Genomic DNA, 57,181 nt, shown 5'->3' with positions numbered 1-57,181 from the left:
GACACCCAATTGGGGTAGACATAGGTGTAGGGGCGAAGCATTTGCGTACTATACTTATGCCACTTCCTGTTCACTAATCTCCGCAAATGCTTCGCCCTTACTGGCGACCAGCGATGGCGTTGTTGTCAAGCCGCCTAAGTTTTTTAGGACACTACAAAGCAAGCTTAAATTGCTGCAACGTAGGCTGTCTAGGAAACAGAAGCGGTCAAAAAATTACGAGAAAAAACGACTCAAAGTTGCCCGACTTCACCACTACATTGACAACATCAGGAAAGATTTTCACTTCAAGCAAGCTCACGCCCTTTGTGATGCTGGCGATATGGTTTTCATGGAAGATTTAGACTATAGAGTTAGCGCCAAAGGGATGTTGGGTAAGCAGATGCTTTATGCGGGTTTTGGTCAATTTCGTACCATTACCCAATATGTGTGTTGGAAGCGTGGGGTGTAGGGGCGAAGCAATTGCGTACTATACTTATGCCACTTCCTGTTCACAAAACACCCCAAATGCTTCGCCCATACTTGGTGTTGTTGATGCCAGGGGTACTTCTCAGGAGTGTCCTGAATGTAAAGGTGAAGTCAAAAAAGACCTAAGTGTTCGGGTACATGATTGCCCTCACTGCGGCTACAAAACCGATAGGGATGTTGCCAGCGGTCAGGTAATCAGAAACCGAGGAATAAAGTTAATTGGTACCGATGGGCTATCGGGAAAGGAAACTGCCTGTGCAGCCGAACTACCGGGGGTTGAGGTAACTCAATCTAGGCAAGTGGCGCAATCCCCAAGGGGAATAACCAGGAAATCCTCAAAGTGATTTGGGGAAGCCCACACCATAATTTTCAATTTGGTGTGGGAGGATGTCACCCTACCGCTTGTTATGGCTTATTTGACATTCGCCATTTGTCCAACATCCGTTACCCCCAACGTTTCCACCGTCAAAACCTGCGGCGGCGTTGCATCTGGCGGATACAAAAAATCAAATTGCACCAATCTCTGACTCGATGGTGGCATAGACAGCGTCACTAACGGTTCCCCTTTTTGTCCCCGTCGTTGAACTAAATGCCAATACCCTGTCCGAGGTAATCCCGCATCATCGTTATAGCGCAGTCGCACCGTTCCTCGGAAAAAGACTTGGGGCGCGGGTGGTTCCAGAAAGCGTAATCCCTGCTGAATTTGCTCTTGTTTCAGAGGTGTTTGCAGGGATACTCTCACCGTTTGCGTCTCCCTTGTCGGATTCACTAAGGGTAAGGTTAAACCATATTGCACTCCATAGTTTCCATGGGCAAAATAGGCAGTATCGGGATACCGTACCAGCATCCGCGCACTCTGACTTTGACCTGTACCTAAACGTCCACCGGGTAAAGTACTCAATCCATAGGAAAAGGCGTCTCCTGGTTCAGGAATGGTTAAAACCTGGGAGGTGGGACTATCGGTTAACTGAGTTTGCCACTGTGATCCTTGAGCCACACCTGCAACCCGACCATAGATGATTTGACCCGTTGTCGAGTCAGGTGGAGTAGGAGTGCGATCGCGTGGTCCGGCTAATTCCCCTGTATCCAATAGCTGCTGCCATTCTACCAGGGTGGGGGCGCGTTCATTTCCCGCCTCATCAGTGGGTGCATAACGGGCGAGACTCGCCAGATATACCTGTCCATCACTGCGTAACCGCATTAACGTGGAACGACCATTAATTGGCGGTTCCAATGGTTTCACGGGAATTGGTAAATTGAGTAACATACGGCTTTCTTGAGGCGGAATCACCACTTGCGGCGGAAACTGGGCTTGGCGATATCCTCTCAAGATATCACTCATTACCCGACTACCAGGACCTGCATACACTGTACTTTGAGGATTCTCAACTTGAGAGGGTAACTGGATAAACGGTGCATCGGGTTGACTCAAATAACTAGCCGCTTGCAAAATATCAACCGTGACCGATTCTGTACCAGGATTATGTACAAGTATTCCCTGATAAAGCGTCCGTAAATCATCAGGTGTTGGCGCTTTAGCAACGTGGTGGGCAAAGATATCAAAGCGTCTCTGAAAGGGGAAGTTTAAGTGGGCGCTGGGAGTGGCTTTGTTGTTCCCAGGAAATGTAGAGAGTAATATCCCCTCAGTTTGGACGAGTTCCGGACTATTGCTATTGAAAACGGGAATCTGATCCAGTTGTCCCGGTAACGGACGCACTTGTTGCGGTTGTACAATCTCCACTTGGGGTGGGGGTGTAGGGGTAGCTTGGGCGAGGGGGAAAATGGGTAAAAACGCGAACATGAACAGATAAAGGTTTTTAGGAAATAGGGAACGGGTAGCAAAGAAAATAAGTATACTGCATTACTTTGATAACCGCCAATACTGCTGACCGGAATAAACAGTATATTATCTTAGAAAAAAGGGGTAATTTAGTCGTTGGCTATAACTACTTTTATCCAAGTGACAATGTTAGTTGCTTTCGAGGAACAGCTAATGGTAGATCTATCACTATGACAAACTTTTCTTAGGTAGGGCTAATACCTAACACCTATCCCCACCACAATACTTATTCAGCAGACCCTATGTAACTTTATTTCCGGCTAATTCAGTAATCACCTTTTCTAATCCAGCAACAACTCGCGCTAATCGTTCATAGTCTACTTTATCGGGCGTATCTTCGTCAGTATGATAGTAGGGATAGCGAAAAGGTGCCGTATCTGTAACCATTACACCAGGATAACCCTGCTGCCAAAATGCCCACTGATCTGACCAACCCACACCGGGAATTAAATTAGGTAACGTCGCACCCTCAGAGGGAAATTTGGCATGGCGGCGGAAGGATTCAACGACGTTGTGAACAAGTTTTGTTGACCCTAAATTGCCGACAAAAGCAATAAAATTTCCTTGTAAGGGATAAATCCGATCTAAGGGAAACGGATAGCGCTGAGAACCAATCTTATCAGAATAATAACCCATCGTTTCCAAACTCAGCATCGCCACAATATTCTCCTTGCGATCGCGGCATCGTTTAGCATAGACTAGACTCCCCATATTATCTGTCTGGAAAAAGGGCGGTTCCTCGTTCACAAACTCTACAAAACGCAGAGTCCTAGTTGGCTTTTTCCCCACAAATAAACGCGCCAGTTCTAAAGTTGCGGCTGCGCCCGTACCGTTATCATTCGCCGCCGGACTGGTATAGACTGAATCGTAGTGACCCCCAACGACAATGATTTCATCGGGTTTTTCAGTACCAATAATTTCGACTTCTACATTGTAGTAAGTTTGATTGTCTATTTCGTATCCCTGTCCCTTGACTGTATACCCAGCTTGTGATAATTCTTTCTCGAAAAAATCAGTCGCCGCGATTAAACCGTCATAGTACAAATAGTTGCGCCGTCCAATTTCACCCGCCAGTTTTTCCACATCTTGCTCAAGAGCGTTTTGCAAGGCGATTTCGTTTTGAGTCAGAGGTGGGAGTTCACCCTGATAACTTTCTCCAGGCATTCGGATCATCAGGAACCACGCGCCAACGATGACAAGTAAAAGGATGATACTCAGTATAGCGAGTCGGACGGCTCCGGAGCGATTTAGGAGGGGAATTTTCCACCACGGTTTACTCAGTCGGTCATTTGTCATTTGTCAGGGAACTCTTAACAGGGAATACAACATAATTTAGACAGGGCGGGTTTAGTGACATCTGGGTGAAAACCTTCCCGTTAATAGTGAAACCCGCCCCTACACATAGACGGGTCATGGCGCGTCTGTACATTCCCCCATCTCTGTGTTCTAAGAAACCACCTCATCAGTGTTATTCGACCTGGGAGGTAACGTGCAACAATTAATATCATTCAAACAAACCTTACCCCACTGCAACGCCCAACGCACCAGTGCGACCCGATTATCAGTATGGGTCTTCTGCAAAATATTACTAATATGATTATCGACAGTACGCTTACTGATTTCCAGATCTTGGGCAATCTCCTGATTGGTTAAACCAGCGGCGACCAGTTCTACAATCTGTAATTCGCGGTCTGAGAGAGAAACTGACTTATCCGACTTGCCACCAGCCATAGGTATTTTGCCCTTGGTACATTTACTTATGCCTTTTTAATTCTAACGAACTCTGGGATACCTACACGCCATAAATCATCATGGTTTGAGAGATTTTTTTTAACTAGGGGTAAAGCCTCTGGTAGTCTGAGGGAAAGGTTGAGGTATATATTGCCGTGACTAATCCCCGTGTTCTGTGCCTCGGTGAAATTTTATTTGATCGCCTAGCCAATCAGGTGGGGCGACCCCTGGAACAAGTCGAATCCTGGACGCCTTACCCTGGGGGAGCGCCAGCGAATGTGGCTTGTGCGTTAGTTAAGTTGGGTACCCCGGCGGGTTTTATCGGATCTGTGGGAGTCGATGAGCCAGGAAACCAGCTTATCCGATTATTAGAGGATGTGGGTGTGGATAGTAGTGGTGTTCAGCGTCATCCCACTGCACCAACCCGACAGGTTTACGTGCTGCGAAAAGAAACAGGCGATCGCGAATTTGCTGGATTTGGTGATTTCGACACATCCCAATTTGCCGACGCCTTCCTTGATGCTTCTAAGTTACCCGAATCCTTATTTGAGGGGGCTGATTATTTAGTTTTGGGTACCCTAGAGTTAGCCTATCCCAAAACCCGACAAGGGATTTACAAAGCCCTGGATCTTGCCGATCGCTATGATGTCAAAGTATTGGTGGATATTAATTGGCGTCCCATGTTTTGGTCAGATCCTACTCAAGCAAAACCACTGATTGAGGAAGTTGTCAAGCAAATCGATTTTCTCAAAATAGCCAAAGAAGAAGCCGAGTTATTCTTTGATACCTCAGATGCGGGGGCGATTACCCATCGTCTAGATTCAGTGGAAGGAGTTTTGGTCACTAATGGGGAGCAAGATATAACCTACTGTCTCGGTGAACAGGAAAGCACATTCTCACCTTTTACCATGAATGTGCAAGACACCACAGGGGCGGGTGATGGTTTTGTCGCGGGCTTTGTTCACCAACTTTGTCAAAACGGATTAAAATGTCTAGCGACGCCAGAGTCAGCACGAGATGTCGTCAAATACGCCAGTGCGGTTGGGGGAATGACGAGTCTAAAACCTGGTGCGATCGCGGCTCAACCAACCGCAGCCGAGGTGGAAGCGTTTTTGCAGGATAAGGATTAATCTACTTATTGTAGGAAGGGGATAGAAATACAGAGGCACAGAGAACACAGAGGAATCTTTGTGTCTTCTGTGTGGGTTTATGTCTGTTTAGGTTCCTGAGCGCTCCCGATGATTCAACTGATTTTCCTGCGATCGCTTCTTGCGTTCGGCGTATTCATTAAAGTTCACGACTTGAGAATCAGAGGTGGGTATATCATCGTTAGGGTTGGCTCTAGAAACCTCTGATGGAATGGTTTGATTAATCGTCCTAAAGTTCTGAATCGGAGGATCTTCAACTTTATGATACGTTACCCCACGAAATCGATAGGTTTGGACTAATGGTGGCTGAGGTTGTCGTGGCTGAGAATAACGGATAGATTGACCCCTATGATATTGGGTGACAACGTTATCCTGCTTGGAGTTACTCCCTTGGATCACCATTGTCAACTTTCCGTTAACCATAGTTATTATTTTCCGTTTTAATAACTCTTTCAATGTGTCCCAATTTTCCTGGGGATGCTCTCTCAGCCAAGAGTCCACAGCTTTCAGCGCAGGGACAGGAGGCAGATTAAATTGCATCAAAAGAATAGCGAGAACTTTTCCTTCAGTTGTCATTTTTTTAGGGGGGTGAGAAAGCAAGTAGTTGGGAAAGCAGATACAGCTTGGAGGAGTGATCTAGGTTCTGGACAAAAAACCTTGATGCTAATTCTCCATTTTGTTAAGAAAGTTATCTATAATTGTCTTCGGGATCAATATGCTACTGCCTCAGCCATTTCTTTTAACTTTTTTCAGCCATTTGGTGTATTGACAAGATTGGTCATTTGTCCTTTGTCATTCGTCATTGGTCATTTGTTTGCTCCCCTGCTCCAAAAATTAAAATCGCTCAATTCCTTGTCAGTAGAGACGTAGTATGCTACGTCTCTACTTTTTCCTATTGCCTATTGCCTATTCCCTCCCCGCGTAGCGCTATAACTGATGTTTCGGCGATCGCTTCTTGTGTTCTGCTGATTCATGTTGAGGATCAGACATGGGTATATTCATTACAGGGATAAGCTCCTGAAGGAAAAGTTGTCAATAGCTTTTTCTTGAAGATTACGTGAAGATTAAGGACTAGGTTAGTAAAGATTCTGTAAAGATGATGCTTCAATGCAAATTTATGTTAAAAAAAACTATATGCCACGTATGCGAGAAGCGAGGTTGGGGTGAAAAATGCTCTTGGGAAAAACCGATAATGATGACAATACCGTAATTGTTCCCTTCAATGTTCTTACACCTAACCTAGAAGTATCAGCAGCACAAGTAACAGATGCTAATGGGAATCCAGTAACATCGGTAGCGGCAGATGAAACAGTTACTCTGTCTTGGACAGTATTTAATAGTAGCACCACGGCAACGGCAGGAGCAAATTGGTGGGATAGAATCTATATTTCCCAAGATACAACCCTTGATAGTTCGGATACTTTATTACTGAGCGAATATACAAGTTCGTTTACACCGTTGGCAGCGGGAAATGACTATACCATTAACCACAATGCGACTATCCCAGAAATTGCTACAGGGGATTATTTCTTCCTGTTTAAGGCTGATGGTACTGAGGTACAACAAGAAACAGATGAAACGGATAATATTACGGCGATTCCGATTCAGATTGATGCGCCTGCTGACTTGGTAGTCAACTCCATAACTGCACCAGCAACAGCCAATTTTGGTGATACCATTACTATTGATTGGCAAGTTGCCAACTCAGGAATAGGAACGACTACCAGAACATGGCGCGATCGCGTCTTTCTTTCTAGTGATAATACCATCAGTACAAATGATACTATCTTACTGACCGAATTCGCTCCAACGACTCTCGCTTCAGGTCAAACCTACAATCAGTCAGTATCGGTTACTTTACCCTTAAATAACTCCATTCAGGCGGGGACTTACTTCCTTTTAGCTCAGACGGATAACCTTGAGCAACAGTTCGAGACGAATGAAACCAATAATGTTAACTCAACCCAAATTGAACTGACAATTCCGCAGACACCCGACTTAATTGTCAGTAATATTAGCGCTCCTCCCACAGGCTTCTCAGGACAGGGGATAGAGGTTTCTTGGACATTGACGAATCAAGGGGATGGGACAGCTAGTGGCACTTGGACTGACCAAGTTTTCCTGTCTAATAATCTCACAGTTGGTAACGATCAATTCCTGGATTACTTTACTTTTACCGGGACTCTTGCACCCGGAGAATCGATAACTCGCACCCAGATAGTAACGCCGCCAATTGATTTAGCAGGCGATCACTATTTCGTCGTTAACACAGATACAAATAACCAAATTTTTGAATTTACTGAGGACAATAATAACAGCGCGATCGCTGACCAGGCAATTAGCCTAGAATTGTCCCCTACTCCTAACCTGCAAGTAACCAGTGTTACGACGCCAACAACAGCCTTCTCTAGTCAGGAAACCGTTATCGAATGGATTGTCACCAATAACGGCACGGCGGCTACCAGTACACCGATTTGGACGGATCAAGTCTGGCTATCTCTAGACCAAATCTTAGATAACAATGATACGTTATTGGGTTCAACAACGAATCCCAGCTTCCTCAATGTAGGCGATAGTTATAGTAATAGTCTTACCGTTACGCTACCCCAAGGAATTGATGGTGATTACTTTTTCATTGTCCAAACTGATGCCGGGAATCAAGTCTTTGAATTAAATAACGAAACTGACAATAATGGAGTTAGTCAAATCCTCACTATTAATGACATTAACGAATCTCCCACGATTACCTCTAACTCCACTCCTAACCTAGATGAAAACACGACTCTAGTTACCACCATTACCGCCACTGATCCTGATGGCGATATTCCCACCTTCTCGATTACCGGAGGAACCGATAGTAGTCTCTTTACCCTTGACCCCAACACCGGAGAATTAAGCTTTAACAACGCTGCCAACTTCGAGTCTCCCCTAGATGCGGATGGGGATAACAGTTATGATGTAGAAATTACGGCTGATGATGGTAATGGCGGTAATGATAGTCAAATTCTCACGATTACTGTTAATGACATTAACGAATCGCCCAGAATTACTTCTAACTCCACTCCTAACCTAGATGAAAACACGACTCTAGTTACTACCATTACTGCAACTGATCCTGATGGCGATATTCCCACTTTCTGGATTACCGGAGGAACCGATAGTAGTCTCTTTACCCTTGACGCCAATACCGGAGAATTAAACTTTAACAATCCTCCCAACTTCGAGTCTCCCCTAGATGCCGATGGAAATAACAGTTACGACGTAGAAATTACGGCTGATGATGGTAATGGCGGTAGCGATAGTCAAACCCTCACGATTACCGTTAATGACGTTAACGAAACTCCCACTGCTAACAACGATAACTTCAGTACGGATGAAGCTACCGCCTTCACAACTGCCAATGTTTTAGACAACGACAATGACCCCGATTCTAGCGATACAATCAGCGTTTCTAACCTCGATACCACAACCACTTTAGGTTTAGTCATCAATAACGGTGATGGCACATTCCACTACGATCCAAATGGTCAATTTGAATTCCTGGCTGTCGGAGAAACAGCTATCGATAACTTCAGCTACACAATCGACGATGGTAACAGCAACACTGACAATGCTACCGTTAACATTACCCTCAACGGCGTTAACGATAGTCCCATTGCCAATGATGATAATTTCACTATCAACGAAGACTCTGTTTTCACCACAGCTAGCTTCTTAGACAATGACAGCGACATCGACAGCAATGATACTCTTACCTTCGCCAGTCTCGATACCAGCAATACCCTCGGCACCGTCACGCTTAATGCCGACAATACCCTCACCTACAACCCCAATCAAGCCTTCGCTTTTCTTAGCCAAGGAGAAACCGCAACTGACAGCTTTATCTACACCCTAGACGACGGCAACGGTGGCATCGATACCGCCACAGTCACCGTAACCATTAATGGCAGCAACGACGCACCCACCCTGAGTACCATTAACAAAACTGGGGATGAAGACACGACGATTTCGTTCACGGCGACTGACTTTACCACTGTATTTAATGATGCTGAAGGAGATAGTCTCAGCCAGATTAATATTCTGTCTCTCCCGGCTAACGGTATCCTCCGTTTAAATAGTACCGCTATAACCCCAGGGGAAACGATTGCTGCCGCCAACCTAGATAACCTCAGCTTTACTCCCGATGCTAACTTCAATGGCACCACTAGCTTTATCTGGAATGCCGCTGATGGTTCCCTATTCGCTTCAGGTGCAGCCGTTAATCTTGCGATCGCGTCGGTGAATGATAACCCAGTGAGTGGAGATGATAATGCTACGACTCTAGAAAATACAGGGGATCTGATTTTTGATTTCAGCGATGGTGAGGATTCTTTTTTACTCACCAATGGTCTAACTTTCGGGCAGTTAAGTATTACATCTAATGGTTACAGTACCTTAATTAGTGATAGTAACACCAGTGAAGTATTGGTGACAGTTTTAGGTGTATCAGACTCTTTAATTACTGAAGCTGACTTTATTCAGGGTTAGAAATTAAAGTCAGGACTGACGCAGCAACATCACTTATGGGGGTAAAGTGCGTTACGCTACTGGACTGACACAGCTAAAATTGTGGAATAGATTTGACCATTGAATCTGGCGCACGCCATGCGCCCCTACAATTCTAATCCACCAATTAAGGTGTGCCACGCCACTACAAATAGAGGCTTTGCGTAAGTCCTAAAAGTAAAAACCAATAGTAAGATCGCTATAGTAGGCACAAAGCCTGCCAGCCGCGAGTCCAGCGCTTACTACAAACCCCATCTGCACTTATGTCATTATCCCAAAAGGAACAATCCCTGAGACAGCTAATTGCCGATAAAATTGCGGCGACACCGAATCAGCGTATTTCATTTGCCGACTATATGGATTTAGTCCTTTATCATCCCCAACAGGGATATTATGCTACAGGTGCAGTTAATATTGGCTCCGAAGGCGACTTTTTTACCTCATCCCATCTGGGTCATGATTTTGGCGAATTACTGGCGGAACAGTTTGCCCAAATGTGGGAAATTCTGGAACAGCCTAAACCCTTCACTTTAGTAGAAATGGGGGCGGGTCAAGGATTGGTTGCGGCTGATGTTTTAACCTATTTACATCGACAGTATCCAGACTGTTTTGCCGCGTTAGACTATATCATTATCGAAAAAGCAGCGGGATTAATTAAGAAACAACAACAAGTTTTAAATCAACTCAATATACCTGAATTGCCCTTACGCTGGTGTACCTTTGATGACCTACCCGATCATTCAATTATTGGGTGTTGTTTCTCGAATGAACTCGTGGATGCATTTCCGGTGCATCAAGTGGTACTGGAAAAGGGACAGCTTCAGGAAGTCTATGTGACAACGATAATGACAGAAACCAATGAAATTCATTTTGGTGAAGTTATCGATGATCTTTCTACACCTCAGTTGAAGGACTATTTTCAATGGATGGGAATTGATTTATATTCGGGAGCCTATCCAGATGGCTATCGGAGTGAAGTAAATTTGGCAGCCTTAGATTGGATTAAAACAATTGCGAGTAAGCTAAACCAAGGATTTTTGCTGACCATTGATTATGGATATTCTGCCGATCGCTATTATTTACCCGTCCGACATCAGGGAACCTTAAAATGCTATTACCAACACCGCCATCATGATAATCCTTATGTCAATATTGGACAACAAGACATGACCGCCCATGTCAATTTTACGGCATTGGAACGACAAGGAGAACTCTCCGGATTACAACCCGTAGAATTGACCAAACAAGGATTATTCTTAATGGCATTAGGATTAGGCGATCGCATTTCGGCACTATCAGCCGGAAACCAGCAGGGACAAGCAATCGCAGGGGCGCAGGATGTAATCAGAATTATGCGGCGTCGGGATGCTTTACATCAACTGATTGACCCGACTGGATTGGGGGGATTCATGGTGCTAGTACAGAGTAAAGGGTTGAGTCTGGAAAAAGCGCGATCGCTTAAAGGATTAACGATTCCGCCAATTGTTTAATTTGTTGTATGTCATTTGTCAAAAGATGTAGGGGCGGGTTTAGGGAAGATGTAGGGGCGGGTTTAGGGAATCTGTAGGGGCGGGTTTAGGGAATTAATTTAGCTAGTCACCAATAACGGAACAACAAAACCCGCCCTCCCCACCAATAACGGAACAACAAAACTAACCCTCCCCACCAATAACGGAACAACAAAACCCGCCCTCCCCACCTATAACGGAACAACAAAACCCGCCCTCCCCACCAATAACGGAACAACAAAACCCGCCCTCCCCACCAATAACGGAACAACAAAACCCGCCCTCCCCACCGATAACGGACGAATGACGAATTGATAAACTTTAGCTTAAGTCTTGGAGCGCAATTTGAGGATAGGTTTCTTCGTCGTATCCCGACTCATCAGCCATCCAGCCATTGACCAGTTCGATGACATCCTTTAGGGAATCATCTTCTGTTTTTGGGAGTGAAGATTGGTCAATGGAACTCAGGCTATAATTAACACTTGGATAGTTCGATATTTTCGAGATTGTATAGGCTGAATCAGGTATTTTTTCAAGTTTTGCCAAAATATCTCGACAAACATCTCGATAAAGAGATACTGGAATATTATCCTTACGAATATTCTCGATATTCAATAAATCTTTTGATTTCATTAAGGTATATTTTGATTGAATCAAACTATCGATTTTTATCCTAGCCTCTAACAACTGCTCTAGAGAAAGGGCATCCAGTCGTTGAATAATTTCGTCAAAAGGTTTGGTTTCTGTCATAACGATTAAAAAGCAACTCAACTCTCTCTATCCTAACGGGGACTGAGTTGCAGCGCTGAATCCACACAATCTCTTACCCTCCTGCCTCCTGCCTTCTGCCTTCTACCGTAATAACCGAACCGCAAAAGAATTAGCACTCACGTAACAAGAGTGCTAAATTTGCTAATGGAGTAACGAGTAAGTATTGGGAACCCTATGGCAAAAATCGTTTCGTTTAACGAAGAATCACGGCGAGCTTTAGAGCGGGGAGTCAATGCTCTAGCAGATGCAGTCCGGATTACCCTTGGACCCAAAGGGCGGAATGTCCTGCTAGAGAAGTCCTTTGGCGCTCCCCAGATTGTTAATGATGGTATCACCGTCGCCCAAGACATTGAACTAGAAGACCCCTTAGAGAATACGGGGGCGCGACTGATTCGAGAAGTCGCATCCAAGACCAAAGAAATTGCCGGCGATGGTACCACAACCGCTACCGTTCTGGCACAGGCAATGATTCGGGAAGGACTCAAAAACGTTGCCGCAGGTGCCAATCCAGTGGCTGTACGTCGAGGGATTGAGAAAACCATTAATCATCTGGTTAAAGAAATTCAGTCCATGGCTCAACCCGTAGTTGGCGATGCGATCGCGCAAGTCGCCACCGTCTCAGCCGGGAACGACGAGGAAGTCGGGCAAATGATTGCCGAGGCGATGGACAAGGTAACCAAGGATGGAGTAATTACCGTAGAAGAGTCAAAATCGCTCTCCACTGAGCTTGAAGTCGTGGAAGGGATGCAAATTGACCGGGGTTATCTCTCCCCCTACTTTGTCAGTGATCAGGAACGGATGACGGTGGAATTTGAAGATTCCTATCTGCTGATTACTGATAAAAAAATTAATAACATCCAAGAATTAGTTCCCATCCTGGAAAAAGTTGCCCGTGCCAGCAAACCCTTACTGATTATCGCTGAAGATGTCGAAGGGGAAGCCTTAGCCACCCTGGTGGTAAACAAAGCACGGGGGGTTCTCAACGTCGCCGCCGTCAAATCGCCAGGATTTGGCGATCGCCGCAAGCAGATGCTGCAAGATATTGCCGTTCTGACTGGGGGTCAGCTCATTTCCGAAGAAATCGGTCTCACCTTAGATACCGCTTCTACTGATATGCTGGGAACGGCGCGGAAAATCACCATTGACAAAGACTCAACCACCATTGTCGCCAGTGGTGACACCAAGTCAGAAGTGGAAAAGCGCATTGCTCAAATCCGCAAACAGCTTGACGAAACCGATTCTGACTACGATAAAGAGAAACTGCAAGAGCGGATTGCTAAACTTGCCGGTGGTGTGGCAGTGATTAAAGTGGGTGCCGCCACAGAAACAGAACTCAAAGATCGCAAACTGCGGATTGAAGACGCCCTGAATGCCACCAAAGCCGCGATCGATGAAGGGATTGTTCCTGGTGGTGCAACCACGTTGATTCGCTTAATTTCTAAGGTTGATGCCATCAAAGCTAGCCTGGATGCTGAAGAACAAATCGGTGCGGATATTGTTGCCAAAACCTTAGAAGCCCCCCTGCGTCAGATGGCAGATAATGCAGGGGTTGAAGGTGCGGTGATTGTCGAGAAAGTCCGAGAGAGCCAAGGCAATATTGGTTACAATGCGGCAACGGGCAAGTTGGAAGACTTAATTGCTGCGGGTATTCTCGATCCCGCTAAAGTTGTGCGTTCAGCACTTCAGAATGCCGGTTCCATTGCCGGAATGGTTTTAACCACCGAAGCCCTGGTTGTCGAGAAACCTGAGCCGAAGTCCGCAGCGCCTGACATGGGCGGCATGGGCGGCATGGGCGGCATGGGCGGCATGGGTGGCATGGGTGGCATGGGCGGCATGGGTATGATGTAGTCCTCACCCGTTTCCTATAATTCATGACTGAAGCAGCTTGTCTAGTTGGACAGGCTGCTTTTTTGGGATTTGCTGTTCGGCATTTAAACCTTAATGCCAATAATGACGAAATCTTTGTCGTGTGAGCATCTTGCTCCCTACTAATGCCCAATTTAAATGCATGATAGCTTACAAGACAGAGAGTAAGGTGGGCAATGCCCACCCTACTGCCGTGACCCAGCTAAAATTGTGGAATAGGTTGTAGGTTGGGTTGACGTAGGAAACCCAACGAAATCCGGTCTTCCGTACTTAGTGTGCTAAACTATCAGTTTTAATATCTTAAAAGCAATCACCATAAAGAATGTAGCGCCTAAGCTCCTCAAAACAACTTGAAATTAGGGGATAAATGGCTAAAGCTCTTGCTGTCGAATATTTTAGCAACTCAAACTAACAATTTAGCACACCAACTACGGAAGACCCAGGAGAATTCGCTTCACTTCATGTTTTGTGGAGGTAGCTTGCCGGTCAAAAAAGGTAAAGCACGATAAAAAAACCGACGAAAAAAGCCTCTTAATCTCTTTTTGTTCAGTAATGTTTCTTCTTTCTCAGCTTCTGGTTTAGGTTCGAGTTGATTTGTCGTAGTCTCAACTCCAGTTATCAGCAGTATCCGAATTGAACGGCTAAATCAGCCCCTACATCTGATTTGTGGGAGACGACATCCACAGTCTGGGATTTGCCGATCGCCTATTTTTTGGGTAACACTGGATGAGACAATGGCAGAGAAGGATTAAACTATGCTTGTTTTTTTTATTCACGGTGTTGCCACATCCAACGTCAGATATGCCGATCCACTACAACGTCTCATTCAGGAAGAGTTTGATCAACTAGGAGAATCTCGTCCCCATTTTTATTCTTGTTTTTGGGCAAATGTCCTAAATGATGTTGGCAAGATATGGAACTGTATTCATCAAGACTTGCAGGAACTTAAGAGAGAATATCCTCAAACTCGCCCAGATGATATTTTCCGTTATCGAGAATTTCGGGAAGGATTCCTATCGGAGTTCGGCGGAGATTTTTTAAGTTACCTAAATCCTGAACGCGGTGCTGCTATCAGAAATCTGATTGCTCAACAGCTAGCCGATTTTCTGACCAAGAATCCTGAAGAAACAGAACTCCATATTATTACTCACTCGCTGGGAAGTGTTATCCTATGGGATATCTTATTTTCCGATAGATTCAGCACTGAAGACCCAGTTCATGATATTCGAGCCGTGATTCATGGCTTGAGCGAGTCTGGAAACATCAGAAAAGTGCATCTCAAGAGCATAACAACAATGGGCTCACCCATTTTATTCCTGAATATGATGTTAGAGGTTAGTCCCGACAAACTTAAGCAATTTGCCAATCGTTATCAAAACCAACCGCTAAGATGGCGAAATATCATTCATTCCTCAGATTTGGTTGCTTATCCGCTGCGGTCAAGCTTAAATCTCCAACTCTCTGATAACATCTTTTTTCGAGATGAATATATCTCGACTGATGCCAATCTAGCTGAAAAAGCTGCCCGTGCTGTTGGTCAATTTGAAGCAGCACTTGCATTAGGTGTCGCTGATGCTCATGGTTCTTATTGGCATTGTTCCCAAACTGCTAATATAGTTACGTCTAATATGCTGGGAAGTCAAGGGATTATCCGAGATGTGATTAATCGTTTAGATAAAGTTCGCGGCATGACCAAGAAAATGTTGGATTTTACCAAAGATAGTCCGACCAATAGAACTTTACAGTCGCTCAATTTTCCAGATAAGAGTGGAATCCTATACCTCGTTGTTAATCCGGTTCAAGTTCATTATATTTATGTTTATGATGATAAAGATAACTGTAAATTTGCTGGATATGTAGGTTGGATGGATACTGGCGGATTAAAAGAAGAAGTTGAATGGATTAAACTAAATCTTTTTGCCAAGTCACGGAATAATCCTTAACCTAAGGATAAACACTCAGGAGCGCTAAATGACACAACGACGTTTCCCAGGGGGCAGGTTAGCCACAAAATCAGATGATAACGATGACGACGAAGATCTATTTGAGTATTTCTATGATAAGCCAGGGAGTCTACCGGGAACCTTAAGCATTGATGAAGATGCTTGTCCGTCATTCATCGTTCTGATTGACTACAACGAAAGCCATGCCAATCGCGTCACGAATTTAACCCCAGACGCCTGTATACCTTACCTGACGAGTGACTCTGTATCTTGGCTTGATATTCAGGGGTTAGGCAGTGAAGATATCTTATTAAGTGTGGGACAAATTTTTGGGTTACATCCCCTGTTATTGGAGGATGTTGTTAATGTTCCTCAGCGCCCAAAATTGGAGGATTACAACGACCAGTTACTGATTATATCCCAGATGGTCATGCCTAAACCCACAGAAGATGGGTTCTGGATTGAGCAAGTGAGTTTTATCTTAGGGAAATCCTATTTGCTGACATTTCAGGAAGAACCAGAACGGGATTGTTTTGAACCAGTACGCGATCGCATTCGGGCAAATAAGGGTAAAATACGTCAAGCGGGTGCGGATTATCTGGCTTATACGCTCTTAGATGCGATCATTGATGGGTTTTTTCCCGTACTAGAAGACTATGGGGAACGCATTGAGGCTTTAGAGGATGAAGTAATTCTCAACCCTAGTCATCAAACTCTGGAGAAAATTTACCAGGTTCGTCGGGAATTACTGGCGTTACGCCGTTCGATTTGGCCCCAACGCAGTGCGATTAATTCACTAATTCGCGACGGTAGTGATTTGATTAGTTCAGATGTTCGTATTTATCTCCGAGACTGTTATGACCACACGATTCAGGTTTTGGATATGGTGGAAACCTATCGAGAATTGGCGTCGGGTTTGATGGATGTTTACTTGTCCTCAGTCAGCAATAAAATGAATGAGGTGATGAAAGTATTGACCGTAATGTCAACGGTTTTCATTCCAATCACCTTTATCGCTGGGGTTTATGGGATGAACTTCCAATATATGCCAGAATTAACCTGGCGTTGGGGATACTTTGCCTGTTGGGGAGTGATGATCACAATCGCGGCGTCTCTCTGCTTCTTTTTTTGGCGTCGCGGCTGGTTCAAGGATTCTCGATTAACCAAGCCTGATTAGTGTCATCCGTTAACTGTTGACTAATCATTTTTCACGAGTTGCTTGCCTGTTGTGTATTGATTAGGGGTTATAATTTTATGGATTTAGCTACCGAAGTTGCCAGAAATGTATTGGTATTAACAATTTATTTTATTGTAGTCGCCTTAGTTTTTAACCGAGCATTTCAATCCCTAGATAAGCTCGTAAACTTTGAAACTGATTCCGCCTATCTCAATAAGGAATTATCCGCCAACAAGCTACAGGATATTCTGAACGTAAAATTTTCATTTGCTGAGAAATACGAATTGGATGAACTGCACCGATTATGCATGAGTATTGAAAATAAATCTAAAGATGTTTTCGTTGAAATTGATTGGAAACAGTGCTTTATTAGTGATTTCGATAAACGGATACGCCGAGCTATTCGCGTGATTCCGGGCAAAAATGAGGCAGCCGCTCAGTCACCGAGTACGATTCTTCCCGGTCAAACTCTAAAAGAAGAGATCAGCGATGAAAAGATCGGTTCCCCCCTTTTTGATCCCAAAAAGCTGCAAGCAGCAGCTGACAAAACCGACTATTTTTACTTGCGCTTATTCTTGAAAATATCGGAAGCAAATGTAGGTGGACGTTCCTGCAACCTACGCTGTCAGTTCATTGCCAAAAATCTGTCTTGGAAAAAAGCACTGACCCTCGCCTTGCAACCCAAATAATTACGGTTATCTGCCCCAATAAATAGCCCACAGCGGTTAAAATAGATGATAAGGAGAGAGTCGGCGCAGGTGGTTGCGGATTCACCCTAGCGGTGAATCTGAGGAAAGTCCGGGCTCCCGAAAGACCAAACTTGCTGGGTAACGCCCAGTGCGGGTAACCGTGAGGATAGTGCCACAGAAACATACCGCCAATTTGTCATTAGTCACTAGTCTTATGTCTATCAAAAAGGACATAAGACAAAGGACAATTGACCAATTGGTAAGGGTGCAAAGGTGCGGTAAGAGCGCACCAGCAGCATCGAGAGGTGCTGGCTCGGTAAACCCCGGTTGGGTGCAAGGTCGTTAGGAACTACGGTTGGTCTTTTACCAGTTCCTGCTTAAAGAGCCGCTAGAGGCGTCTGGTAACAGAGGTCCCAGATAGATAACCACCCTCCTAGTAGTTAGCTAGGAGAACAGAACCCGGCTTACGTCCGACTCTCTCCCTTCTATTCATCAGTCTATTGTCGGGGCTCTTTTCACGGATGAATTATGACCATTGACCCCAGACGACACAAACAACTGCAAAAATTAGTGCAAAAGCTCGGATTACTTGACAATGCACCTGTTCAATGGTATCTTATCGACTTGGCGCTGACTCACCCCAGTATGTCCGCCGATGTGAACTATGATCAGTTGGAATTTGTCGGGGATGCTGTGGTGCGAATTGCTGCCTCAGAGTTATTATTTGAAACCTATCCCAACGCTAAAGTCGGTGACTTTGCGGCAATTCGTTCCGTGTTAGTGAGCGATCGCGTCTTGGCTCAATTGGCTCAAGAGTACGGACTGGAGCGATACTTGCTCTTGGCTCCCAGCGCAGCGGCTGATAAAATGGGTGAGACTTCACGACTGGCTGATGCCTTTGAAGCGATGTTAGGCGCACTCTATTTAAGTACCCACACCTTAGAATTAATTCGCCCTTGGCTTGATCCTCATTTTCAGCGATTAACTGAAGAAATTCTTAAAGATCCCGCCCGCCAAAACTATAAAGATGCTCTCCAAGAATGGACTCAAGCTCACTATAAACGTTTACCCGAATATCGCCTTACCGAAACCAATACCGTTGAGGTAAATGAGAATCGTTTTACTGCCCAAGTTTGGTTTCAAGGTCAGCAATTGGGTGAAGGAAAAGGGCGCTCTAAAAAAGCGGCAGAACAAGCCGCAGCTAAAGAAGCTTTTGCTAAAGTGATTGGTGATTATGGATTGGTAAACTAATCTGTTGAGTCCGTAATTGATAATTGAGCGGGGCGGGCGCGAGTGACATCAGGGTGAAAAAAAAGGATAATGGTGAAACCCGCCCCTACAGATTCAAAAATTCTATGAAGATTAAAATTGCCGTATTGGGAGCAGGACGATGGGGTACACATTTGGTGCGGAATTTCGCGTCACATCCGGATGCCCAACTGGTAGCAGTAGTTGATTCCTCTGAGGAACGCTTAACTCAGCTTAAAGAACGGTTGAAACTGAATGACAATGTGGTTCTAACAGACAATTGGCAGTCGATAGGTTCCCAAATAGAATGTGATGCGGTTGCGATCGCGACTCCGGCTGTGACTCATTATTCCCTGATTCAAGACGCCCTACAGCAAGGTTTCCATGTCCTTGCAGAAAAGCCCTTGACCCTCGATGCGGCTGAATGCCAACAGTTGTCTGATTTAGCCCGTCAACAGCAGCGCCAATTGATGGTAGATCATACCTATTTATTTCATCCGGCGGTTGAGCAGGGCAAAGCGGTGGTGCAATCGGGGTGTTTAGGAGAATTGCGCTATGGCTATGCTGCTCGGACTAATCTAGGACCGGTGCGTCAGGATGTAGACGCGCTGTGGGATTTAGCGATTCATGATATCGCGATCTTCAATACCTGGTTAGGTGAGCAACCTGTGCAAGTTCAAGCCACGGGACGGGTGTGGTTACAACGTCAACAAGGAGCAAGGGACACGGCTGTAGGCGCTCTTTTGACTGATAAAGTTTCACCGCAAACCGCTAATGTAACTAAACCCGCCCTTCTTAGTGAGCAAGATTTAGCAGATTTTGTTTACATTATTTTGACGTACCCGACGGGTTTTCAGGCATATATTCACTTATGTTGGCTCAACCCGGATAAACAAAGGCGTTTGGGGGTAGTGGGGAGTCAAGGAACGTTGATTTTTGATGAGATGCAAAATGATACGCCTCTGACGCTTCAGCATGGGTATTTTGAGCAAAGTGGAGATGTTTTTACGCCTGCGGGTTTACGGCGTGAAGTCATAGAAATCAAGGGGAGCGAACCTTTGGCGGTGGTGTGCGATCGCTTTTTGCAGAGTGTGCGCGGTAATCAACCTGTCTCAGAGTCTTCAGGCTGGGTGGCGGCTCAATTGGTCAATATCCTCACTTGTCTATCCCAGTCTCTCCAACAGGGGGGAGAGCCGATTAAGGTTCCCCAGCTATCTGAGCAGTCAACTTGACAATCCCATCGCGCTCAAGCAAGGTAGCTTAAGTTTCTTCTAGATTATCTTCAGGAAAGACAACATCTTCATACAGCAAAGAAATAGGACATCGGAAATCAACGCTAGTTAAATACACCTCTAGTTCTGTGCCGTTAGCCGTTGTTTCTTCAAATGAATAAGACGTGAGTTCCCATTTTCCTTTCTCATTGAGCCGATAGGATTCCACGTTCATTTTGTCTGGCTCAATCAGAACATATTCTTTTAAGGTATCAATCCGACGATAATGCTTAAATTTCTTGCCGCGATCAAAAGCTTCTGTACCTGGAGACAGGACTTCTACCAGTAAACATGGATGATAGATAATTTTACGCGATCTTTGATCTCGCAGATCGCAACTAACCATCACATCTGGATAGTGAAAAGGTCCCTGAAGCGAAACTCCTACTTTGGCATCTGCCATAAAGACTTTACAGCCTTTACCCCGCAGGTGATTTTTGAGTGCAGATGTCAGATTGACGGCAATGGAGTTATGGGGAAGAGTTCCCCCTGTCATCGCAAAAACTTCCCCATTAATATAGTCGTACTTTAGGGGTTGTTGTTCTTCCCATTCCAGATACTCCTGAGGAGTCATTAATTGAGGTTGGGGTTGAGCAATCATTTGAAATGTTTCCTTTCAATATGAGACATGGGATAGTTTTTCCGGCGCTGTCAATCCCGTAGGTAATCCTAGGTTGATAAATTAATCGGTTGTAACTTTTCCGTTAATCTCGCCAATTGACTCCTGATGTTTAGGCAAGTCTGTTGATAGCTTTTTGGGTTGCTGACTATCCCGTTTAGCTTCTGTAGCCTTTCCTGTTGTTTGGACAAGGGGTAAGCTAATGTTTACCGTCGTTCCCTGACCTTCTCCAGCACTAAACAGAGTAATTGTCCCCCCCATCAATTCGATCAAGTTGCGGGAAATAGCCAGACCGAGACCTGTACCACCGTACTTGCGTGTGGTTGACCCATCTACCATGACAAAGGGACGAAAAAGTTTAGACTGTTGCACGGGATCGATGCCAATTCCCGTATCTTTAACCGTTACAACAACTTGGGAAAGCAACTCTCCAGTTCCTTGATCTTTAGTGACTTGCCCATTGCTGGGAGTATTGGAGACGCGAGCAATAGAGGTAGAATCATCAGAACTTACTAATGGCTGGGTATTTTCACTAGCTGGTTCAATCCGCGTACTGACTGTAATGCTGCCCGAATCGGTAAATTTTTCGGAATTGCTAATAACATTGATCAGGACTTGCTTAAGTTTAGCGGGATCGGCGCGAACTGGAAGTTTTTCATGTAAGTCTTTTGTCTTGAAATCGATACCCTTCAATTGAATCGGTACTGCCTGCAAGTGAATCACTTCATCAAGCAGTTGACGCAGATCGATAAGTTCAATTTCAACCGAGAGTTTACCCGACTCAAGCTTTGCCAGATCCAAAATATCGTTGATAATTTTCAACAGGTGAATGGCAGCCTCATCGGCTCGTTGTAAAAAGTCTAATTCTTCCTCGCGGTCATCACAGAAACCATCTTTGACCAGTCGCAGGGAACCAATAATACCATTGAGAGGAGTTCTCAGTTCGTGGGATGTCGTGGCAAGAAACTCATTCTTAAGCTGGTTGGCGGCTTGGGCTTCTTTCCAGGCGGTTTCAAGTTCTTCCGCCCAATGTTTGAGGCGCTCAAACATGGCATCAAGGGCTTCGGCTAATTGGTTAATTTCTCGAATTTTGAAGGTATGAGGAATGCGATAGTTAGAGTGAAGCTGGGATTCATGGAGGGCACAATCTCTGAGTTTTTCTAAGGGACGGGCTAAATCGCGGGCAATATAAATCGTGGCTAAAATACTGGCAGCAATTAAGCCACAGGTGAGGATAAACAGAACTTGGCGGATATCCTGAAGACCGACCAGCGCACTCTCTAAGGGAGTAACGGCGAGAATAATCCATTGTTGGTCGGATTGGTCGCTAATCGGACTTTTAATCGCGGTGTAGCCAGCGAGGAATTCCTGAGCGTCCTTTTCTAAGGCAAGATGGATAAAGGACTCACGACCTGCGATCGCGTCTTCTACCAGACTTTGAAATCTTGGGAAATCGGGTTCTTCGTTGATATTGCGTCCCACTTGCTTGGGGATGGGATGCACCAGAATCTTACCCGCTTGCGTAATTACCACGGCTTCACCAGACAGTGAACCGGGCTGGGTATATTTGGACTGGAGTAAGATTGAGCGAATACTCAAAGCATATTGGAGTTGACCATCGGAGTTATAAACGGGCGCACTCAACAGAATGGGGAGTTGAGTTTTGGCTGAGATGGCTTCGGCTTGCTTTTGAGGGGGGGTTGAGGGTGCTGGGGGAAGTAGGACTGTTACCCTAATTTGAGACGGATCTGAAGAGACCTCACCTTGCTGTCTAGACCATTGCGATACCACTGGCTGAGTCACGAGTAACGGTTCGTCACAGGTACTGCTAACGATATCTTGAGTCTGGATATCACTCAACTGCACGCAATTGATCGGGGTTGGTAGTTGTTGCGCCAGTTGATTGACAAATTGTTGATAGGCTGTCGATGACTGAGATTGGAGGACTATGGCTTGGCTAGCGGTCAGCAGGTTGGCTTTTAACGCTGAAATCGCCTCTTGAATGCTGTCCCCTTTTCTCACAGCACTTTCGGTTAAATTTTGACGTGCTGTGTCGAGAAGCGTTGAGCGTGCTTTTGTGTAGGTCACATAAACTCCCAAGAGCAACACTGGTACGCTGAGTAACAACAGGCGTGACAGCAGAACACGACGAAAGGAGGATTGACCTGGCTTAGCCATAAGATGTGCTGGTGTGATAGGAAGAAAACGCAACAGAAAAAGTAATCGTTAATACAGTTTACGAGTCACCGAGTCTCCATGAAAACCCCTTATATCTATCCTAGAACTATTCAAAACTTCTTTCGATTGTTCTGATTTAGTTGCAGATATTCAGACAATAGTTGGGTCAATTGCGCCAAAATAGTCACCATTGTTGTTTTTTGCCCCAGACAACTATGCCGGAAACATCTGCCATCAATCGACCCCATACTACCGTTGTTCTAGCAATGAGTGCTGATGGTAAGATTGCGGACATGACGCGATCGCCTGCTCGATTCTCATCGCCTGCGGATCAAGCCCATCTGGAAAACCAGGTGGCATTAGCGGATGGTGTTTTGTTCGGTGCAGGGACTCTCCGGGCTTATGGTACCACTCGGATTGTCTCAAATCCCCACTTACGGCAACAGCGTCAACAACGGGGCTTACCCATCCAACCTGTGCAGATTGTTTGCTCCCGTCTAGCTCAATTCGATCCGCAATTACGCTTTTTTCGCCAAAACGTGCCACGTTGGCTGTTGACGACGCAAGCCGGTGCTACATCATGGCAGGATGAGTCAGGTTATTTTGAGCGAATTTTGGTGGTGAACACCTCTAGCGATGGGATGAATTGGCATGACGCTTATCAACAGCTAAACCAATTGGGAATCCAACGGCTTGCCGTCTTAGGGGGGGGTGAATTAGTGGCGTCTCTACTCGCTGCTGATTTAATCGATGAACTCTGGTTCACAGTTTGCCCCCTGATTTTAGGAGGTGTAGCTGCCCCAACGCCAGTGGAGGGGGCGGGATTTTCGGAGCAATTGGCAAGGCGTTTAGAACTTTTGGCGGTTGAGAGGATTGAGCAAGAGTTATTTGTACACTATCGCCTGTTGAGGGGATGAGGAGATGGGGGAGTTGTAGAGACGTTCCATGCAACGTCTCTACTCTCTTAAATAAAGGGCGGGTTTTGTAGCCAAGCTGGAAACAACTCTCAATATTACTCCCTAAACCCGCCCCGACAAATTCACTCACCATGCCCTATCAGCGAAGTGAAGGGTCAAAATAAACTCTACTATGTTAACTTATGTAAATAACCCCTCCAACCCTTGCCAATGACAAATGACAAATGACGATCTTCACCGTTCATTTTAACCCTGCCAACCTAGACCTAATTATAGATTTTCCCAATGGTTTACCAACCGCATACTGACTATTCCGTTACCTGGGTTAACCGAATCGCTGATATTCCCCAAGCGGCTTGGGATGCCCTTGCCCAACCCCTGAAAACACCGTTTCTAGAATGGGATTGGTTGAATAATTTAGAGACATCGGGAAGTGCGACGTCTAAAACGGGATGGTTGCCCAATCACTTAACGGTATGGCTAAACCGACAGCTTATTGCCGCTGCGCCCTTCTACATTAAAGGTCATAGCTATGGAGAATTTGTCTTTGATCACCAATGGGCAGATCTATCCAATCGTTTAGGCGTTCGCTACTATCCAAAGCTATTAGGAATGACGCCGTTTACCCCAGCAGGCGGTTACCGATTTTTAATCGCACCTGGAGAAGATGAAGATGAAATCACTGAGATTATGATCAGTGCCATTGACCACTTTTGCGGGAATAACCGGATTAGCGGCTGTCATTTTCTCTTTGTTGACTCTGAATGGCGACAGGTGATGGAACGTCATGGTTTTACCAGCTGGTTGCATCACAGTTATATTTGGCAGAATAAAGGGTTTAGTAGTTTTGATGATTATCTGAGTATCTTTAACGCCAATCAACGGCGTAATATTAAGCGGGAACGTAAAGCGGTTACCCAAGCCGGACTGCGTTTGATTCCTTTAGTCGGGGATGATATTCCCAAATCATTATTTCCCCTGATTTATAACTTCTATAGCAGCACCTGCGATAAGTTTTTTTGGGGTAGTAAGTATCTGACGCGCAAATTTTTTGAACAGTTGTATCCCGACTATCGTCATCGCGTGGTATTGGTGGCGGCTTATCGAGATGATGATGACCGACATCCGGTGGGAATGTCGTTTTGTATTCATAAGGGCGATCAGTTGTATGGGCGTTATTGGGGCTGTTTTGAGGAGTATGATTGCCTACATTTCGATGCTTGCTATTACACCCCCATAGAATGGGCGATCGCGAATGGGATTAAGATGTTTGATCCGGGCGCCGGGGGACGCCACAAGAGACGGCGAGGATTTCCGGCTACACCGAATCACAGTCTGCACCGATTTTATAATCAACGCCTGATGCAAATTTTGCGCCACTATATTGGTGAGGTGAATGAAATGGAACAAGAAGAAATCGATGCGATCAATAACGACTTACCATTTACTAAACGAGACATTGAATTTTTGGTTCAGGATTGATTTTGTCTGGCAATGATCACTTATGAAAGTCTCTTTGTTTCCTAACTAACCTCAGCACAATTGGCAGGAGTCTGGATTTTCGTCCCAATTGTCCATTTGAGTCTTCTGCCTCCTACCCTCTGCCTGCTTTAAAGTGTCCAAGCACGGTACTATTCAAGAAGGGAAACATTGAGCTAAGAAAAGATGAACCAAACAGCAGAAAACCTGCGTACTATTGATGACAAACTGTCTAAGCGGGAAATTGAACTTGATCCCGGTGGATATTTTATTATCTACCTTGACCGGGATGGGGGGTTAATTTGTGCCAAACATTTCACCAATGTGATCGATGATCGCGGTTTAGCGGTTGACCCAGAGACGGGTAAACCGATTCCCGCACGGGGGAAGGTGGAACGGACTCATACTACCTTATTTACAGGTAGAACCGCCAAGGAAATTTGTGTGACTATTTTTGAGCAAACCCAGCCCTGTCCAGTCACAATGTTAGATCATGGGGCTTATTTAGGACGGGAGTTTATGCGGGCTGAGTATGCTTTAATTACTGGACAGGAGTATGTCCAAGATTAGCGCCTCACAAGGAACAGTGGCAAATGACAAATGACAAATGACCAACTTAGCCAGAGAAGCCCTGATAAAAGAAGTAGGTTGCCATCGGTACTACTGTAGCGACAACCAATAAGACAACAACCCAGATGGTCGAGTTTTTGGTGTCAGTTTCTTCAGCACTGGTAAATGTGCCTTCAACCTGAACCGTTTCTTCGACAACCGGAGGACCGGGATCAGGTTGACCCGATAGAACAGCAACTAAGCGATCGCTAGCCTCTAAAAAAGACTTATTGTACTTGTTACCATCCCTTAAGGGGACTGTCATTGTTTCTGAGGCGACACTTTCGGCGATGTCGTCGGGCATAATTGACTTGACTGCTTCCCCGGTGACAATGGCAGTATTATTGGTCAGGGTATCGATAAGCAGCAAGGTTTGATTGGCTTGTGCTTCCGGTGTCGGATACCATTTTTCAAATAGGGCTTGGGCAAAGCTGTCTGCGGTTTCACCGTAGTCTAAACGGCGAATGGTGACAAATCTGACTTCCTTGTCGGTTTTCTGGGCTAAGTCTTCCAAGCTTTTGCTCAACTTGCCTTCACTCAGGCGGCTGAGTACGTCGGCTTGATCAATCACCCAGGTTGGTTCACCCGCGTTGACCTTGGGCATTTGGTAGACGCCTATAGCGTTGGCAGGTGTAGCTACCAATCCGCTGACTAAAACGCCCAGCAATAGCGGTAGTATTAGACGTTTCAGGTTTTTGTATAGTTGATTGAAGATTTGTCTCATTTACTGACTCTTGAGATTACTATTTTTTTCAAAATACTACAATAAGAGTGAACGACCGACATCTAGCTCATGTCTTGACATATAGCCGCATTTGTGCAGGTCATATCCCTGATTTTTCCAAGAAGTCAGGGGTTTTGGTCTGTGGGCGTAGACGATGATTCGCGCCGATTACTCCATGGAGACACGGCGGTGCTATATCCTTAACCTATAACTAATTTGATGAAGTTTTTTAAAGGTCTTCCCATATTCTGCCATGGGATTACCCCTCCCTGCGTACAATGTTAAGTCAGGTATTTTTGTAAACATTCACAGTGAGAGGCAACATCTAAATGGCAGATGCAAGAGATATGGAAATGGTAAAACCTTATGGGGGTGACCCTTTTGTGGGTCATTTATCGACTCCAATCAGCGATTCGGCGTTTACCAGAGCGTTTATTGGCAACTTGCCAGCTTACCGCAAAGGGCTATCCCCGTTTCTACGCGGTTTGGAAATTGGCATGGCTCATGGTTACTTCCTGCTTGGTCCGTGGGTTGTATTTGGACCCTTACGGGATTATGAACCTGCCAGGTATCTGGGCGGCTTAGTCGGCGCCTTGGTGTTAGTTCTTCTGGGAACCGCCGGAATGGCAGCTTGGGGATTAGTGTCGCTCAAAGACGCCGCCGAAAGCGCTCCGAGTACAGAACGGCTCAAAACCTCTGAAGGTTGGAGTGAATTTGCGGGTGGATTCTTTGTTGGAGGTATGGGTGGCGCTTTCGTTGCCTATTTCCTACTTGAGAATTTTGAGACGGTGGATGCCATTTTCCGGGGTTTGGTTAATAACTAACCCAATTGGGTTCACGAATTGAGTAATATTTGTTTTGGACTCTTGTAAATTTAGATAGGACAATTTGACATGACCGGTTCTTATGCAGCTTCGTTCTTACCCTGGATTCTGATTCCTGTTGTCTGTTGGCTTATGCCTGCGGTGGTGATGGGACTTCTATTTATCTACATTGAAAGTGACGCCTAACTTTAGTGCGAGCATCTTGCTCGCCATCTGATCTCGCATTGTGAGGGGAGCATTGTGGGCGAGATGCTCACGGCTGCATGTTAATGCAAGTAGGTTGGGCTTTTGGAACGAAACCTAACTTATCGGGTTAGCTTGGATGTTGTGTGCTTTCCTTGACATGCTTCCGACGCTAACAGAATCTGATCCATCTTTGTCACTTTGGGGTTGGGTTCTGGGCGAAGCATTTTTGCATCAGCTTATGGGCTTCGCCCCTACGAGTTGTTGGCAAGAATGCTTCGCCCCTACGAGTTGGGCTCTCCCGTACTTGTGGTGGAAAACCCTATATTAGTGATAGCTTCCCTAAAAACATTTTTTTGAAAGCCTTGCCCCACAAAGTTTCCAAGAATAATCAGGTTTGCTTATCACCCTAGGTACGGGAGAGCCTGAATGTTTGGGTTGGTGGCGTGCTTATCCTATCGGTGATCACTCGCTTCTCTTTCTCGCGCCGCCTTTTGAAAAAATTCATTGTACTGTTGATCACCTTTGTGAAAGACAAAGTTTAAGGTTAAAGGCTCATCGACATCGCGAACATCACCGGGACCTTCAAGCACAATGATTTCCTCCCCAGATGTTTCGTTCTGACCAATTTTCACCGACTTGCGATTTTTAACTTCACCTTGGCTACTATCGATATAGACAATAATATTGCCGGTATCCAACTCCTGACCAATCCTTTGAATCAGTTGTAAAAAGTTGCGATCGCTCCCTCCTCGTCGAACCGTCAGTTTCCCCTGTGCGTCTTCAACAGAGCTATTTACCGTATCTCCTACGCCAATCATCAACGGCATTTCTTTTGGGTCAAAATTCCCTTTAACCAACTCCAGTAATTCCTCTAGCGTTTTTGGCGCTTGTCGCACATTAAAGTCTTCCCCCAAGGGATAGGAACCCGTCCGTTGAAAATAATAACGATTTAAAATCGCTAACACACCCGCCTCTTTAATCGCCCCTTGCAGCATAAACTGAAAATCAGTTGTCCCAGAATCTTGCCTTTGAGCTGGGCGTAATATTTCTTGTCCTTGCAAGTCTCTGCCTAAGTTGGGAGCATAATGGACAAAAAACGAATCGCCTAACCCTTTAACTTGTGCCTCTTGTAGAACTTCTTGCATCAGATTTTGCATATCTTTTTGCAAGTCCATATAAATTTCAGGGTATTGGCGCAGTTGTTCATAAAAGGTATTCAGATTCGCACTTGGGGAAACCTTATTTTCCAGAACAGAAGCCTGGATACATTCATCCAAATGATCAATTTCTGCGGCTGTACTTTTTTGCTCAAAAAAGCGACGTAACCGGACTTTAATCCTCTGGGGAACTTCAGCTAAAAATTCTAATTCTGCTTCGCTGACACCAGGGTGAGAGACATTCCCTTGACGGTCTTGCCATTGCACACCGCCACCCGCTAGACCAGGGAGATATAGCCTCTTTGCCTTAACCTCAGCCGGATTACCAAAGGCGCGTTCAATAATACCATTTACTCCTTTTTCTCCAATATGCTCTCCATTAGTCAGGACATAAAAATGACCATCAAACGCCTGCGTCGCTTTGACATACTTTGGGTCAATCACTCGCCTTAGGGGGTCTTTGACCAGTCCCATGCAGACGCCATCTAAATCTTGAATAATTAGGATATTTTCTACATGGGTCAAGACATCGGCAAGGACTTCAGTCTTTAATGATAGAGTATGCTCATGGGGGAGAAGTTGAGGAGAAACACTCATTTGTAAATCGCTGATGACAAACAGTTCATATTTTATCGTTCATGGTTCATCGTTCAGCGATAATCCTCTGACTCTGCCACTCTAGCAGCACAGCACGACACTGGAGACAGGTTAAATCTTGCAGGAGAGAGTGGATTCCTGGGGATGTGGTGGGGTAGGTGGTTCCAAGTCGGTTAGGGTTGACGGCGACTGTGGCGTCAAGTTCAGCCACGAAACCGTAGAGGTTTTGGTTCGAGAAGGAGCTATTGATTGCCCAGCCTGTAGAATTGAGGGGAGTTAGGTTCGCGATCGCGTCTTCACAGACTCCCAATTCCTGGCTTAAGATTCCGGGAACGGCGGCGACGGGGGTTTGTTCGGGATTGACTCGTCCACCGGGAAAATCCAGCGTCGCTTCTCCGACACCAGGGCGATAGGTTGGTACAGGAAGCAGAAATTTCCCCGCCTGAATCGTGACGATGACAACTGAATCAGCTTTTTCGACTCGCCAATAGTCCAAAATTCGTTCTTGGTCATCTTGTAAGTGTTCACCGATTAGGGTCAGCCATGGAGAACGGATTTCCACGAAACGGTCTAGGATTTGCCATGGGCGAGGTTTATTCATAAAACATTGGACTTTGGACAAAAAAACAAATTTGCGTAATTTATTTGCCAAGGCATTTGGGGCAGAAAAATTAGATGTAGGGGCGGGTTTAGGGATAATTGTAGGGGCGGGTTTAGGGAATCAATTCAGCTAGTCACCGATAACGGAACAACTTGCACCCGCCCTCCCCACCGATAACGGCACAACTTGCACCCGCTCATTCCCTACCGAAAGGCAATCCATTAATCCCAAACTGGACAACCGAACCCACCTTATTCTCAACCGCGATCGCACCAAAAAAATGTCGAAATTGGGACTTTAGGGAATTAGTTAGGTGAAAGATTGGGGCAGGGCGGGTTTTGCAAAAAGGTGATTGGTGGCTCCATTAATTTTGTCCCTAAACCCGCCCCTACATTGGGTTTTATGTCCCGATATCATATTTTCTGAAACTTCATACTCTTGCACCGCTATCAGGGCAAATGTATCATTGCTCCCCCAGCTCCCCCAGCTCCCCCAGCTTCCCCAGCTCCCCCAGCTTCCCCAGCTCCCCCAGCTCCCCCAGCTCCCCCAGCTTCCCCAGCTTCCCCAGCTTCCCCAGTATTTCCACGGCTGCTGCACTACAGCACTCTCAAAACACTGGGAATACTATCAACCGCTTCTAACGCCTGAATTTCGGCTAATGCTTGGCGGAAGTTTCCTTCCCTGACATCATGGGTAACGACCACAATTTCTGCTAACTCATCCCGGAACCCAATTTGCACGACTGACTCTAAACTGACCCCATGATTACCAAAGCTAATACCCAAATGACCAATAACACTGGGTCTATCTTTGGTCATAATCCGGGCATAAAATCGAGTGACTAATTCTGAAATTGGGGAAATGCTGCAATAGTGTTGATGCACACAACTTAATAAGGGATGCAGGTGATGTGTCTCTCCCGCCGTTTTCAATACAGCCGCAATATTCAGAATATCGGATACCACCGCACTCGCCGTTGGACCAGAACCTGCACCCGGACCAAAGAACATGACTTGTCCCAAGGGTTCCCCTTCCACCAAAATCGCGTTGTAAACCCCATTGATACTCGCTAGGGGATGGGTTTGCGGGACTAGAGTCGGGTGAACCCTAATCTGTAGCATTTCTGATTCGGGGTCACTGGTGGGAACCTTCGCCTCTCGCTTGGCTACCGCGAGGAGTTTAATCACAAACCCTAAGTTCTGGGCGTAAGCGATATCGGCGGCGCTGACTTGACGAATCCCTTCACAGTAAACGTCTTCTAACTTAATCCGTCCGGCAAAGGCTAAGGATGCGAGGATAGCAATTTTATCGGCGGCGTCTAAGCCTTCGACATCGGCTGTGGGATCAGCTTCGGCATAGCCTAATTTTTGGGCATCTGCCAGAATATCAGCAAATTCTCCGCCTTCGGTTTGCATCCGGGTGAGAATGTAATTGGTTGTCCCGTTGACAATACCGATAATACTGTGAATTTGATTTACCCCTAAGGACTGTTTCAGGGGTTGAATCACCGGGATACCGCCACCCACAGCCGCTTCTAGGAGAACATAGACGCCTTTTTCTTCGGCTGCGGTGAAAATTTCTGCCCCATAACGGGCAATGACGGCTTTATTGGCGGTGACAATATGCTTACCGTGGGAAATGGCTTTGAGGATTAGCGATCGCGCAGGTTCTAATCCTCCTAGTAATTCGACGATAATATCAATTTCTGGGTCAGTGACAATCGACTCCAAGTCCGTGGTCATTATCTCGGGTGACACCTTCACGGATCGAGGTTTATCTAGCGATCGCACGCCGACTCGATGAATGTCAATCGTTTGCAGCAGGGGATTTCGACCTATGGGGTCTTGTAAAATTTTCGCTGTTCCCGTACCAACTGTTCCCAGTCCCAGTAAACCGATTTTAAAAGCCACAGCTATTATCCTAAAATTTTAAGCATTACAGAAAATGGGTCATCTTTTCAAGAGTGTGAATGCCTTATCGTTCACTCAAACCAACCGTCATCCACATAATTAATTTGGGCAAAGGGACTCAACGCTGATAGCACTTGAGTGCCGTAACTGCGATAGTTAACCCGATTGTCTAAGAGGGCAACAATCCCCTGAGAGTCTCGCACAGGTGCAACTGCCCGTTGTAATTCTCGCAACGCCGCAGGTAATAGAAATAAGCGAAACCAGTCTAAACGTCGCTGTTTGTAATGCGCCACTTTACCCGCAACCCAGGGAGATTCTAGGGAAGGTAGGGGTAACGTGGCAATAATGAGCAGTTGGGGAGAGGGTAAAATTTGCTGCTGAGAGCGCCAGAATTCCCAACCACAGACTAGAATACCCTTCTCGTCTAGCTGGGTCTTTTCCACCTGAACTCGCGAGCCAAATTCAGCGGCTAACACTGCCCCTAACTGGCTTTTGAGGGGGACATCCCCGACTAAGATGACGATAGGGGTTTTCACCTGATGAGTTGCCCCTAAAAGCGTTCGCACTTGTTGGAACAAGGCATGTTGGAATCGAGGCGTATTCGGCATTGGTAACCCATCGGGTAAATAAAGCTGAATCAGTTTACTGTGCCGATCTGGCGAGAATTTTAAGCAGGTTAATTCTCCTAAACCCAGTTGTTGACGGTAAACCGCAGCCGAAGCCTCCAAATCCAGCGCCCCCCCAATTAATACCACCGGTTGTTCTAACCAAATGGGACTGAGGGATGTTGCTACTTCTTTTGGTTCACAATACAGGGAAAACTGACCTTGCGATCGCTCAATAGCTGCCCAGGTAAACTGATTTGATGATTGCCAGCATTGCCAAAACTGTTTCCAGGCTGTTGGTAGATAGAAAGACTCCCCGCCATTTTCCGATTGTAAGACCTCAAACAACTCCTGGAGGACAGCTTGTTCGCCCGATTCTATCAAATAGCAATCATAAGGATTTGCCGGATGCTCAAATAAGAGTTTAGTCAGCCGTACCCGCATGTCCCGAATCCAAGCCGTCTTTTGGGGATGGGCTAACATCAGTTCATGCCAATGCTGGGGCTCGATAGTACTCTTAAGTTGATCGCGCACCCAGTCTTCTAAATCGTCAGCTTGGTCAATGAGTGTGGGAATACCTGGAGGAAACTCCCTTTTTTGCGCCAAGCGATCTGCCAACCACGCTTCGGGAGTGGTAATCAGCAGTCCTTGAAAATCCTCATCTGGGAACGTGTCGCCAACGTAAATCGCCTTATTCGTACCCATCCATTCCTGCAAGCTGGGAATTTCTACCTGTAGCAGCCACTTTTGGACTGACACAGGCGCAACAATAATCACGGGTTCTTGCCATATTAAGGCAGGTGCCAGGTAACTCAGACGATAGAGTCCTTGGGTACTTCCCGTTTGAATTAATGCTGAACGCCCCAAGCGCAAAGCCCGCGCTACCAGCCGCGCCATTGTCAAATGGTGGGGCCAGTTGGGTTGACCTTGCTCTCGCAGAAAGGCACGTAGAGAGGAATGGACTTCTACTTCAATCACGTTAATCTCGTGGAAAGAAAGTTCCCAGAACTATAGACAGCTATTCTCATCTTGCCTCAACCTGAGGATGAGTTACTACGACTGGATTTTGGAACTTATCTAGTTTGACATAAGAATCGGGTATTAGGTGTAGCTGAGGTCTTGCACCAGTGCGTTCATCCTAAACACCAGCAGCTACCAACAACTGCTGCATCGCCTCCCCAGTTAACCCCTGCTGAATGTAACGAGGCGCATCCGGATTATAGGGACTGGCGATGCGATCAATCTTGACAATTTCCGCTTCTGGTGGTAATACAGGCACATCTGGATCGAAAGCAGTTGGACGCATTAAGGAACTAGAAAACCCTTTGTAAATAGCAATCTGATCCTCTTCGCCAGCAATTTGAGCGGTAATGAGTAAAACTTCCTGAGGATACTTAATCGTGTATTGTTCTAAACGCTGCCCAATAGAATTTCCTTGGTTCATGGTTGATTGGGGAAGGGGTGATTGGGGAAGAGGGATTAAAAAATTTTAGCTTTTGACTTATCTGTCCCAGTTTCCGGCTACTGTTCCATAGCAATTCGTCCCTGTTTCCCTAAGCGAATCAGAACGAAATAGCTCAAGTACAGAACATAAAACAATAATCCGACAATGCCAATAAGACCCAAAAATTGAGGAGAAGACTCAGGATGGAAATATTGTTTAAACAACCACGCGGGTTCTAGCCAAACTCTACAGGCAAACGTTTCCGCAGCCTCTGGAGTAAACGCACATCCCAGAGACGGAATACTCCACAATACACCAATCCCACAGTAAATAGTTATTGCCCAGCGCCAAGCCGTCAGCGTAAGTTTCAGCGGGTTAGTCGGTTGATCTTCAATATCTTCATTCACATCCACCCAGAACCAGAGGGAGATGGGCATCAGAATCCGGGCAAACCAACCCGATATAAAACCAATGGGCCACGAGGCAATCATGATATAAACCGTAATTGCCAATAAACTAGACACGCGCCAGTAGATAATTAACAGGCGCACGATCGCATCAGCTTTTTTAACAAAAGCCCATAAAATTAGGATCAGGGGAATAAACACCGTAAATAAAACGGCTAACCGATAGTCTGTCCAGACTAATGCTTGCAGCAGTTGATCGGGCATAGCTAATAGCCGACGAGTTCCTTTGGTTTGACGTTAACAGAGTGACACCGCGATTGGTTCACATCCCAAATTGTACGGTAATGTTGCCATTTCCGCTTCGGTAACATCATTTAATACCCAATTTAAATGCATGACAGCTTACTAGTGTACTGAACAACAGGCTCCTCAGAAACAAAAAAATCAGCCGGAATCACCCGAAGGAGTTCCAGCTGCAAAACTGATTCACTGAATTCATCCATACAGAATCGGCATGGATAGCCGATGAAGAGTCCTTATTCGTCGTAGACTCGACACTCATCTGCATCAGGATTTTCTTCGCAATACTTCTCGAAGGAGGTTTTCTTTGTGCCTTGTTGCTTCTGGTGTGATGCTTCAGCTTGCAACTCTTCTACAGAATCCCAAGCTACCGCACAGTCTGGGGACTCTGCGCCTTGAGAATCACAAACAGCTCTAGCTTGCTGACGTTCCCGATCAATTTTTTCTTGAATATCACTCATTGACTACTTTCCTTGTTTCCTGATTACTGCACTAATGTATTGTACAGAACGCCTATTTATTTTGTGTTGACAGTCCCTGGATATATCCAAGTCTGTGCTTATAGGTCTTGAGGATTCTATAGTTTAACGTTCAGCACAAGCCGACACGCTGTTTACAATTCTACACGATCTGCCCAACTACCGGAAATAGGTATTGGGGATTGGGGAGGTTTTGACCTTTACCTACGAGGACACGGTGCGTGAGTTAACTCCCCATATCCCTCATCTCCCTGGCAGCAGTCCCTTGGGAGTTAGCCGAATTGGAGTTATCATAAGGCTTTGATTAGTAGCCAACCTGAAAAACACCCTACCCAGGGAAAACCGCAGTAGAACTCATGGCAAATTTGATGAAGTGGGTCAATGCCTTATCAACTCGTCCGTCCTTGGAAACAGCCATCGTCGAGGTGGTAGATCGTCTGGGACAATCGTTGTCGATGCCTGCGGATTTGGGTCTGGTGTTCATCTCTTCCGCTTATGCCAGCGAGTATTCCCGATTAATGCCCCTGCTACAAGAACGGTTATCCGTACCCGTGATGATTGGTTGTGGGGGAGGTGGCGTGATTGGTATGAATGCCCAAGGTCAACCCCAAGAAATCGAAGCAGAACCCGCTCTCTCAATCAGTTTGGCAAGTATGCCAGAGGTTTCAGTACGGGCGTTTCATATTCCTGCAAGTGATTTGCCAGACTTGGATAGTTCACCAAATGCTTGGGTGGACTTAATTGGTGTTTCCCCCCAAGAGCAACCCCATTTCATCTTATTAGCCGATCCCTTTTCCTCGAAAGTCAATGATCTGTTACAAGGGTTAGATTTTGCCTATCCCGGTTCAGTTAAGGTGGGAGGATTAGCCAGTGCCAGTGGGATGGGAGTTCAGAGTGGATTATTTTATCGTGATCCTGAACAATGCCCTGAGGGTAGGTTACATCGAGAAGGTACAGTCGGCGTGGCGTTGAGTGGGAATGTGGTACTCGACCCCATTGTCGCCCAAGGCTGTCGCCCCATTGGTCAACCCTATCAAATCACCAAAGGCGAACGAAACATTGTACTGGAACTAGCCGATAGTAATGGGATGAGCTTCAGTGAGGCTGAATCCCAGCCGCCGTTAGTCGTACTGCGCGATTTAATTCAAAACCTGAGTGAGAGCGATCGCGAATTGGCGCAACATTCCCTATTTATTGGCATTGCCCGTGATGAGTTTAAGCAAAGTCTCGGTCCTGGGGATTTCCTGATTCGCAATCTGTTGGGCGTTGATCCCAGACTGGGTGCGATCGCGATTGGCGATCGGGTGCGTCCTGGTCAACGGATTCAGTTCCATCTGCGAGATGCCCGCACCTCTGAGGAAGACCTAGAATTACTTTTACAGAATTATCAAAACCAAGTCAATCCCACCCCAGAAACGGCGGGAGCCTTAATGTTTTCCTGTTTAGGGCGGGGTCAAGGATTGTATGGCAAACCCGATTTTGATTCCCAACTTTTGTGTCGCTATCTTAATAATATTTCCGTTGGCGGTTTCTTCTGTAATGGCGAGATTGGACCCGTTGGCGGGAGTACATTTTTACACGGCTACACGTCAGTATTTGGCATTTGTCGGCAACCTTAATTAGCAAGAGGAGGCGATTGAAATCGCAGCTACGCAAACTTGCGTCCGCCTGCGCGGACTAGGTTATAACGGGGGTAGCTAACTCTGATTTGGTATCAGATGTTAGTAGGGTGGGTTAGGCGGGAACTCAATCGGCAAAATAACTGTTTAATTCAATATCCGCCGTAACCCACCAACAACGATATTTGGCGCGTCGAGTACCTGCAATAATTTCTGATATTAGTCAACCCTAATTTTAGAGGAATGGGATTGCTGCATAAAACCTGCTTTCACTGCTCATTTGGGCTAAACGCTTCAACGAGTTCCTCAAGAGTGCAGTTAAGTACCTGTAATAATTTCTGAGTTTGCTCTGGATATAACCGTGGTCTTTGTCCTCCTGTCTCCCATAGAGAAACAGTACCAACAGTGACATCCATCAAAATTGATATTTTCCGTTGGGTTAAGCCAGCACGCTTCCTCAAGTACGCAAACGTTATTGATTCTTCTTCGTTTGCCATTTGGCATCCTTGTTAACTTTAGGTTGATCAGTATTTTTGGACAAGTATTAGTCAACCATTATGTTAAAGGAGTTGGATTTTTGGGTAAATCCTGCTTTCACGGCTCATTTCGGCTAAACGCTTCTACGAATTCCTCAAGGGTGCAGTCGAGTACCTGTAATAATTTCTGAATTTGCTCTGGAAACAAACGTGGTCTTCGTGCGCCCGTCTCCCACTGGGAAACAGTCGTAACGGTTACATCCATTGCAATGGAGATCTCGCGCTGGGTTAAACCCGCACGTTTCCTTAAATAGGTAAATGTGATTGGTTTTTCTTCACTTGCCACTTCACTTGCCATTTTGCATCCCGGTTGACTGGGGGTTGACCAGTATTTTTCGACAAGTATTAGTTAACCCTAATTTTAGAGGAGTGGGATTTTTGGGTAAATCTTGACTTTCACTGTTCATTTGGGCTAAACGCTTCAACGAGTTCCTCAAGAGTGCAATTGAGTACCTGTAATAATTTCTGGGTTTGTTCTGGATATAACCGTGGTCTTTGTCCTCCTGTCTCCCACAGGGAAACGGTACTAACAGTGACATCCATCAAAACTGATATTTTCCGTTGAGTTAAGCTAGCACGCTTCCTCAAATAGGTAAAAGTGATTGGTTTTTCTTCATTTGCCATATCACATCCCCATAGAATTTAGGTCGAACGGGAAAGGTTGACAAATTTCGGTCAACCTAAATATACTAGACATAGAAAAAGACAGGCGAATCGAGGAGTCGCCTCAGACCTTCGATTAACTTGTCCATTTCCTTCACCTGTTAGGACTCGCAAACCTAACGTTTACCCTATCCATTGGCTAGCTAGCCCAACAGTTAGTTTACTAGCCCAACAGTTAGTTTAGCCATTGGCTAGGTTTCGTCTGGCTGTCTAGATAGCTTACGCTGGCTTACATCCTATCTTATATGACCAAAAAGCGATGCCGCAAAAGGGCGATCGCACTCAGTCTATCCATACATACCCTATGAGGACATTCAACGCAAGCTCGGCACTCGCTGTCGCGCCACAATTTGCTGCCATTCGCGCCGTTCTCCAACCCTAGGGTGATTACCTGCGCCAACGCCGGAAACGGTCAGCTTGTAACGTTTTCACAGCCTTTAATCCCGCCAGAAAACGATGACCCATCCACCTATTCAAAAATTAAAATCTAAAATCCAATGACTGCTTTATTTCGCCGTATTAATCCCGCCCAAAAGTTCCGCATCACCAAACGCCAAATCGCCCAATTCCTGGGCATTTCCGAATCCCTAATTGTCAAAGTTGAATCCTGGCTTTATGTTCTATTTGTTCACCGTTTGGACAAAGGTGGACAATTTATCAGTTATCGCAAAATGGAACAATGGAAAAATGCTGTAGCCTGTCACCTGCAAAAATGCTCAACTTGGGAACAGTTAGAACATCTTTGGAATGCCATTAAATTTGATCACACGAAGCATCAAAAACAATATATCGCCTTTGTCTTGCCATTCCTGGACAAAATTAGGTTGAAATGTCTGGAAGCCATTTCCCCAGAGTTAACCGTTGCCAAGCGGCAGAGCTATGCTAATTTATTAACGTGCGATCGCACCCTGATCTCTTGTGGCTAAAGACGCACTGACGTAGGGTTTCCCTTTCCACTACACAAAAAACGCGATCGCCAATCACCAGTATTAGCTACCAAGCTAACTTCACGGGATACTGAGCAAATATTGGATCGCAACTCACGAGAAAAGCATCTTCAACTCTTGCCTGAGCTATTAATAGCCGATCAAAAGGGTCTTTGTGAGGGTTAGGTAAGCTCTCCAATACTAAAACGTGCCTCAGCGTAATCGGCAGTATTTCGAGATTGTTAGTCTTTTGCTGACTTTCAATCAATTCAGCTAAAGGCAGATTAAGTTTAAGTTTACCGAGTTGAAGCTTGATTTGTATTTCCCAGATGCTAGCAACACTCAGCAGCAACATGTTTTCCGGTTCTTGACACAAAGATAGAGCTTTTTGTGACAGCTTATTCGGCTGAGAATCCCACCAAATAAAGGTATGGGTATCTAGCAATAATTTCATTCCTCTCCTGTCCAGAATTCTTCCGGTAAAGGCTGATCAAAATCGTCACTTGTCCAGATTCCTCCATCATGTAATCCCGCTATGCGTCGTGGGATTGATGATGCGATGGGTACGAGACGGGCAAGGGGAGTACTACCTTCGGTCAAGACAATCTCTGTACCTCCCCGTACTAGAAACAATAACTCCTGCAAATTTATCTGTGCTTCATGCACATCAACCATTTTTGTAGACATTAACTGTTCTCCTAGCTACAACTCAGAATAACCGATCGCGTCCACTCCAAAAACTCATGACTCCAGGAGTAAGGTAGTGTGATTATCGATAAAAGCAGGTTTCCCGTTACTATCCATCGCGCTAAAGGTTTGGAAATAGCGGCGGACAAGGGGGGGAAACTCAGGAAAATCAAAACAGGCGTCACCCACAGCAATATCTGCCCAAAAGTTGCGTAGACTGGGGGCAAGTTTATCGGCGTCGGCTACGGGTAAACATAAAGGTGGGGCGGTAAGTAACTTTACCATAAACGGATGAGAGCGATCGCCCATCCATTTCCGCGAAATTTCTGGCAGATTTTCCCAACCGGGTACAGATGTGATGTGATGGGATTCTATCTGTAACCAGCGATTCCCTCGGTTATCGGTTCGCAATTCTAAGACTCGGTAGGGATGGGGATAGCTGACTAATGATCCGGTGGTAATATCGTAGATTCCCTGGTGATAGGCGATATCCTGGACATGAAGATGACCCGTAAAGATTAAATTCACCCCAGCCGCTTTGAGCAGATTTAACAGGGTAGGGGCATTATCCAGCATATAACGGCGTCCCAAGGGATGCTTTGCTTGATTCGGTAGATGTTCGATGACATTGTGATGTACCATGACTACAACCAACTTATCCTGAGTTTGAGAAAGTACATCCTCAAGCCATGCCAATTGCGGTGCATCCAGACAACCCACCTGCTTACCCGTCTGGTCAAATTGGTTAGAATTTAACCCAATAAGCTGCACACCGGGGAAAATTTCATGGGTGTAGTAGAGTTGGTCGGGATTATCATAGCCAAATTGATGATAGTAGTGGGGAAACTCTTTCAGTCCAATCGAACGTTCGTCCGGTAATAGCGTGGGGACATCATGATTACCAGGTACAACGTAAACCGGGTAGGGTAGCTGGGATAAGCGCCTTTGTAGCCAGTCATGGTTAGTCGGTTCGCCGTGTTGGGTTAAATCTCCTGGAAGCAGGAGAAAATCTAGATTAAGGTGTTCTAAATGATTGAATACTAGCTCTAGGGCGGGGATACTGATTTCCACTAAATGAAAGCGGGTGGGAATATCCCAAATAGTTTTGGGTAGGGCAATGTGTAGGTCGCTGATCACCGCAAAGCGGGCATTTAAACTCATGAATTTTTCCCTCTCTCAGCCCTTGGTTTCCAGGTTGAGTGTCGGACTTCTATTGGTTATAACACTTTCTGTGAAAAGTGAGATGTCTGTTGCATCTATGTTTCACAACAATTAATTATTGTGTTTATTTTTGACCTAGATTCCGACACAATTGCTAGATTGGAATCAGCTTCCATAAGCTAGCTCCTTGACGAAATCGAATCGAGTAGCACTATCCTGAGTTGAGATTCATTATACCATTGTCAGAGCGGTAACAACCTACTATTTACCAGGGTTTTGGAGGAAATGGTTATGTTTGAAAAGATGCTTGTTGCCATAGATACCTCTGGTATGGGTGACCCTGTTTTTGATCAAGCCCTAGAATTAGCCAAAGCGGTTAAGGGTCATCTATTACTGTTGCACGTTCTGTCTCCGGAGGAAGACACGAGTCCGGGTATGCCAGGATTTGCTGAGACGGACTATTACCCGTGGCGATTGGATGATGTGAATATCAGCTACCGCAAGCAGTGGGACGACTTTGAAAGCGAATGTCTGGAGATTTTGCGCGAGCGCACGGCTAAAGCTACGGCGGCTGGTGTCATGGCTGAGTTTACCCAGGTGCCAGGAAGTCCGGGGGAAACCATCTGTAAGATGGCTAAGACTTGGCACGCTGATCTAATTATCATTGGTCATCGGGGTTTGTCAGGGCTTTCGGAGTTACTTTTGGGGAGTGTCAGTAATTACGTTCTCCATCATGCTCCCTGTTCAGTCCTGACGGTGCAATTACCTGTTGTTAAAACCTCTTAATCTTTTAAAACTGATGGAATGGAATCCTGAACCTGTAGAAACCCAAATCGGTATTCAATTCAAGCATAGTGATACGCTTCGCCTTGCTTTAATGCATCGCTCTTATGCGGAGCAAATTGGAGAATATGAACAGAATAACGAGCGATTAAAATTTCTGGGGGATGCCATCGTTAATTTGGTGATTACTGACTATTTATATCACAACTGTCCCTATTTAGAGGTCGGTAATTTCAAAGGATTACGGGACAAGTTAGTCGAGGGACAACGGTTAACTAAACTGTGGTATCAACTGGGATTAGGCGAAGGGTTTCCGTTTCTAGGACTGACCCAAGAACGGCATCGCTTGCGTTTACAAAGCCACAATCCCTTTGAGGAGGCATTGATAGCGTTAGTTGGGGCGATTCATCAGGATCGCGGGTTTTCTCAGGCGCGGAATTGGTTGATTAAGCAGTTGGTTGCGCCGTTACTGGAGCGTCATTTAAAAAGTATAAAAGAGCGTTCATCTGAGAATAAACAGTTAAGGTTTCTGGGAGATGCGGTATTTAAGGGGGTCGTTGCTGATTATTTGTATGGCTATCTACCCAATGTTAAAGTTGGTAGTTTAAATGAGTTGTTTAAGGAATTAACGTCTAAGGAGAATCAAGCCGACTATATCAATCAAATCACGACTGAGGAGTTGACGGCGCTGAATTTGGGGAATGAGAAAGATTTAGGCAAATCATTTAAGGCATTATTAGCCGCCGTTTATCTGAATCGGAGTGCTGAAAATGATAAGCGGGGCTTGGCGGAAACCGAAAACTGGTTTGTGGAACGGTTTGTTGATCAAGATCAGGTTTTAAGGAAGGCGATTCGTTTACTGATGGAAGATGGTAAGTCGCAGAAGTGGATTGTACGGTATGTTATGGGGTATGAAAGTAAGGATTATCATGCGGGGAGAGATCGGTTTAATGAAGTGATGGAAGTCGGTTAGCAACCTAATAAGTCTGGAAGAACAGGCTTTTTCAAACCTTTATCGTCCGTCCGTCAACGATGCGGGGGTTGATGGCGAAGACAGTGCAACTACCAACCCATTAAAATATCGTACAACCACTGTTCCACGCGATCGCACATCGCCTGTGTTGAGTATTTGGCTTCGGCTTGTTGACGACAGGTATTGCGGTTAATCCTATCCAACCCCTTAATCGCCTCAACCAATCCCGCCACCGAATCCGGTTCCACCAAAAACCCCGTTTTCCCCTCCTCCACAATTTCCGTCGGTCCACCGCGACGGTATGCAATCACCGGCACGCCACAGGCGAGGGCTTCTATTGCCACATTGCCAAACGATTCCACCCAACGCGGCGTCATTAATAATCCCCGACATTGGCGTAAATGCTGCTGCAATTCACTCGTCGAGAAAAACCCTAGATAATGAATTGGCGCCTCTGGGTAATCCCGCAAAATCTGTTGCCAATAGTCCTGATTTTGCAGCACTCCCATAATTTTCAGGGGAATCCCCGTCATCTGAGACGCCGCCACTGCATCCTCTAACCCCTTTTCTGGGGAAATTCGCCCCAGCCATGCCAACCACGGTTCAGGTTCTGGACAAAAATTATAGCATGATAACTCAATCCCATTCCCCAAATACCGACAGCGTGTGCCAAATCTAAATGTCGCCGCCTGTGATTGGGAATTGATGCCCACTGTACCCGGAAACGCCATCACCACTTGCTCAATAATCTCATCCATCGCATCGGAGATAGAACTCATTGTCACCCAATGGGCAATGGGACGATTAAAAAACGGCGTCAAATAAAAGGGCAACCAATCATAGGCAAAATTGACTATGACATCATAGTCACATTGGACTTGTCGTGCATAATCCCAAAATCCGGCTAAAACTGAAGATGGGGGAATAATAATCGGTGTATCTCGTGCTTGAGTTTGAGCACTAGTTTGTACCATTCCACTAATTTCTACTAGGGGCATCCCCCAACCCGTAGACCCTTCCATTGCTACAATAGTGACCTGATGCCCGCGTCTGACTAAATCGCTGGCAACATTCCGCAATTTAAATTCAACTCCGCCCGTCAAGCCTGAACCCAACGGACCCACTGGACTAGAAATTAGCAGTAATTTTAGAGGGTTATCTTTCATTTAAGTTATGAATTTATTAACCAGAGAACCTTATGTCCTCAACGACATTATTTTCAAATCTTACAGTTGCATAACTGACTTTACCAGAAGTGGTATCTAACGTTTTATCATCATAATTCCAATACTAACATTATTCCACATATAAAAAGACTAAATAGAGCGATTGCCGGAATCACGAGCCGAATTCCCTTTTTTATATACTTTTGTATCCGCCGTTGTTTTTTCCGTTTTTTTTCTATTTTTCGGACGGCTTTCTCAACAAAATGTGGCGGAATTCCTGCTTCTGAACATATTTCTTTTAGATCCGCTAAGGAGTAACTTTTATTCGCTTCAGACTGTAAACGAGCCGCTTCTACTAGCACCTCGCCTACCCGATCATCAGGAATATATTTAATGTCCTTTAGACAGTCTCTAGATGCCTTGTCATTTCTTTTTCGATATGAATTATTCCCCATATTTTCTCCTTGACTGTTACTGAGTTTAATTGAGCCATTATCGATACATCAGATCGGGACTTCCTAAAATCAAAGCTGCCCGTAACTTTTCGGGACTATTCTCAATCTCCTGTTTAGTTTGGGCAGAAATACTATCACCCAATGTATTAAGAAGTTGACTCGCCTCCACCGATTTATTATCATTCAAGCCTCCTTGGGCTATCGTCGTTGCCAAACTAACCCGCCGTAGCATCGCATCGGGACTCAACCAAGCTTCTTGGATATTTTTATAGCCTTCAGGAGTGGAGCAATTATAAAGGGGCATACTCAGTTGATTTAACATACCCGAAATCCGCGTTAAATTTGGCTCTTTTGTCCCCGTCGCCCGGACAGCAGAAATAATATAGTGATAGGGAGTCTTAAATTTACGACCATAATTATTAGCCTGCAAAAATTCAGGACTTTGGAAAAGAGTTTTTAAGACAGCCCGAATATTCCCCTCTGTCTGCAAAAATTCCTTAGCCAGTCCCTTGACTAAACCGGAAGGCGGCTCATCGGCGACAAAATATTGGGCAAGTTTATAACTGATATAACGGGCAGTTGCTGGATGGCTAGCCAAGCTATCGATAGCTTGTTCCACTTCAGCCACACCATTGCCTTTAATCCGTTGACCCAGAAGTACTTTATCACTATAGTCATGGCGGTTGCTATCAAAATAAAAGCCATTGCTATCCCCCTTATTGCCATCCAAATCAAAACCCCATCCGGTTAAAATATGAGCCAAGGCAATCACATCATCCTGAGTGTAGCCGCCATCAACACCCAAGGTATGAAGTTCCATCAATTCACGGGCATAGTTCTCATTAATACCGCGAAATTGACCCTTAGCACCCGGACTATTGGGTGCAGTATTTCGCCAGTTATCTAAATAAACCAACATCGCCGGATGATGAACTGTTGCTGCTAGCAAATCCCGAAAATGACCCAGGGAATAAGGTCGAATGGCTTGCTGTTCATAGACACCAACCCAGAATTGAATCTCACCTTTTTTGGCAAAAACATTAAAGTGATTAAACCAAAAATCTACCATCACCTCTTGCAATTGCCTCCGACTCGCGATCGCACGGAGTAATCGAGCTTGTATCGCTTGCTGCAACGGTTGTCTAGCTTTTTGGCGAGCTTGCTGACGTTCCTCCTCTGAACGCTGTTCTTTGTGGCGAGGTTTATACTGTCTGAGTAACTGAATAGGAGTAAGTTTGAGAGTACGCCACTGATCAAGCTGGCGAGTTATTTGGGGAGATTCGGGAATGGATTCCGGCGAAAGTTGAGATTGAATATAAGCATCAATCCCCATCGATTGAATTTGTTCAATATCACCGGGACGAAGACCAAAACTGAGACGATTTAGAATATGGAGGGATTTTTTCATTTGTCAAATAGTTATCGCACTTAGTCGGGGCGGGTTTATTTACTATGAAGTGCAAAGGAAACGACAGTAGTAAAACCCGCCCCTACACACTCACGCACCCTGCCAGACTAGCGAGTGCGTTGGGTCAAAACTCAAAACTATTCTATGACGCTACACGATTAGCCTCTAACGCTACAAAATTATCCACCGGACGCACTTGTTGCAGCAGATTTTGTAAATCTTCTCCTTCAATCACCTCAGTTGCTAATATCTGTTGAGCAATTTGTTCGAGTAAATCACGATTATTATTGATAATCGCTAAGGCTTTCTGATGGGACATTTCCACAATTTCTCGAACTTCACCATCAATGGCTTTTGCCGTTTCATCACTCACACTCCGGCGTACATTCCCCCCATTATTGCCCAAGAAACTATTACCTTGAGCCTGATTATACGCCAAAGGACCCAAAACTTTACTCATACCATACGTCGTCACCATGCGTTCAGCTAACTCGGTGGCGCGTTGCAAATCATTAGCCGCCCCCGTTGTGATATTGCCAAAGACAATTTCCTCAGCGGCGCGTCCCCCCAAAAGTGTGGAAATATCACCCCGGAGTTCCGCTTCATTCATCAAAAAACGGTCTTCTGTGGGTAGTTGTAGCGTGTATCCCAAAGCCGACATTCCCCGTGGCACAATTGAGATTTTCGCCACTTTACCACTCCCTGGCATTAATGCACCGACTAAAGCATGACCAACTTCGTGATAGGCGACAATCTTCTTCTCGACATCGTTGAGAACCCGGCTTTTCTTCTCCAACCCCGCCACGACTCGTTCAATGGCTTCGGCGAAGTCGGCTTGAGCAATTGTTTCTTGGCGCTTGCGGGCGGCTAATAGGGCGGCTTCATTGACCAGATTGGCTAAATCCGCCCCAGCAAACCCAGGAGTACGAGTTGCGATCGCGTGTAGATCCACATCCTCACCCAATTTGACTTTTTGGGCATAAATCGTTAAAATCTCTTTGCGTCCAGCTAAATCAGGACGGTCAACCAACACCTGACGGTCAAAGCGTCCGGGACGTAACAATGCCCGATCTAAGCTTTCCGGGCGGTTCGTCGCCGCCAGAACAATCACCGTCGCATCCCCAGCCGCAAACCCATCCATCTCCGTCAGCAATTGGTTGAGCGTCTGTTCTCGTTCATCATTCCCGCCACTATGGAAATTCCCACTACTCCGGGATTTCCCGATCGCATCCAATTCATCAATAAAGATAATACAGGGAGCTTTCTTTTTTGCCTGATCAAACAAATCCCGCACCCGGGCGGCGCCGGTTCCCACAAAAAGTTCCACAAACTCCGATGCGGAAATACTAAAGAAAGGCACCCCAGCTTCCCCAGCCACGGCTTTTGCTAATAATGTTTTCCCCGTTCCCGGAGGTCCCACCAACAGCACCCCTTTAGGGATTCGCGCCCCAATTGCGGTAAAGCGATCGGGATTTTGCAGGAACTCGACAATTTCCACTAATTCTGTCTTGGCTTCCTCCGCCCCAGCGACATTAGCAAAGGTAATTTTAGCCGATTCCCCTTCTACATAAACTTTTGCCTTGCTTTTACTAAATGAAAGCGCACCTTCGGTATCTCTGTCACTGCGGCGCAGGAAAAACTGAAAGGCGGCGACGAGGATTAGCGGCGGAACCACCCAACTTAACAGACTCAGTAACCAACCATTTTTCGGTGGCGGCGCGGCAAAAAACTCAATCCCCTGTTCCTGGAGATTGTTCACCAAATTCGGATCATCGATCCGCAGCGTAGCATAGATTTGTCCTTTTTGCTCATTCTCATTGAGCAGTTCCTCCGTGGGGTTGAGTGGATCTTCAGGTGTCGGATTTAACAGATTGTCAGGTGTGTCCAGCTCAGGTGTTTCCGCCGTCTCTAAAGGCTGTTCTGGGGTTTCCAGCAAGTCTTGAGTAGCTTGGAGGGGATCTTGGGCGGCTTGCAGCAAGTCTTGAGTGGCTTGGAGTGGATCTTGGGCTGGCTTAAGCTGAAAAATCACTTGTTCTTCCCCCACCGAAACCCGGGCAACTTTTCCGTCGTCGAGTTGGTCGAGAAATTTGCTATAGGGAACCAGGGGAAACCGAGGGGATTTGGGTACAAACAAGTATCCCACTAAGGATACACCTGCCAGAATCAATAGAATAAGAGCAATCTGGCGACCCTGTGGCGATTGCGGTTTGTCTTTAATACTCATATATTCGTTCTCTGCACGCTTGCTGCCGTGGGCTTGGGTGGATGGGGGAATTCCTATTTTTAGGGTAGCAAGGTTCCTCCGCTAGTTCTTGAGGTGTTACCTGAAAGGGTGACACATTGAAGCGCGAAAGGGCGGCGAGAAAGTCTTGACGGCTCACATCGGCTATTTCAGCCGCTTTGGATTGAGAGATGATGCCGACTTCGTACCATTTGACAGCAGCGGCTAAACGCATTTCTTGCACAAAAGCATCTGGGCTAGTCCGTAGTGCCGAAAAAGCGCCTTCGGGGAGTTCTATCGTAAGCTGGACGGTCATGTTATTCGCTAGGGTGTCTTTGGTGTTCAGCGTAGCATTTGTTCACAAGGGAGCGATCGCCTATTACCCCATCCTGTTGAGTGGCGATCGCACAGTTGAAAGGATAAGCTCGGAAACTTGCTGTTTAACAAAGAATTTGGGATTTGGGATTAAACTAGAGGTAGCCATTTTGCCCCTTAACCATGATCATGACCTTTACTCAAAATTCAGAGGCGGCAGCAAGTTTAACGATATCGACTGAAGGAGACGATATAATCATTCCACCCTCGGATTTATGGAGTGATGAACCGCCGTTGGAAAGTGACCTGCATCGCGATCAAATAGAGCTGTTACTGGCTTGTCTGAAGTGGTGGTGGCGAGAGCGCACTGACTTCTATGCCACGGGAAACCTGACGATTTATTTCAGTCCAGAACATATTACCACGCGGGACTTTCGCGGACCTGATTTTTTTGTGGTTCTGGGAACAGAAAATAAACCCCGCAAAAGCTGGGTACTCTGGGCTGAACAGGGGAAATATCCGAATGTCATTATTGAATTGCTTTCTAATAGCACGGCTAACGTTGATAAGGGATTTAAGAAACAGCTTTACCAAGACACCTTTCGCACGCCAGAATATTTCTGGTTTCACCCCGATACGTTGGAGTTCCAAGGATTCTGCCTAGTTAGAGGAACTTATCAACCCATAGAGCCAAATGAGCAAGAGTGGTTGTGGAGTCAGCAGCTAGAGTTGTTTGTGGGGGTGTATGAATCAAAGCTGCGGTTTTTCAGTCCCCAGGGGCAATTGATTCCCACTCCCGAAGAAAGAGCCGAGCAAGAAAAACAGGAAAAAGAATTGGCGCAGGAACAAGCTCAACTGGCGCAGGAACAGGCTCAACTGGCGCAGGAACAGGCTGAAGCCGAACGACAACAACGAGAACTGGCGCAACAACGGGTAGAGGAACTCGAGCGTCGGCTGAAGCAGTTAGGGATTGAGCCAGATATACAATAGCGCCAAAAGCAGGGGGAGCAATGTAGAGACGTAGCATGCTACGTCTCTTAGCAGGGGGAGCCATAGTACATTTTCCCTGATAGCGGTGCAAGGGTATAAAAAGGTTTAACCCGGATTTCTTGAACTTGAGCAAATATCAATGCCACTCAAAGCCTTGATAGCTAAGGGTTTGGCAGTTGTGCAGCCAGCCCGAATTATAACACCGTACCAGGGAATTATAACACCGTACCAGGGAACCATAACACCGTACCAGGGAACCCTTTGTTACCGCTTTAACTCAATTACTCGATCGCGGTTTGCCGAAGTCTGAATCGGTTAATCACCAGTTTTTCCAGTTCAATCCAAACAAACATTAAAGCACTGAAACCAATACAAACCAAAAGTTCTAGAGGGCTTAACCAGTGAGTGCCAAAGAAATCCCGCAGGGGAGCCACATAAATTAGCATTAATTGTAATGCCGTGGTCAAGGTAACAGCACTCATAACGTAAGGATTGGAGAAGGGATTGAGTTGCACGGTTAACTGAGTATGGGAACGAATCGCGATCGCATGTCCCATCTGGGCTAAACATAGGGTGGTAAATACCATCGTCTTCCACCGATCCGGATCTCCCGATACCTGGGCGTAGTTATATGCCCAGACCATGAGTATGATGGTCAATATGGCAAAGATAATCCCAATCCGCACCATGTAAAGCCCCAACCCACGGGCAAAGATACTCTCGCGAGGATTGTAGGGCGGGCGCTGCATCACGTTGGGTTCGGCGGGTTCCATGGCTAGGGCGAGAGCAGGTAATCCGTCGGTGACGAGGTTCATCCACAGAATTTGTAGGGGGGAAAGGGGAACACCACCCAAGCCAATTAACGGCGCGGCTGCAATGGTAAGTACTTCCCCGATGTTGCTTCCCAGAATATATTTAATGAAGCGGCGAATATTCGTATAAACCACTCGACCTTCTTCCACAGCATGGACGATGGTGGCAAAATTGTCATCCAGCAGAATCATATCGCTGGCTTCTTTACTCACATCGGTGCCCGTAATGCCCATCGCTACGCCAATATCAGCTTGCTTAAGGGCGGGGGCGTCATTAACTCCATCCCCCGTCATTGCTACAAATTCACCTTGGCTTTGCAAGGCTTGGACGATTCGCAGTTTGTGTTCCGGGGACACACGGGCGTAAATACTGATATGGTTAACCTGTTGCTCTAATTCGGCTTGAGAGAGTTTTTGCAACTCTTGTCCGGTGAGAACTAAATCCCCGTCTTTAGCAATTCCCAGATCAGTTGCGATCGCTCGCGCCGTTAACTGATGATCTCCTGTAATCATCACCGGGCGAATTCCCGCCTCCCGACATTGAGCCACAGCCTCCCGTACCTCTGAACGCGGCGCATCCAGCATTCCCACTAATCCCAGCCAGATTAATCCTTGCTCGCTCTCTTCCCAAGAACCTTCCGGGGGAATGTCTGGCAAGAGCTTATAGGCAAATCCCAATACCCGCAATCCTTTACCTGCCATCTGGTTATTTTGTTCCAGAATCTGCTCCCGTTGCTGCGGAGTTAGTTCACCCTCCTGAATCCGGGTGCAACGCTCTAAAATTAACTCCGGTGAGCCTTTGGTAAACATGATGTAGGATGTAACCTCTTTCCCATTCTCCATCTGGCAAATCACACTCATGCGCTTGCGTTCAGAGGAAAAGGGAAACTCGGCTACCCGGGGCAACTGTTGACGCAAGGACTCTTCAAAAAAACCTGCCTTACCAGCCAAGGATAACAACGCCCCCTCGGTTGGATCACCCAAAATCCCCCATTCCTGCTTTTCCTGCTGCAATCGGGCATCGTTACAAATTACACAAGCGGTTAACAGGGTTTGCAAGTCGGGATAGTCTTGAACTGTGATGGCTGACTCCTGAATCCGGAATTCTCCAATCGGTGCATACCCTTCACCTGTCACCGCAACGGTATCCCCAAGGGTGTGAACGAACTGGACAACCATTTTATTTTGGGTGAGGGTACCGGTTTTGTCAGAGCAAATCGTCGTCACAGAACCCAGGGTTTCCACCGCAGGTAGCTTACGAATCAGGGCGTGGCGGCGCACCATCCGCTGGGTGCCGAGGGCTAGGGTAACGGTAACCACAGCAGGCAACCCTTCCGGGACGACTGCCACTGCCATACTTAAGGATACTTCTAAGAGTTCTTCAAACAGTCCCAATCCCCGGTTCAGGATACCCCCGACGACAACCAACGCTACCAAGATTAGGGAACCACTGACTAAAACATTTCCCAACTGAGACATCCGCTGTTGTAGCGGCGTGGGTTCTGTTTCCACCGATTGCAGCATTGTGGCAATTCGCCCTAATTCCGTCTGCATCCCGGTGTTGGTAACCAGTACCTTTGCCCGCCCCTGAATCACTTCGGTTCCCTGAAATACCAAGGTTACGCGATCGCCTAAGGGGGCGTCTTCACTCAGTTGCACGTCCGGTTGCTTGTGTACCGCCTCGGCTTCCCCAGTTAGGGCAGATTCCCGGATTTGCAGGTTTTGGGCTTCAATCAGACGACCATCAGCCGAGACTTGTACTCCCGCTTCTAATAGCATGACATCCCCCGGCACCAATTCCTTACCGGAAATTTCCATCAGTTTCCCATCTCGCAGCACCCGTACTTTAGGGGAAGAAAGGCGTTTGAGGGCGGCGAGGGCTTTTTCAGCACGGCTTTCTTGGAGATAGCCTAACAGACCATTTAAAATCACGATCGCAAAAATCGCGATCGCGTCTTTGGGAAACACCCCATTTCCTAAATCCAGTACCCCTGACACGATGGCTACGGCAATCAGCATCACTAACATGATATTCGTGAACTGATCCCATAAGATTGCCAGGGGACTACGCCCCAAGTTTTCTGTTAATTCATTTAACCCATACTGCTGCTGCCTCTGGGCAATTTGTGCGGGGGTTAAACCCCTTTCTGTGTCACTTTTTAGACGTTCTAGTGCCTGCTCAATGTCCAGGGTATGCCAGGGTTGAGTGGTATCAGAAACAGAACTCGACGATGCAGATGATGATGGAGTAAATGACATGGTTTGCGGTAATTGTGCTAAAGGAAAAAACGTTTATGGAGAAACTCAATGTAGGGTGGGCAATGCCCACCTACCACTTATGGTGTTTCAACTCATTGCCCTTATTTGAGCAACTATTTTTTTAAAAGAAAATGGGCAGTAAATGAGAGCCTTGCCAGAGTGCATAAGCAATAAAAGCAAAAACTAGGGTCACTAAAGCGGTTAGTCCGTACCCCACACACATCAGCAAACCATCTTCTTCTAAGGTAGCAACAACCAATAACAAAATCGCGGCGGTTGGCATCGGATTCGTGAAAGGAAACGGTAACATCAGTAGCACGCTTAGCCAAGTCATACAAAACCCATTCCAGCGCCAAATTTTAGGACTTTCCGCTACCTTTAGCCAACGAGGACGCACAATTTTTTCCAGCACCCTCATCACTCGCTTCAAATTTTTTAGCAGTTTTAAACTCAGGCTAGGGGGAAATCGAAAGTTGGCAACTTTTCTAGGTAACCACGGTTTTCGCCGTCCCAAAGCCATTTGCACGGATAACACTAAGCAACCTAATCCTAATATACTTGATGCTCCGGGAGGCATGGGAAACAAAAAGGGTAAAACTAATAAGCCAATCACCAAGCTGAATCCTCGCTCAGAAGTTTCTGTGAGAATATCTCTTAGCGTTAGGGGTTGATGTGTTAATCGGCTGAGTAGGGACTCAATGTCTTGAGTAAATTTTAGGTGCATTTGTCATTCGTCTTATGTCTTTTGTCTTATGTTATTTGTCAGGGTCTAAGAACTATTTATATAACTTAATCGAGTTTGGTTTATTTCCACCAATCTATTTATAAAAGGGGACAAAGTAGAGCCAATAACTGTAGCCACATCATTTAAATGGGTATAAATTGACAATTTATTGAGTCGGTGCTATACCATACAACCAAATAATCAGCAGTGGCGTGATTACCGTCAGCAGCAAATTGAGAGGCGCCCCAATTCGAGTGAAATCAAGAAACTTATAGCCACCCGGTCCATAAACCATTGTATTCGTCTGGTAGCCAATTGGAGTCAGGTAGCTGTTAGGGTAGATTAATCCGACAATAAAGGTAATAATACCCAAGGGGGTAAACTGAAATAATCCAAATTCGCCATACCCCAATTCATTAGATATACCACTTGCCACAATATTGGTGGAGGTGCCAATTAAGGTAATCATCCCCCCTAACACCGTGGCATAAGATAGGGGAATGAGCAGTTTAGAGACAGAGATGTTCTGCTTTTTCCCCCAATCTTCCACAATGGGTAAAAAGACAGCGACAACCGCCGTATTGTTGATAAAGGCAGTAATCGAACCCACAATCGCCCCCATGACAAAAATTTGTTGTCTGGGATTCTTTCCGCCCCATTTAATCAGCACGTCTCTAACCACTTGAATCACACCCGTGCGCCCAATTCCCTCACTCAGAATAAACATTGCCATTACTGTAATGGTAGCAGAGTTACTAAAGCCAGAGATTCCTTCTTCTGGGGTAACTAATTCCAAAAGCATCAAGACAACGGCAATAAGCAGGGCGGTGATATCAACGGGAAGCCATTCAGCAATAAACGCAATTAAAGCGAGGATTAAAATGCCAAGGGTGAGGGCAATTTGCATAGATTATTGAATAATTTTTCAGATAAAAATTTTGAATTCAGTAAAATGTCGAATGACGCTCCCCACCGTTAACTTTAATGAAAGTCCGACTACTTCGTTCCATTCACCAAAGTGCTGGAGACGGCAAAAGCAAGGATTGGTTTATTTTGTACTATCGCTTCACCCAGGAAGCAGAGTAGGTTTTAAGTCCAAAGTCCAGTTATTAAGCATTTTTGAATCGCGGCAACCCTTGATACATCGTAGGGTGGGCATTGCCCACCAGAATACGAGAAGGTAGCGGCAAACTCCTAAGCGGATAACGTCCAAAAACCCATACAGGTTTGGCTTTTTGCCACTTAGAACAAGCTACCACCGCGATAACGGCAGCTAAATTAAACTGAAATAACATCTGGAATGCCTCTGACTCTCTGTAGGTACAACGAATTAGAGTAGTACCAGCTCCTGAAACTGACGAGATCAAGACATTACACATAATGCTGATTCTTCAGTCTCCTCCCAATGCCTACGGAGTTAGCTGACGGGCTAGGACTGAGAGTTGTCCCTCTCAACTCAGCGTTCGAGTGTGAGATACGCCCCAAAAGTTGGTTCCCCCGCTCCAGCTTCACCGTGCTTGTGAAACAGGTTTCTCAGTGAAGTTCTGGATTAAGCTGACTTACTCGACTTAACCTATGATCATATTGCTGCTGGAAAAAAAAGTCAATACTGTGTCTCTACAACGTAAAAAAATTTCAGGTGCATTTGGACTTACCAGAAAAAGCGAATCGTAATATATAAAGCTGCCGTTACTAGTTGTATCACCATTACCGGTACGCCGTAACCTAAAAAGGTTTTAAAAGAAATCCGGCGTCCATGGAGTTCAGAAATACCCGCCGCCACGATATTGGAAGAGGCACCAACGAGTGTGCCATTCCCTCCCAAGGTAGCACCAAACATCATGGCATAGAAAAGGGGTAGTACTTCTGGGGGAAATTGACCCTCAAAGGTGGGAGATAGGACATCTGCTCCCACAGAACCCACATTAACCAGGTACTGTTTAAGCAGTGGCACCATTGCCACTACTAGAGGAATATTGGGAACAACACTGGAGAGTAAACCAACCAAGAAAAGTAGTAAGAGTGAACCGAGGAAAATATTTTGTCCCAATAGTACGGCGAGTAGTCGGGATAAACCGCTGAGGATACCCGTTTTTTCTAGTCCACCAATGATCACGAAAATAGACATAAAAAAGAGTAAGGTACTCCAGTCTACATCCCGTAAGATGTTGTTAACAGTATCAATCTTGCTATGGTGAGCCAACAGTAACGCTAACGCCGCTCCCATCAAAGCGACAGCCGCTGGGGAAATTGGAATAGGCAGTGAGTCTCCTACAACAAAAAACACCAGCACAAAAGCCATGATAAACCCCCCAGCGATTAAAACTCTAGGATGCTGAATTTTAGGGTGGGGCAGTTGATTCAAATTATCCAGCTTTTTATGCCAAGTTTTTGGGAATAAGAAGGGCAGCATAACGACAATCACAGCAATGGCAATTCCTCCACCTAAACTAAACTGACTTAAGTAGTCTATGAAGCTGATATTGACGGCATCTCCTACAATAAATGTTGCTGGATCACCGACAAGTGTGAGTAATCCAGCACTATTAGCCACCAGCACCATTAAAATGAGTAATGGCACGAAGTTTACCCCAATGTCCTGTGCTAATGGTGGCAGTAAAGGGGCTAATAACATTACCGTTGTCGCATTTGGCAATACCGCACAAATAGGGGTAGTAATAGCGACAATCCCCAGCAGAAGTCGCCTTCCTTCTCCTCTCGCTAATACGACCATTTGTGTGGCTAAGTAGTCAAATAGTTTAGTCGGTTCAAATGCCCGTACCAGAACCATTACGCCAAAGAATAAAGCCAGGGTTGCATAACTCTGACTGATGTAGCCAACAGCTTCGTTCAGCGTCATAACGTGGACAAAAATTAGCAGTAATGCCCCCAAAAAAGCCGCGATTGTTAGGTGCATCCATTCAGTCATAATTAAGATAATGACACCGACAAAAGTTGAAAATGCAATAATCTGAGACCAGGTTTCCATAAATTCCCTCATGATTGAAGTGGATAAGGGGAAGATGTTCAATGAAAAAAGCAAAGGATAAAGGGGGTAACCCAAGCAGATTGGATAAAAAAAATCCACCCAATTCCTAGAGCGTAAATCGAGTTATAGGGGTTTACAGAGACGTTGCATGCAACGTCTCTACTGGGTTACTGATGTTTTAGAAGAGCGGTGTCATCGCGTCAACCTATACCAATTCCACCCGCAACAAATGACCGCAAAGCTAAACTGAAACGACATGGCAACGCCTCAACTTCAAAAAGCAGGTACAAAAAAACTGAGCAGTACCAGCGCCTGAAACTGATGAGATCGAAACATTCCTAAAAATGCTGATTCTTCAGTCTCCTCCCAATGCCTACGGAGTTAGCTGACGGGCTAGGACTGAGAGTTGTCCCTCTCGACTCGGGTTTCGAGTCTGAGATATGCCCCAAAATTTGGTTCCCCCGCTCCAGTTTTCACCTTGTTACTCAAAAAGGTTTCTCAGTGAAGGACTGGATTAAGCTGACTTACTCTAGCTAAGCATCAATGATAACATAATGGGGTGACATCCTACTCCCCCTAACCCAACTTTTTATAGCAAGCGCCGTAAAACCCACACCTAAAAGGATGTGGGATATAAGGCGGGTCATCGGAGGGACGTAGATGACCAAATTACAAAGGTGCTCTTAAACGAGCTATCAAGCTTGTGATCAACTCAGACTTGCTCATTCCCCGCCTGGTAGCCTCTTGCTGTAGTTGTTGCATTTCATACTTAGTCAATCTGATATCTAATCTGTCTGTTTTTATCGGTACACACAATTGATCACACTTCTAGTAGAATAGAAAAAGCACATTGAGAGGTCGATTCAATGCTAGTTCTCAAATACAAGGTCAAAGCAAAACCGCAGCAATACAAGGCTATCGATGAAGCCATCAGGACGGTGCAGTTTATCCGTAACAAAGCAATTCGTTATTGGATGGACGCGCCCAAAGACACCTAGATTGACCGTTTTGCATTGAACAAGTATTCAACATCACTACGCAACGAATTCTCCTTTGTCAAAGACCTTAACTCGATGGCTGTACAGGCATCGGCAGAACGGGGATGGCTTGCAATATCTCGGTTTTACGATAACTGCAAGTCTAAAAAAGCTGGCAAAAAAGGATATCCGAGGTTCCAAAAGGACAACCGTTCAGTTGAGTATAAAACCAGCGGCTGGAAACTTCATCCGACAAAACGCCGTATCACCATCACCGAT

General features: G+C 45.8%; 48 protein-coding genes, 1 other RNA gene, 4 pseudogenes and 2 riboswitches. Of the genes and pseudogenes, 22 read left to right on the top strand and 31 right to left on the bottom strand.

The window, feature by feature from the left end:
• Positions 1–97: 97 nt before the first annotated feature.
• Positions 98–809, top strand: a pseudogene (locus RIM23_RS24570) (RNA-guided endonuclease InsQ/TnpB family protein); the annotation flags it as partial.
• Between the two features lie 68 nt (positions 810–877).
• Here RIM23_RS24570 and RIM23_RS24565 read toward each other — a convergent pair.
• From RIM23_RS24565 to pedR, 3 genes are all read right to left on the bottom strand, one after another.
• Positions 878–2,266, bottom strand: coding sequence for a DUF3370 domain-containing protein (locus RIM23_RS24565; RefSeq protein WP_446370199.1), 1,389 nt, complete (start codon positions 2,264–2,266; stop codon positions 878–880).
• Between the two features lie 279 nt (positions 2,267–2,545).
• Positions 2,546–3,601 carry a M28 family peptidase gene (locus tag RIM23_RS24560; protein ID WP_446370197.1) on the bottom strand — a complete coding sequence of 352 codons (1,056 nt, stop codon included), beginning with the start codon at positions 3,599–3,601 and terminating at the stop codon, positions 2,546–2,548.
• 150 nt (positions 3,602–3,751) lie between these two features.
• The gene (gene pedR / locus RIM23_RS24555; protein WP_446356443.1) at positions 3,752–4,036 is read right to left on the bottom strand and encodes a photosynthetic electron transport-dependent transcriptional regulator PedR; all 285 of its coding nucleotides are present in this window, start codon (positions 4,034–4,036) and stop codon (positions 3,752–3,754) included.
• A 155-nt stretch (positions 4,037–4,191) separates the two neighbouring features.
• Here pedR and RIM23_RS24550 point away from each other — a divergent pair, with 155 nt between their 5' ends.
• Positions 4,192–5,166 carry a carbohydrate kinase family protein gene (locus RIM23_RS24550; protein ID WP_446370195.1) on the top strand — a complete coding sequence of 325 codons (975 nt, stop codon included), beginning with the start codon at positions 4,192–4,194 and terminating at the stop codon, positions 5,164–5,166.
• An 87-nt stretch (positions 5,167–5,253) separates the two neighbouring features.
• Here RIM23_RS24550 and RIM23_RS24545 read toward each other — a convergent pair whose 3' ends face one another.
• A complete protein-coding gene (locus tag RIM23_RS24545; RefSeq protein WP_446370193.1) occupies positions 5,254–5,760 on the bottom strand; it encodes a hypothetical protein in 507 nt (168 codons plus the stop codon).
• Positions 5,761–6,354: 594 nt separating this feature from the next.
• Between RIM23_RS24545 and RIM23_RS24540 the strand changes: the two genes are divergently transcribed.
• Both RIM23_RS24540 and RIM23_RS24535 read left to right on the top strand, forming a co-directional pair.
• Positions 6,355–9,711, top strand: a complete 3,357-nt coding sequence (locus RIM23_RS24540; protein WP_446370191.1) for a tandem-95 repeat protein — start codon at positions 6,355–6,357, stop codon at positions 9,709–9,711.
• A 281-nt stretch (positions 9,712–9,992) separates the two neighbouring features.
• A complete protein-coding gene (locus RIM23_RS24535) occupies positions 9,993–11,219 on the top strand; it encodes a class I SAM-dependent methyltransferase (RefSeq protein ID WP_446370190.1) in 1,227 nt (408 codons plus the stop codon).
• Between the two features lie 339 nt (positions 11,220–11,558).
• On the opposite strand, the gene RIM23_RS24530 is transcribed toward RIM23_RS24535, so the two are convergent.
• A complete protein-coding gene (locus RIM23_RS24530) occupies positions 11,559–11,987 on the bottom strand; it encodes a hypothetical protein (protein WP_446370188.1) in 429 nt (142 codons plus the stop codon).
• Positions 11,988–12,182: 195 nt separating this feature from the next.
• Here RIM23_RS24530 and groL point away from each other — a divergent pair, with 195 nt between their 5' ends.
• The 7 genes from groL (at position 12,183) to RIM23_RS24495 (ending at position 20,163) form a co-directional block, all read left to right on the top strand.
• A complete protein-coding gene (gene groL / locus RIM23_RS24525; RefSeq protein WP_446370186.1) occupies positions 12,183–13,856 on the top strand; it encodes a chaperonin GroEL in 1,674 nt (557 codons plus the stop codon).
• A 773-nt stretch (positions 13,857–14,629) separates the two neighbouring features.
• Positions 14,630–15,817, top strand: a complete 1,188-nt coding sequence (locus tag RIM23_RS24520) for a hypothetical protein (protein WP_446370184.1) — start codon at positions 14,630–14,632, stop codon at positions 15,815–15,817.
• 28 nt (positions 15,818–15,845) lie between these two features.
• Entirely contained in the window at positions 15,846–16,994 is a 1,149-nt protein-coding gene (gene corA / locus RIM23_RS24515; protein WP_446370182.1) for a magnesium/cobalt transporter CorA, read from the top strand.
• A gap of 77 nt (positions 16,995–17,071) precedes the next feature.
• Positions 17,072–17,683: a hypothetical protein gene (locus tag RIM23_RS24510; protein WP_446370180.1), complete on the top strand. Its 612-nt coding sequence runs from the start codon at positions 17,072–17,074 to the stop codon at positions 17,681–17,683.
• A 55-nt stretch (positions 17,684–17,738) separates the two neighbouring features.
• Positions 17,739–18,166: RNase P RNA component class A (gene rnpB, locus RIM23_RS24505), an RNA gene on the top strand.
• A 45-nt stretch (positions 18,167–18,211) separates the two neighbouring features.
• Complete coding sequence (rnc, locus tag RIM23_RS24500) at positions 18,212–18,934, top strand: ribonuclease III (protein ID WP_446370178.1); 723 nt, start codon at positions 18,212–18,214, stop codon at positions 18,932–18,934.
• A 104-nt stretch (positions 18,935–19,038) separates the two neighbouring features.
• Positions 19,039–20,163 carry a Gfo/Idh/MocA family protein gene (locus RIM23_RS24495; RefSeq protein WP_446370176.1) on the top strand — a complete coding sequence of 375 codons (1,125 nt, stop codon included), beginning with the start codon at positions 19,039–19,041 and terminating at the stop codon, positions 20,161–20,163.
• Between the two features lie 28 nt (positions 20,164–20,191).
• Here the strand turns inward: RIM23_RS24495 and RIM23_RS24490 are convergent, their stop codons facing one another.
• Together RIM23_RS24490 and RIM23_RS24485 are read right to left on the bottom strand one after the other, a co-directional pair.
• Complete coding sequence (locus RIM23_RS24490; protein ID WP_446370174.1) at positions 20,192–20,803, bottom strand: Uma2 family endonuclease; 612 nt, start codon at positions 20,801–20,803, stop codon at positions 20,192–20,194.
• An 81-nt stretch (positions 20,804–20,884) separates the two neighbouring features.
• Positions 20,885–22,999 carry an ATP-binding protein gene (locus RIM23_RS24485; RefSeq protein WP_446370172.1) on the bottom strand — a complete coding sequence of 705 codons (2,115 nt, stop codon included), beginning with the start codon at positions 22,997–22,999 and terminating at the stop codon, positions 20,885–20,887.
• Positions 23,000–23,214: 215 nt separating this feature from the next.
• Here RIM23_RS24485 and RIM23_RS24480 point away from each other — a divergent pair, with 215 nt between their 5' ends.
• The 3 genes from RIM23_RS24480 (at position 23,215) to RIM23_RS24470 (ending at position 25,965) form a co-directional block, all read left to right on the top strand.
• Positions 23,215–23,916, top strand: a complete 702-nt coding sequence (locus RIM23_RS24480; RefSeq protein WP_446370170.1) for a RibD family protein — start codon at positions 23,215–23,217, stop codon at positions 23,914–23,916.
• Between the two features lie 285 nt (positions 23,917–24,201).
• Entirely contained in the window at positions 24,202–25,398 is a 1,197-nt protein-coding gene (locus RIM23_RS24475; RefSeq protein ID WP_446370168.1) for a GNAT family N-acetyltransferase, read from the top strand.
• 183 nt (positions 25,399–25,581) lie between these two features.
• Positions 25,582–25,965 carry a DUF4346 domain-containing protein gene (locus RIM23_RS24470; RefSeq protein ID WP_446370166.1) on the top strand — a complete coding sequence of 128 codons (384 nt, stop codon included), beginning with the start codon at positions 25,582–25,584 and terminating at the stop codon, positions 25,963–25,965.
• Positions 25,966–26,011: 46 nt separating this feature from the next.
• On the opposite strand, the gene psb32 is transcribed toward RIM23_RS24470, so the two are convergent.
• Positions 26,012–26,728, bottom strand: a complete 717-nt coding sequence (gene psb32, locus RIM23_RS24465) for a photosystem II repair protein Psb32 (RefSeq protein ID WP_446334141.1) — start codon at positions 26,726–26,728, stop codon at positions 26,012–26,014.
• Between the two features lie 329 nt (positions 26,729–27,057).
• Here psb32 and RIM23_RS24460 point away from each other — a divergent pair, with 329 nt between their 5' ends.
• Together RIM23_RS24460 and RIM23_RS24455 are read left to right on the top strand one after the other, a co-directional pair.
• Positions 27,058–27,552 carry a photosystem I reaction center protein subunit XI gene (locus RIM23_RS24460; protein ID WP_446353043.1) on the top strand — a complete coding sequence of 165 codons (495 nt, stop codon included), beginning with the start codon at positions 27,058–27,060 and terminating at the stop codon, positions 27,550–27,552.
• A 69-nt stretch (positions 27,553–27,621) separates the two neighbouring features.
• Positions 27,622–27,738, top strand: coding sequence for a photosystem I reaction center subunit VIII (locus RIM23_RS24455; RefSeq protein WP_446334143.1), 117 nt, complete (start codon positions 27,622–27,624; stop codon positions 27,736–27,738).
• Positions 27,739–28,190: 452 nt separating this feature from the next.
• Here RIM23_RS24455 and stpA read toward each other — a convergent pair whose 3' ends face one another.
• The 7 genes from stpA to RIM23_RS24420 all read right to left on the bottom strand — a co-directional run bounded on the left by stpA (position 28,191) and on the right by RIM23_RS24420 (position 35,220).
• Complete coding sequence (stpA, locus tag RIM23_RS24450) at positions 28,191–29,492, bottom strand: glucosylglycerol 3-phosphatase (protein WP_446370164.1); 1,302 nt, start codon at positions 29,490–29,492, stop codon at positions 28,191–28,193.
• Positions 29,493–29,538: 46 nt separating this feature from the next.
• Complete coding sequence (locus tag RIM23_RS24445; protein ID WP_446370162.1) at positions 29,539–30,093, bottom strand: NUDIX hydrolase; 555 nt, start codon at positions 30,091–30,093, stop codon at positions 29,539–29,541.
• Between the two features lie 596 nt (positions 30,094–30,689).
• Positions 30,690–32,003 carry a homoserine dehydrogenase gene (locus RIM23_RS24440; protein ID WP_446370160.1) on the bottom strand — a complete coding sequence of 438 codons (1,314 nt, stop codon included), beginning with the start codon at positions 32,001–32,003 and terminating at the stop codon, positions 30,690–30,692.
• Between the two features lie 71 nt (positions 32,004–32,074).
• Positions 32,075–33,586, bottom strand: a complete 1,512-nt coding sequence (locus tag RIM23_RS24435) for an ATP-dependent DNA helicase (RefSeq protein WP_446370158.1) — start codon at positions 33,584–33,586, stop codon at positions 32,075–32,077.
• Between the two features lie 160 nt (positions 33,587–33,746).
• Positions 33,747–34,052, bottom strand: a complete 306-nt coding sequence (locus RIM23_RS24430) for a DUF7734 family protein (RefSeq protein ID WP_446370157.1) — start codon at positions 34,050–34,052, stop codon at positions 33,747–33,749.
• Positions 34,053–34,129: 77 nt separating this feature from the next.
• Positions 34,130–34,723 carry a DUF3177 family protein gene (locus RIM23_RS24425; RefSeq protein ID WP_446370155.1) on the bottom strand — a complete coding sequence of 198 codons (594 nt, stop codon included), beginning with the start codon at positions 34,721–34,723 and terminating at the stop codon, positions 34,130–34,132.
• A gap of 272 nt (positions 34,724–34,995) precedes the next feature.
• Positions 34,996–35,220 carry a CP12 domain-containing protein gene (locus RIM23_RS24420; RefSeq protein WP_446358329.1) on the bottom strand — a complete coding sequence of 75 codons (225 nt, stop codon included), beginning with the start codon at positions 35,218–35,220 and terminating at the stop codon, positions 34,996–34,998.
• Between the two features lie 374 nt (positions 35,221–35,594).
• Between RIM23_RS24420 and RIM23_RS24415 the strand changes: the two genes are divergently transcribed.
• Positions 35,595–36,857: an FIST signal transduction protein gene (locus tag RIM23_RS24415; RefSeq protein ID WP_446370153.1), complete on the top strand. Its 1,263-nt coding sequence runs from the start codon at positions 35,595–35,597 to the stop codon at positions 36,855–36,857.
• A 269-nt stretch (positions 36,858–37,126) separates the two neighbouring features.
• Here the strand turns inward: RIM23_RS24415 and RIM23_RS24410 are convergent, their stop codons facing one another.
• The 3 genes from RIM23_RS24410 to RIM23_RS24400 all read right to left on the bottom strand — a co-directional run bounded on the left by RIM23_RS24410 (position 37,127) and on the right by RIM23_RS24400 (position 38,017).
• Entirely contained in the window at positions 37,127–37,354 is a 228-nt protein-coding gene (locus RIM23_RS24410; protein WP_446370151.1) for a helix-turn-helix domain-containing protein, read from the bottom strand.
• A gap of 97 nt (positions 37,355–37,451) precedes the next feature.
• On the bottom strand, positions 37,452–37,691 hold the full coding sequence (locus RIM23_RS24405; RefSeq protein WP_446370149.1) for a helix-turn-helix domain-containing protein: 240 nt from the start codon (positions 37,689–37,691) through the stop codon (positions 37,452–37,454).
• 98 nt (positions 37,692–37,789) lie between these two features.
• Positions 37,790–38,017 (bottom strand): helix-turn-helix domain-containing protein, encoded by a 228-nt coding sequence (locus RIM23_RS24400; RefSeq protein ID WP_446358335.1) that lies wholly within the window; start codon positions 38,015–38,017, stop codon positions 37,790–37,792.
• Positions 38,018–38,553: 536 nt separating this feature from the next.
• On the opposite strand from RIM23_RS24400, the gene RIM23_RS24395 reads away from it, so the two are divergent.
• Positions 38,554–38,982, top strand: coding sequence for a hypothetical protein (locus tag RIM23_RS24395; RefSeq protein WP_446370148.1), 429 nt, complete (start codon positions 38,554–38,556; stop codon positions 38,980–38,982).
• Between the two features lie 67 nt (positions 38,983–39,049).
• Here RIM23_RS24395 and RIM23_RS24390 read toward each other — a convergent pair whose 3' ends face one another.
• Genes RIM23_RS24390 through RIM23_RS24380 form a run of 3 tightly spaced genes read right to left on the bottom strand, consistent with a single transcriptional unit; the run spans position 39,050 to position 40,830 of the window.
• Positions 39,050–39,436: a type II toxin-antitoxin system VapC family toxin gene (locus RIM23_RS24390; protein WP_446370146.1), complete on the bottom strand. Its 387-nt coding sequence runs from the start codon at positions 39,434–39,436 to the stop codon at positions 39,050–39,052.
• Positions 39,433–39,669, bottom strand: coding sequence for a type II toxin-antitoxin system Phd/YefM family antitoxin (locus RIM23_RS24385; RefSeq protein WP_446370144.1), 237 nt, complete (start codon positions 39,667–39,669; stop codon positions 39,433–39,435). The genes RIM23_RS24390 and RIM23_RS24385 overlap by 4 nt, the downstream gene beginning before the upstream one ends.
• Before the next feature lie 54 nt (positions 39,670–39,723).
• Positions 39,724–40,830 (bottom strand): metallophosphoesterase family protein, encoded by a 1,107-nt coding sequence (locus tag RIM23_RS24380; protein WP_446370142.1) that lies wholly within the window; start codon positions 40,828–40,830, stop codon positions 39,724–39,726.
• Positions 40,831–41,121: 291 nt separating this feature from the next.
• On the opposite strand from RIM23_RS24380, the gene RIM23_RS24375 reads away from it, so the two are divergent.
• Together RIM23_RS24375 and RIM23_RS24370 are read left to right on the top strand one after the other, a co-directional pair.
• On the top strand, positions 41,122–41,616 hold the full coding sequence (locus RIM23_RS24375; RefSeq protein ID WP_446370140.1) for a universal stress protein: 495 nt from the start codon (positions 41,122–41,124) through the stop codon (positions 41,614–41,616).
• 13 nt (positions 41,617–41,629) lie between these two features.
• Complete coding sequence (locus tag RIM23_RS24370) at positions 41,630–42,586, top strand: ribonuclease III domain-containing protein (protein WP_446370138.1); 957 nt, start codon at positions 41,630–41,632, stop codon at positions 42,584–42,586.
• Positions 42,587–42,675: 89 nt separating this feature from the next.
• Here RIM23_RS24370 and RIM23_RS24365 read toward each other — a convergent pair whose 3' ends face one another.
• The 5 genes and pseudogenes from RIM23_RS24365 to RIM23_RS24345 form a co-directional block, all read right to left on the bottom strand.
• Positions 42,676–43,752, bottom strand: coding sequence for a glycosyltransferase family 4 protein (locus RIM23_RS24365; RefSeq protein WP_446370136.1), 1,077 nt, complete (start codon positions 43,750–43,752; stop codon positions 42,676–42,678).
• 110 nt (positions 43,753–43,862) lie between these two features.
• Positions 43,863–44,207: a hypothetical protein gene (locus RIM23_RS24360; protein WP_446370134.1), complete on the bottom strand. Its 345-nt coding sequence runs from the start codon at positions 44,205–44,207 to the stop codon at positions 43,863–43,865.
• Positions 44,208–44,244: 37 nt separating this feature from the next.
• Positions 44,245–45,615 (bottom strand): DUF1800 domain-containing protein, encoded by a 1,371-nt coding sequence (locus RIM23_RS24355; RefSeq protein WP_446370132.1) that lies wholly within the window; start codon positions 45,613–45,615, stop codon positions 44,245–44,247.
• Positions 45,616–45,757: 142 nt separating this feature from the next.
• Positions 45,758–47,839, bottom strand: coding sequence for an ATP-dependent zinc metalloprotease FtsH (ftsH, locus tag RIM23_RS24350; protein WP_446370130.1), 2,082 nt, complete (start codon positions 47,837–47,839; stop codon positions 45,758–45,760).
• A gap of 73 nt (positions 47,840–47,912) precedes the next feature.
• Positions 47,913–48,152 (bottom strand): annotated as a pseudogene (locus RIM23_RS24345) (UPF0175 family protein); the annotation flags it as partial.
• A 188-nt stretch (positions 48,153–48,340) separates the two neighbouring features.
• Here RIM23_RS24345 and RIM23_RS24340 point away from each other — a divergent pair.
• A complete protein-coding gene (locus RIM23_RS24340) occupies positions 48,341–49,141 on the top strand; it encodes a Uma2 family endonuclease (protein ID WP_446370128.1) in 801 nt (266 codons plus the stop codon).
• Between the two features lie 281 nt (positions 49,142–49,422).
• Here the strand turns inward: RIM23_RS24340 and RIM23_RS24335 are convergent, their stop codons facing one another.
• The 5 genes and pseudogenes from RIM23_RS24335 to RIM23_RS24315 all read right to left on the bottom strand — a co-directional run bounded on the left by RIM23_RS24335 (position 49,423) and on the right by RIM23_RS24315 (position 55,925).
• Positions 49,423–52,212, bottom strand: a complete 2,790-nt coding sequence (locus tag RIM23_RS24335) for a cation-translocating P-type ATPase (protein WP_446370126.1) — start codon at positions 52,210–52,212, stop codon at positions 49,423–49,425.
• 121 nt (positions 52,213–52,333) lie between these two features.
• Positions 52,334–52,936, bottom strand: a complete 603-nt coding sequence (locus RIM23_RS24330) for an exopolysaccharide biosynthesis protein (protein ID WP_446370124.1) — start codon at positions 52,934–52,936, stop codon at positions 52,334–52,336.
• Between the two features lie 337 nt (positions 52,937–53,273).
• Positions 53,274–53,843 (bottom strand): annotated as a pseudogene (locus RIM23_RS24325) (SLC13 family permease); the annotation flags it as partial.
• A gap of 202 nt (positions 53,844–54,045) precedes the next feature.
• Complete coding sequence (locus RIM23_RS24320) at positions 54,046–54,315, bottom strand: hypothetical protein (RefSeq protein WP_446370122.1); 270 nt, start codon at positions 54,313–54,315, stop codon at positions 54,046–54,048.
• A 12-nt stretch (positions 54,316–54,327) separates the two neighbouring features.
• A riboswitch (cyclic di-AMP (ydaO/yuaA leader) is annotated at positions 54,328–54,477 on the bottom strand.
• Between the two features lie 110 nt (positions 54,478–54,587).
• Complete coding sequence (locus RIM23_RS24315) at positions 54,588–55,925, bottom strand: SLC13 family permease (RefSeq protein ID WP_446370120.1); 1,338 nt, start codon at positions 55,923–55,925, stop codon at positions 54,588–54,590.
• A 355-nt stretch (positions 55,926–56,280) separates the two neighbouring features.
• Positions 56,281–56,414: riboswitch (cyclic di-AMP (ydaO/yuaA leader) on the bottom strand.
• Positions 56,415–56,791: 377 nt separating this feature from the next.
• Here RIM23_RS24315 and RIM23_RS24310 point away from each other — a divergent pair.
• Positions 56,792–57,181: pseudogene (locus tag RIM23_RS24310) on the top strand (RNA-guided endonuclease TnpB family protein); the annotation flags it as partial.

The sequence above is a fragment of the Coleofasciculus sp. G3-WIS-01 genome (genome assembly GCF_040223135.1).
Lineage (GTDB): Bacteria > Cyanobacteriota > Cyanobacteriia > Cyanobacteriales > Coleofasciculaceae > Coleofasciculus.
This window is presented reverse-complemented; position numbering and strand designations above follow the sequence as displayed.

Coding starts and splice junctions, on each gene's coding strand:
- RIM23_RS24430 (WP_446370157.1), bottom strand. CDS start 34,052: ATGAACCAAGGAAATTCTATTGGGCAGCGTTTAGAACAATACACGATT.
- RIM23_RS24495 (WP_446370176.1), top strand. CDS start 19,039: ATGAAGATTAAAATTGCCGTATTGGGAGCAGGACGATGGGGTACACAT.
- RIM23_RS24375 (WP_446370140.1), top strand. CDS start 41,122: ATGTTTGAAAAGATGCTTGTTGCCATAGATACCTCTGGTATGGGTGAC.
- RIM23_RS24395 (WP_446370148.1), top strand. CDS start 38,554: ATGACTGCTTTATTTCGCCGTATTAATCCCGCCCAAAAGTTCCGCATC.
- pedR (WP_446356443.1), bottom strand. CDS start 4,036: ATGGCTGGTGGCAAGTCGGATAAGTCAGTTTCTCTCTCAGACCGCGAA.
- RIM23_RS24405 (WP_446370149.1), bottom strand. CDS start 37,691: ATGGCAAGTGAAGTGGCAAGTGAAGAAAAACCAATCACATTTACCTAT.
- RIM23_RS24420 (WP_446358329.1), bottom strand. CDS start 35,220: ATGAGTGATATTCAAGAAAAAATTGATCGGGAACGTCAGCAAGCTAGA.
- RIM23_RS24340 (WP_446370128.1), top strand. CDS start 48,341: ATGACCTTTACTCAAAATTCAGAGGCGGCAGCAAGTTTAACGATATCG.
- RIM23_RS24470 (WP_446370166.1), top strand. CDS start 25,582: ATGAACCAAACAGCAGAAAACCTGCGTACTATTGATGACAAACTGTCT.
- RIM23_RS24490 (WP_446370174.1), bottom strand. CDS start 20,803: ATGATTGCTCAACCCCAACCTCAATTAATGACTCCTCAGGAGTATCTG.
- RIM23_RS24315 (WP_446370120.1), bottom strand. CDS start 55,925: ATGGAAACCTGGTCTCAGATTATTGCATTTTCAACTTTTGTCGGTGTC.
- RIM23_RS24385 (WP_446370144.1), bottom strand. CDS start 39,669: ATGTCTACAAAAATGGTTGATGTGCATGAAGCACAGATAAATTTGCAG.
- RIM23_RS24480 (WP_446370170.1), top strand. CDS start 23,215: ATGCCGGAAACATCTGCCATCAATCGACCCCATACTACCGTTGTTCTA.
- RIM23_RS24535 (WP_446370190.1), top strand. CDS start 9,993: ATGTCATTATCCCAAAAGGAACAATCCCTGAGACAGCTAATTGCCGAT.
- stpA (WP_446370164.1), bottom strand. CDS start 29,492: ATGAGTGTTTCTCCTCAACTTCTCCCCCATGAGCATACTCTATCATTA.
- RIM23_RS24455 (WP_446334143.1), top strand. CDS start 27,622: ATGACCGGTTCTTATGCAGCTTCGTTCTTACCCTGGATTCTGATTCCT.
- RIM23_RS24560 (WP_446370197.1), bottom strand. CDS start 3,601: ATGACAAATGACCGACTGAGTAAACCGTGGTGGAAAATTCCCCTCCTA.
- RIM23_RS24485 (WP_446370172.1), bottom strand. CDS start 22,999: ATGGCTAAGCCAGGTCAATCCTCCTTTCGTCGTGTTCTGCTGTCACGC.
- ftsH (WP_446370130.1), bottom strand. CDS start 47,839: ATGAGTATTAAAGACAAACCGCAATCGCCACAGGGTCGCCAGATTGCT.
- RIM23_RS24540 (WP_446370191.1), top strand. CDS start 6,355: ATGCTCTTGGGAAAAACCGATAATGATGACAATACCGTAATTGTTCCC.
- RIM23_RS24545 (WP_446370193.1), bottom strand. CDS start 5,760: ATGACAACTGAAGGAAAAGTTCTCGCTATTCTTTTGATGCAATTTAAT.
- RIM23_RS24330 (WP_446370124.1), bottom strand. CDS start 52,936: ATGCACCTAAAATTTACTCAAGACATTGAGTCCCTACTCAGCCGATTA.
- RIM23_RS24400 (WP_446358335.1), bottom strand. CDS start 38,017: ATGGCAAATGAAGAAAAACCAATCACTTTTACCTATTTGAGGAAGCGT.
- psb32 (WP_446334141.1), bottom strand. CDS start 26,728: ATGAGACAAATCTTCAATCAACTATACAAAAACCTGAAACGTCTAATA.
- RIM23_RS24520 (WP_446370184.1), top strand. CDS start 14,630: ATGCTTGTTTTTTTTATTCACGGTGTTGCCACATCCAACGTCAGATAT.
- RIM23_RS24410 (WP_446370151.1), bottom strand. CDS start 37,354: ATGGCAAACGAAGAAGAATCAATAACGTTTGCGTACTTGAGGAAGCGT.
- groL (WP_446370186.1), top strand. CDS start 12,183: ATGGCAAAAATCGTTTCGTTTAACGAAGAATCACGGCGAGCTTTAGAG.
- RIM23_RS24510 (WP_446370180.1), top strand. CDS start 17,072: ATGGATTTAGCTACCGAAGTTGCCAGAAATGTATTGGTATTAACAATT.
- RIM23_RS24415 (WP_446370153.1), top strand. CDS start 35,595: ATGGCAAATTTGATGAAGTGGGTCAATGCCTTATCAACTCGTCCGTCC.
- RIM23_RS24360 (WP_446370134.1), bottom strand. CDS start 44,207: ATGGGGAATAATTCATATCGAAAAAGAAATGACAAGGCATCTAGAGAC.
- RIM23_RS24390 (WP_446370146.1), bottom strand. CDS start 39,436: ATGAAATTATTGCTAGATACCCATACCTTTATTTGGTGGGATTCTCAG.
- RIM23_RS24335 (WP_446370126.1), bottom strand. CDS start 52,212: ATGTCATTTACTCCATCATCATCTGCATCGTCGAGTTCTGTTTCTGAT.
- RIM23_RS24460 (WP_446353043.1), top strand. CDS start 27,058: ATGGCAGATGCAAGAGATATGGAAATGGTAAAACCTTATGGGGGTGAC.
- RIM23_RS24380 (WP_446370142.1), bottom strand. CDS start 40,830: ATGAGTTTAAATGCCCGCTTTGCGGTGATCAGCGACCTACACATTGCC.
- RIM23_RS24530 (WP_446370188.1), bottom strand. CDS start 11,987: ATGACAGAAACCAAACCTTTTGACGAAATTATTCAACGACTGGATGCC.
- RIM23_RS24370 (WP_446370138.1), top strand. CDS start 41,630: ATGGAATGGAATCCTGAACCTGTAGAAACCCAAATCGGTATTCAATTC.
- RIM23_RS24475 (WP_446370168.1), top strand. CDS start 24,202: ATGGTTTACCAACCGCATACTGACTATTCCGTTACCTGGGTTAACCGA.
- RIM23_RS24565 (WP_446370199.1), bottom strand. CDS start 2,266: ATGTTCGCGTTTTTACCCATTTTCCCCCTCGCCCAAGCTACCCCTACA.
- RIM23_RS24320 (WP_446370122.1), bottom strand. CDS start 54,315: ATGTGTAATGTCTTGATCTCGTCAGTTTCAGGAGCTGGTACTACTCTA.
- RIM23_RS24425 (WP_446370155.1), bottom strand. CDS start 34,723: ATGCCCGATCAACTGCTGCAAGCATTAGTCTGGACAGACTATCGGTTA.
- RIM23_RS24365 (WP_446370136.1), bottom strand. CDS start 43,752: ATGAAAGATAACCCTCTAAAATTACTGCTAATTTCTAGTCCAGTGGGT.
- RIM23_RS24355 (WP_446370132.1), bottom strand. CDS start 45,615: ATGAAAAAATCCCTCCATATTCTAAATCGTCTCAGTTTTGGTCTTCGT.
- RIM23_RS24445 (WP_446370162.1), bottom strand. CDS start 30,093: ATGAATAAACCTCGCCCATGGCAAATCCTAGACCGTTTCGTGGAAATC.
- rnc (WP_446370178.1), top strand. CDS start 18,212: ATGACCATTGACCCCAGACGACACAAACAACTGCAAAAATTAGTGCAA.
- corA (WP_446370182.1), top strand. CDS start 15,846: ATGACACAACGACGTTTCCCAGGGGGCAGGTTAGCCACAAAATCAGAT.